The 55,184-nt window shown below is 66.4% G+C and carries 57 protein-coding genes and 2 pseudogenes (1 of these 59 running past the window's edge); 21 read left to right on the top strand and 38 right to left on the bottom strand.

Annotation, left to right across the window (positions count from 1 at the left end):
* Positions 1–109 carry the start of a PilZ domain-containing protein gene (locus MFF58_RS22155; protein WP_238291139.1) on the bottom strand. It extends 464 nt beyond the left edge of the window, so only the first 109 of its 573 coding nucleotides appear in the window; it begins with the start codon at positions 107–109; the stop codon falls past the left edge of the window.
* A 402-nt stretch (positions 110–511) separates the two neighbouring features.
* On the opposite strand from MFF58_RS22155, the gene MFF58_RS22150 reads away from it, so the two are divergent.
* Both MFF58_RS22150 and MFF58_RS22145 read left to right on the top strand, forming a co-directional pair.
* Positions 512–913: a tyrosine-type recombinase/integrase gene (locus tag MFF58_RS22150; protein WP_308445470.1), complete on the top strand. Its 402-nt coding sequence runs from the start codon at positions 512–514 to the stop codon at positions 911–913.
* A 111-nt stretch (positions 914–1,024) separates the two neighbouring features.
* Positions 1,025–2,794 carry a pilus assembly protein TadG-related protein gene (locus MFF58_RS22145; RefSeq protein ID WP_238291138.1) on the top strand — a complete coding sequence of 590 codons (1,770 nt, stop codon included), beginning with the start codon at positions 1,025–1,027 and terminating at the stop codon, positions 2,792–2,794.
* A 1,117-nt stretch (positions 2,795–3,911) separates the two neighbouring features.
* Here the strand turns inward: MFF58_RS22145 and MFF58_RS22140 are convergent.
* Both MFF58_RS22140 and MFF58_RS22135 read right to left on the bottom strand, forming a co-directional pair.
* A complete protein-coding gene (locus tag MFF58_RS22140; RefSeq protein WP_238291136.1) occupies positions 3,912–4,214 on the bottom strand; it encodes a hypothetical protein in 303 nt (100 codons plus the stop codon).
* 150 nt (positions 4,215–4,364) lie between these two features.
* Positions 4,365–6,752, bottom strand: a complete 2,388-nt coding sequence (locus MFF58_RS22135; RefSeq protein WP_238291135.1) for an EAL domain-containing protein — start codon at positions 6,750–6,752, stop codon at positions 4,365–4,367.
* Positions 6,753–7,391: 639 nt separating this feature from the next.
* Between MFF58_RS22135 and MFF58_RS22130 the strand changes: the two genes are divergently transcribed.
* The 3 genes from MFF58_RS22130 (at position 7,392) to MFF58_RS32330 (ending at position 9,101) form a co-directional block, all read left to right on the top strand.
* A complete protein-coding gene (locus MFF58_RS22130; RefSeq protein WP_238291134.1) occupies positions 7,392–7,952 on the top strand; it encodes a histidine phosphatase family protein in 561 nt (186 codons plus the stop codon).
* 224 nt (positions 7,953–8,176) lie between these two features.
* Positions 8,177–8,989 (top strand): hypothetical protein, encoded by an 813-nt coding sequence (locus tag MFF58_RS22125; protein ID WP_238291133.1) that lies wholly within the window; start codon positions 8,177–8,179, stop codon positions 8,987–8,989.
* Complete coding sequence (locus MFF58_RS32330) at positions 8,925–9,101, top strand: hypothetical protein (protein WP_283206458.1); 177 nt, start codon at positions 8,925–8,927, stop codon at positions 9,099–9,101. The genes MFF58_RS22125 and MFF58_RS32330 overlap by 65 nt, the downstream gene beginning before the upstream one ends.
* Positions 9,102–9,128: 27 nt before the next feature.
* Here the strand turns inward: MFF58_RS32330 and MFF58_RS22120 are convergent.
* Positions 9,129–9,560 (bottom strand): annotated as a pseudogene (locus MFF58_RS22120) (IS5 family transposase); the annotation flags it as partial.
* 79 nt (positions 9,561–9,639) lie between these two features.
* Between MFF58_RS22120 and MFF58_RS22115 the strand changes: the two are divergent.
* Positions 9,640–10,668 (top strand): IS110 family RNA-guided transposase, encoded by a 1,029-nt coding sequence (locus MFF58_RS22115; RefSeq protein ID WP_238291132.1) that lies wholly within the window; start codon positions 9,640–9,642, stop codon positions 10,666–10,668.
* Positions 10,669–10,920: 252 nt separating this feature from the next.
* Here MFF58_RS22115 and MFF58_RS22110 read toward each other — a convergent pair.
* Together MFF58_RS22110 and MFF58_RS22105 are read right to left on the bottom strand one after the other, a co-directional pair.
* Positions 10,921–11,242: pseudogene (locus MFF58_RS22110) on the bottom strand (IS5 family transposase); the annotation flags it as partial.
* Positions 11,243–11,756: 514 nt separating this feature from the next.
* Positions 11,757–11,942 (bottom strand): hypothetical protein, encoded by a 186-nt coding sequence (locus tag MFF58_RS22105; protein WP_238291131.1) that lies wholly within the window; start codon positions 11,940–11,942, stop codon positions 11,757–11,759.
* 690 nt (positions 11,943–12,632) lie between these two features.
* On the opposite strand from MFF58_RS22105, the gene MFF58_RS22100 reads away from it, so the two are divergent.
* Positions 12,633–13,481: a hypothetical protein gene (locus MFF58_RS22100; protein ID WP_238291130.1), complete on the top strand. Its 849-nt coding sequence runs from the start codon at positions 12,633–12,635 to the stop codon at positions 13,479–13,481.
* Positions 13,481–15,946, top strand: coding sequence for a tetratricopeptide repeat protein (locus MFF58_RS22095; protein ID WP_238291129.1), 2,466 nt, complete (start codon positions 13,481–13,483; stop codon positions 15,944–15,946). The genes MFF58_RS22100 and MFF58_RS22095 overlap by 1 nt, the downstream gene beginning before the upstream one ends.
* Before the next feature lie 645 nt (positions 15,947–16,591).
* On the opposite strand, the gene MFF58_RS22090 is transcribed toward MFF58_RS22095, so the two are convergent.
* The 5 genes from MFF58_RS22090 to MFF58_RS22070 all read right to left on the bottom strand — a co-directional run bounded on the left by MFF58_RS22090 (position 16,592) and on the right by MFF58_RS22070 (position 21,668).
* Positions 16,592–17,821: an AAA family ATPase gene (locus MFF58_RS22090; RefSeq protein ID WP_238291127.1), complete on the bottom strand. Its 1,230-nt coding sequence runs from the start codon at positions 17,819–17,821 to the stop codon at positions 16,592–16,594.
* Positions 17,821–18,756: a DUF7146 domain-containing protein gene (locus MFF58_RS22085; RefSeq protein WP_238291126.1), complete on the bottom strand. Its 936-nt coding sequence runs from the start codon at positions 18,754–18,756 to the stop codon at positions 17,821–17,823. The genes MFF58_RS22090 and MFF58_RS22085 overlap by 1 nt, the downstream gene beginning before the upstream one ends.
* 843 nt (positions 18,757–19,599) lie before the next feature.
* Positions 19,600–19,827, bottom strand: a complete 228-nt coding sequence (locus MFF58_RS22080) for a helix-turn-helix domain-containing protein (RefSeq protein ID WP_238291125.1) — start codon at positions 19,825–19,827, stop codon at positions 19,600–19,602.
* A gap of 132 nt (positions 19,828–19,959) precedes the next feature.
* Positions 19,960–20,496, bottom strand: a complete 537-nt coding sequence (locus tag MFF58_RS22075) for a hypothetical protein (RefSeq protein WP_238291124.1) — start codon at positions 20,494–20,496, stop codon at positions 19,960–19,962.
* Positions 20,493–21,668 carry a tyrosine-type recombinase/integrase gene (locus MFF58_RS22070; RefSeq protein WP_238291145.1) on the bottom strand — a complete coding sequence of 392 codons (1,176 nt, stop codon included), beginning with the start codon at positions 21,666–21,668 and terminating at the stop codon, positions 20,493–20,495. Before MFF58_RS22070 ends, MFF58_RS22075 begins: the two co-directional genes overlap by 4 nt.
* Positions 21,669–22,178: 510 nt before the next feature.
* Between MFF58_RS22070 and MFF58_RS22065 the strand changes: the two genes are divergently transcribed.
* Positions 22,179–22,631, top strand: a complete 453-nt coding sequence (locus MFF58_RS22065; RefSeq protein WP_238291123.1) for a carboxymuconolactone decarboxylase family protein — start codon at positions 22,179–22,181, stop codon at positions 22,629–22,631.
* Positions 22,632–22,841: 210 nt separating this feature from the next.
* On the top strand, positions 22,842–23,234 hold the full coding sequence (locus MFF58_RS22060; protein ID WP_238291122.1) for a hypothetical protein: 393 nt from the start codon (positions 22,842–22,844) through the stop codon (positions 23,232–23,234).
* Positions 23,235–23,269: 35 nt separating this feature from the next.
* On the opposite strand, the gene MFF58_RS22055 is transcribed toward MFF58_RS22060, so the two are convergent.
* From MFF58_RS22055 to MFF58_RS22045, 3 genes are all read right to left on the bottom strand, one after another.
* Positions 23,270–23,434 carry a hypothetical protein gene (locus tag MFF58_RS22055; protein WP_238291121.1) on the bottom strand — a complete coding sequence of 55 codons (165 nt, stop codon included), beginning with the start codon at positions 23,432–23,434 and terminating at the stop codon, positions 23,270–23,272.
* Positions 23,435–23,486: 52 nt separating this feature from the next.
* A complete protein-coding gene (locus MFF58_RS22050) occupies positions 23,487–24,197 on the bottom strand; it encodes a hypothetical protein (RefSeq protein ID WP_238291120.1) in 711 nt (236 codons plus the stop codon).
* A 109-nt stretch (positions 24,198–24,306) separates the two neighbouring features.
* Positions 24,307–24,765: a hypothetical protein gene (locus tag MFF58_RS22045; RefSeq protein ID WP_238291119.1), complete on the bottom strand. Its 459-nt coding sequence runs from the start codon at positions 24,763–24,765 to the stop codon at positions 24,307–24,309.
* Positions 24,766–25,039: 274 nt separating this feature from the next.
* Here MFF58_RS22045 and MFF58_RS22040 point away from each other — a divergent pair, with 274 nt between their 5' ends.
* From MFF58_RS22040 to MFF58_RS22025, 4 genes are all read left to right on the top strand, one after another.
* Entirely contained in the window at positions 25,040–25,324 is a 285-nt protein-coding gene (locus MFF58_RS22040; protein ID WP_238291118.1) for a hypothetical protein, read from the top strand.
* A 1,117-nt stretch (positions 25,325–26,441) separates the two neighbouring features.
* Positions 26,442–26,825 (top strand): phospholipase A2 family protein, encoded by a 384-nt coding sequence (locus tag MFF58_RS22035; RefSeq protein WP_238291117.1) that lies wholly within the window; start codon positions 26,442–26,444, stop codon positions 26,823–26,825.
* A 292-nt stretch (positions 26,826–27,117) separates the two neighbouring features.
* Positions 27,118–27,531, top strand: coding sequence for a cupin domain-containing protein (locus MFF58_RS22030; RefSeq protein ID WP_238291116.1), 414 nt, complete (start codon positions 27,118–27,120; stop codon positions 27,529–27,531).
* A 363-nt stretch (positions 27,532–27,894) separates the two neighbouring features.
* The gene (locus tag MFF58_RS22025) at positions 27,895–28,377 is read left to right on the top strand and encodes a hypothetical protein (RefSeq protein WP_238291115.1); all 483 of its coding nucleotides are present in this window, start codon (positions 27,895–27,897) and stop codon (positions 28,375–28,377) included.
* Between the two features lie 209 nt (positions 28,378–28,586).
* Here the strand turns inward: MFF58_RS22025 and MFF58_RS22020 are convergent, their stop codons facing one another.
* On the bottom strand, positions 28,587–28,862 hold the full coding sequence (locus MFF58_RS22020) for a GNAT family N-acetyltransferase (RefSeq protein ID WP_238291114.1): 276 nt from the start codon (positions 28,860–28,862) through the stop codon (positions 28,587–28,589).
* 438 nt (positions 28,863–29,300) lie between these two features.
* Entirely contained in the window at positions 29,301–29,486 is a 186-nt protein-coding gene (locus MFF58_RS22015; RefSeq protein ID WP_238291113.1) for a DUF5681 domain-containing protein, read from the bottom strand.
* A gap of 199 nt (positions 29,487–29,685) precedes the next feature.
* On the opposite strand from MFF58_RS22015, the gene MFF58_RS22010 reads away from it, so the two are divergent.
* The 4 genes from MFF58_RS22010 to MFF58_RS21995 all read left to right on the top strand — a co-directional run bounded on the left by MFF58_RS22010 (position 29,686) and on the right by MFF58_RS21995 (position 31,255).
* On the top strand, positions 29,686–29,889 hold the full coding sequence (locus MFF58_RS22010) for a hypothetical protein (protein ID WP_238291112.1): 204 nt from the start codon (positions 29,686–29,688) through the stop codon (positions 29,887–29,889).
* A 20-nt stretch (positions 29,890–29,909) separates the two neighbouring features.
* Positions 29,910–30,179 carry a hypothetical protein gene (locus MFF58_RS22005; RefSeq protein WP_238291110.1) on the top strand — a complete coding sequence of 90 codons (270 nt, stop codon included), beginning with the start codon at positions 29,910–29,912 and terminating at the stop codon, positions 30,177–30,179.
* 289 nt (positions 30,180–30,468) lie between these two features.
* Entirely contained in the window at positions 30,469–30,684 is a 216-nt protein-coding gene (locus tag MFF58_RS22000; protein ID WP_238291109.1) for a hypothetical protein, read from the top strand.
* A 430-nt stretch (positions 30,685–31,114) separates the two neighbouring features.
* The gene (locus MFF58_RS21995; protein ID WP_238291108.1) at positions 31,115–31,255 is read left to right on the top strand and encodes a hypothetical protein; all 141 of its coding nucleotides are present in this window, start codon (positions 31,115–31,117) and stop codon (positions 31,253–31,255) included.
* Between the two features lie 81 nt (positions 31,256–31,336).
* On the opposite strand, the gene MFF58_RS21990 is transcribed toward MFF58_RS21995, so the two are convergent.
* Both MFF58_RS21990 and MFF58_RS21985 read right to left on the bottom strand, forming a co-directional pair.
* Positions 31,337–31,780 carry a DMT family transporter gene (locus tag MFF58_RS21990; RefSeq protein ID WP_238291107.1) on the bottom strand — a complete coding sequence of 148 codons (444 nt, stop codon included), beginning with the start codon at positions 31,778–31,780 and terminating at the stop codon, positions 31,337–31,339.
* A gap of 82 nt (positions 31,781–31,862) precedes the next feature.
* Entirely contained in the window at positions 31,863–32,138 is a 276-nt protein-coding gene (locus MFF58_RS21985) for a hypothetical protein (RefSeq protein ID WP_238291105.1), read from the bottom strand.
* 243 nt (positions 32,139–32,381) lie between these two features.
* On the opposite strand from MFF58_RS21985, the gene MFF58_RS21980 reads away from it, so the two are divergent.
* Positions 32,382–32,606: a hypothetical protein gene (locus MFF58_RS21980; RefSeq protein ID WP_238291104.1), complete on the top strand. Its 225-nt coding sequence runs from the start codon at positions 32,382–32,384 to the stop codon at positions 32,604–32,606.
* 19 nt (positions 32,607–32,625) lie between these two features.
* Here the strand turns inward: MFF58_RS21980 and MFF58_RS21975 are convergent, their stop codons facing one another.
* Positions 32,626–32,829 carry a hypothetical protein gene (locus MFF58_RS21975; protein WP_238291103.1) on the bottom strand — a complete coding sequence of 68 codons (204 nt, stop codon included), beginning with the start codon at positions 32,827–32,829 and terminating at the stop codon, positions 32,626–32,628.
* Between the two features lie 743 nt (positions 32,830–33,572).
* On the bottom strand, positions 33,573–33,737 hold the full coding sequence (locus MFF58_RS21970) for a hypothetical protein (protein WP_238291102.1): 165 nt from the start codon (positions 33,735–33,737) through the stop codon (positions 33,573–33,575).
* 867 nt (positions 33,738–34,604) lie between these two features.
* Here MFF58_RS21970 and MFF58_RS21965 point away from each other — a divergent pair.
* Positions 34,605–36,053, top strand: coding sequence for a DUF1254 domain-containing protein (locus tag MFF58_RS21965; protein ID WP_238291101.1), 1,449 nt, complete (start codon positions 34,605–34,607; stop codon positions 36,051–36,053).
* Between the two features lie 402 nt (positions 36,054–36,455).
* Here the strand turns inward: MFF58_RS21965 and MFF58_RS21960 are convergent, their stop codons facing one another.
* From MFF58_RS21960 to MFF58_RS21920, 9 genes are all read right to left on the bottom strand, one after another.
* Positions 36,456–37,568, bottom strand: coding sequence for a YeiH family protein (locus tag MFF58_RS21960; protein ID WP_238291100.1), 1,113 nt, complete (start codon positions 37,566–37,568; stop codon positions 36,456–36,458).
* A gap of 28 nt (positions 37,569–37,596) precedes the next feature.
* A complete protein-coding gene (gene sorB, locus MFF58_RS21955; RefSeq protein ID WP_238291099.1) occupies positions 37,597–37,929 on the bottom strand; it encodes a SorB family sulfite dehydrogenase c-type cytochrome subunit in 333 nt (110 codons plus the stop codon).
* Positions 37,930–37,941: 12 nt separating this feature from the next.
* On the bottom strand, positions 37,942–39,147 hold the full coding sequence (sorA, locus tag MFF58_RS21950; RefSeq protein WP_238291098.1) for a SorA family sulfite dehydrogenase catalytic subunit: 1,206 nt from the start codon (positions 39,145–39,147) through the stop codon (positions 37,942–37,944).
* A 70-nt stretch (positions 39,148–39,217) separates the two neighbouring features.
* Positions 39,218–40,042: a GntR family transcriptional regulator gene (locus MFF58_RS21945; protein ID WP_238291097.1), complete on the bottom strand. Its 825-nt coding sequence runs from the start codon at positions 40,040–40,042 to the stop codon at positions 39,218–39,220.
* Between the two features lie 75 nt (positions 40,043–40,117).
* Positions 40,118–41,107 (bottom strand): Ldh family oxidoreductase, encoded by a 990-nt coding sequence (locus tag MFF58_RS21940; RefSeq protein ID WP_238291096.1) that lies wholly within the window; start codon positions 41,105–41,107, stop codon positions 40,118–40,120.
* Positions 41,108–41,111: 4 nt separating this feature from the next.
* Positions 41,112–42,053 carry an NAD(P)-dependent oxidoreductase gene (locus MFF58_RS21935; RefSeq protein WP_238291094.1) on the bottom strand — a complete coding sequence of 314 codons (942 nt, stop codon included), beginning with the start codon at positions 42,051–42,053 and terminating at the stop codon, positions 41,112–41,114.
* A 12-nt stretch (positions 42,054–42,065) separates the two neighbouring features.
* The gene (locus MFF58_RS21930; RefSeq protein WP_238291093.1) at positions 42,066–43,430 is read right to left on the bottom strand and encodes a cation:dicarboxylate symporter family transporter; all 1,365 of its coding nucleotides are present in this window, start codon (positions 43,428–43,430) and stop codon (positions 42,066–42,068) included.
* Between the two features lie 135 nt (positions 43,431–43,565).
* Positions 43,566–44,846 (bottom strand): UxaA family hydrolase, encoded by a 1,281-nt coding sequence (locus MFF58_RS21925; protein WP_279603399.1) that lies wholly within the window; start codon positions 44,844–44,846, stop codon positions 43,566–43,568.
* A gap of 7 nt (positions 44,847–44,853) precedes the next feature.
* On the bottom strand, positions 44,854–45,171 hold the full coding sequence (locus tag MFF58_RS21920) for a UxaA family hydrolase (RefSeq protein ID WP_238291092.1): 318 nt from the start codon (positions 45,169–45,171) through the stop codon (positions 44,854–44,856).
* Between the two features lie 400 nt (positions 45,172–45,571).
* On the opposite strand from MFF58_RS21920, the gene MFF58_RS21915 reads away from it, so the two are divergent.
* Positions 45,572–46,405 carry a sulfite exporter TauE/SafE family protein gene (locus MFF58_RS21915; RefSeq protein WP_238291091.1) on the top strand — a complete coding sequence of 278 codons (834 nt, stop codon included), beginning with the start codon at positions 45,572–45,574 and terminating at the stop codon, positions 46,403–46,405.
* A gap of 18 nt (positions 46,406–46,423) precedes the next feature.
* Here MFF58_RS21915 and MFF58_RS21910 read toward each other — a convergent pair whose 3' ends face one another.
* From MFF58_RS21910 to MFF58_RS21870, 9 genes are read right to left on the bottom strand one after another with little or no spacing between them, the layout of a single operon-like run.
* Positions 46,424–47,428 (bottom strand): ABC transporter substrate-binding protein, encoded by a 1,005-nt coding sequence (locus tag MFF58_RS21910; protein ID WP_238291090.1) that lies wholly within the window; start codon positions 47,426–47,428, stop codon positions 46,424–46,426.
* A 23-nt stretch (positions 47,429–47,451) separates the two neighbouring features.
* Positions 47,452–49,092: a thiamine pyrophosphate-binding protein gene (locus MFF58_RS21905; protein ID WP_238291089.1), complete on the bottom strand. Its 1,641-nt coding sequence runs from the start codon at positions 49,090–49,092 to the stop codon at positions 47,452–47,454.
* A 13-nt stretch (positions 49,093–49,105) separates the two neighbouring features.
* Entirely contained in the window at positions 49,106–50,830 is a 1,725-nt protein-coding gene (locus MFF58_RS21900) for an L-aspartate oxidase (protein ID WP_238291088.1), read from the bottom strand.
* Complete coding sequence (locus tag MFF58_RS21895; protein WP_238291087.1) at positions 50,827–51,438, bottom strand: fumarate hydratase C-terminal domain-containing protein; 612 nt, start codon at positions 51,436–51,438, stop codon at positions 50,827–50,829. Before MFF58_RS21895 ends, MFF58_RS21900 begins: the two co-directional genes overlap by 4 nt.
* A gap of 10 nt (positions 51,439–51,448) precedes the next feature.
* Complete coding sequence (locus MFF58_RS21890) at positions 51,449–52,321, bottom strand: fumarate hydratase (protein WP_238291086.1); 873 nt, start codon at positions 52,319–52,321, stop codon at positions 51,449–51,451.
* 28 nt (positions 52,322–52,349) lie between these two features.
* Complete coding sequence (locus tag MFF58_RS21885) at positions 52,350–52,703, bottom strand: succinate dehydrogenase, cytochrome b556 subunit (RefSeq protein ID WP_238291085.1); 354 nt, start codon at positions 52,701–52,703, stop codon at positions 52,350–52,352.
* Between the two features lie 20 nt (positions 52,704–52,723).
* Positions 52,724–53,053, bottom strand: coding sequence for a succinate dehydrogenase (locus MFF58_RS21880; protein WP_238291084.1), 330 nt, complete (start codon positions 53,051–53,053; stop codon positions 52,724–52,726).
* Complete coding sequence (locus MFF58_RS21875) at positions 53,050–53,802, bottom strand: succinate dehydrogenase/fumarate reductase iron-sulfur subunit (RefSeq protein ID WP_238291083.1); 753 nt, start codon at positions 53,800–53,802, stop codon at positions 53,050–53,052. The genes MFF58_RS21880 and MFF58_RS21875 overlap by 4 nt, the downstream gene beginning before the upstream one ends.
* The gene (locus tag MFF58_RS21870) at positions 53,799–54,821 is read right to left on the bottom strand and encodes an ABC transporter substrate-binding protein (RefSeq protein ID WP_238291082.1); all 1,023 of its coding nucleotides are present in this window, start codon (positions 54,819–54,821) and stop codon (positions 53,799–53,801) included. Before MFF58_RS21870 ends, MFF58_RS21875 begins: the two co-directional genes overlap by 4 nt.
* Positions 54,822–55,184 lie beyond the last annotated feature (363 nt).

Below are 55,184 nucleotides of genomic sequence, written 5' to 3'. Positions count from 1 at the left end.
CGTCAGTCGACATATCCACGGTCACGGCGTGGAACTCGGTCCCGTCACGACGCAGGCACAAGGCGGGAAGAACGACAGGGTACTGCGAGGCTGCTTGTCGCTGAGTCATGGTCGCGCTCGTTGCCTGCCCGGATTATGAGCTACCAAAGTTAACGGTCACGTCATGACAGGCATCGGGCACGACCAGCTATCGTGAAGTGATTTTGTAAATCTGAGAAAGCATAGTCCATCGCTTAGACGGTCTTGCTACAATTCTCTCGCCGCAAAAATACGTCGAGGCGAAGGTTGCCGATACCGAAGTGGGGCAAGAGCTGCTCTTATGCCTGCCCGTGGTTCGCGCCCTCGCGAAGGTGGGACAATATATGCGCGCGACGGATGGCGGGCCAACTGTAGGTGCCGAGGATCGTCACGCGTCGCCGGGGTGTTCCGCCGGTCCGAACTTGTCGCCCTTGATGTCAAGGACCTGCGCTAGGATCCGGAAGGCCTGTGCGTCATGGTCCGTCGGTCGTAGGTGGATAAAGACGGCAGGGGGTTCGAGAACGCGATCCCGCACGGTCGGTTCATCCGGCCGGTCGCGCTGGTGCGGGAATGGCTCGATGCCGCCGGTATCACGAGAGGGCCAGTATTCCGGCTGGTGTCACGACCGGGGAACGTCCGGCAGGGCGAGAGCGTGCGGCTCACGACAAAAGCCGAGGCCGACATCATCAAGCGGTACTGCGCAGCCGCGGGGCTCGACGCCTCGACGTTCGGGGCGCAGTCGCTGCGGGCCGGCTACATCACCAAGGCGGCCGAGCGTGGCGCTGATCTCGCGCGGATCATGGACCAGTCGGGCCACCGGGATCCGCGGACGGCGGTCGGGTACATCCGCAGGGCGAACGCCTTCGAAGGGCACAGCGGAAGTGGGTTTCTCTAATACGCGCTCGTGGCCGAATAGCCATGTTTCTTACCCGTTATTAAGACCAACTTAATTGATCTGCAGGTGAGCTGTTCGGGCTAGAGCTCATGCCCAACACACCGCGAAACAATGAACGCCACGGACGGAGAGAGGGTTTGGGCTGAAGAGCGTCAGTCAAAAGCGCTTGTGAAACGCTTCACATGCGAACGCGGCGGCAACGTCGCGATCCTGTTCGCCTTCCTCAGCGTGCCGATGCTCATGTTCGGCGGCGCGGCGATCGATTACGGCTTCGCGACGCGGCTTGAAACCAAGCTGCAGGCGGCGACCGATGCCACCGCGCTGCTCCTATGTCAGACGCCGCTCACCACAACGACGGCGGCTCTCAACACGATGGCACAAACGGCGATGACGGGCGCCATGGGCTCGGCTAACCTCGTGGTGGATCCCTTGGTGATCACCAGCAACCCACGCCAGATCACGCTGACCGCCCACAAGCTGTCGACGACCTTCTTCGACAAGTTCACCGGCACCAGCCGCATCAATCCCGGCGCGAAGTCGGAATGCGCGACGCCGCTGCCGAAGACCTTCGAGATCGCGCTCGTGCTCGACAACACCGGGTCGATGGCCGAGTCGAGCGGTACCCAGTCGAAGCTGCAGGCGGTTCAGGCCGCGGCGACGAACTTCGTCAACTACGTCTACACCAGCGCCGCCTTCTCCAGCGCGACCCGCATCTCGATCGTCCCCTTCGCGGGCGCCGTGGCGGTGAACCCCACGATCTACCGCTACGCCACTTGGATCGATCAGAACGCGCAGTCCGCCTATCACTGGACGAACGTGATTGACCCGAGCGGATCCGGTTTCTCAAACAGGTTCGGCATCTTCGACAGCCTCAAAGCTGTCAACACGAACTGGGGATGGGCGGGCTGCCTGGAGACGTTGCCCTACCCCCTCGATGTACGGGACGGTGCACCTACCAGCGGAAACCTAGACTCGTACTACGTGCCTCTCCTCGCCCCCGACGAGCCGGGCGATGGCAGCACGAGCTACTTCGATTTTTCTGACCCCAACGGCAGCACGTACCGCAGCTACAACAGCTACATCGATGACGACGACGGCACCAAAAACGGCAAGTGCGGAACTAAAAACTCTGCCACCTCGTACCTGCCGCTGGAAGCTCAAGCCTGCAAGTACATCAGCCCGCTCAATGCCAAATCGGGCACTGCACTTGGGATCCCGAACGGCCCGAACTTCGGCTGCACGACGCAGCCGCTCATGACGCTGACGAACGACACCGCAGCCCTCAAGAACCTGATCAGTAAGATGGCTGCCTCAGGTTCGACCAACATCCACGAGGGCTTCATGTGGGGTTGGCGCACACTGTCACCGCTCAGTGTATTTACAAGCAGTCCCACAACCGGCAGCCCGCCTGCAGCCTATGCCACGATATCCGGCAGTTCTAATACCACCACTATCAACAAGATCCTCATTCTCATGACAGATGGGTACAACAGCTGGACGGCAAACCCGGGCTCGCCTAATGGCTCGCTGTATCTTGCCCCCGGATATTTCAAGAACGCTAATCCTGCGAACACGAAGACAATGAATTCTAACACTCGGTTTCCGCCCGCGAACCAGAACATCTCGAACAGCACAAGCGCCCGCAATGGCCTGGACGCGTTGACTGCAGAGGCGTGCAAGAACGCGAAAGCGGTCAACATCTCGGTGTATACAATCGCGTTTAGCGTACCGGCCGATCCGATCGACGCGGCGGGTCAGGCCCTCTTGAAGAACTGTGCAACGTCGGCGGATCAGTACTTCTTAGCCAATACATCAGATGATCTGATCGCGGCCTTCAAAAAAATCCAGGCGAGCATCGGGGCTTTACGACTGACACAATAGCTAGCTTAGCTTCTGCCGAAGCTCTGATGTTCCAAAAACTGGGCAATACGCATGAGTCCTCGGCGTCCCTCGGCACACGATCTTTGATCTCCGGATCTGTGGCGACAAGCAGCACGCACAGAACCGGTCAGATGCACCTGATCCAACAAGTGATGCCCTGGAGGCAGCGAGGTTGATGCCGTTCCTGGAGCGTCGATGGCGCGCCGTCGCGCCCAGGCGGCTGGTGATTGACCTTGATGCAAGCCGTGACTGAAGCGGGCGCACTTGCAGGAGCGTCCCCGGTGGCCGCGCGGGCGGACCTGCAGTCGGCTCACGGGTAGCGTTTCCAGTGAGGGCATCCACGCCCGCTGTCCAAAGGATTGAGGGACCACCAGGCTGCGGGCGTGGAGGTCGACCACCGTCGACGGATGCATACTATTGCATTCAATCGGTAGGTTCGATCACGACTTTGGCATCCACGCCCGCCCGCTCGGCCTTTCGGCAAAGGGGGTCGCGTAGCGAGCGTGGAGGTCGAGAGGAGATCCGACGCGGTGAACGATGCAAGATGAATGCATCCACGCCCGCCCTCGTCGCTGAGGGGCGAACGGTGGGCCTGAGGGCTTGAGACATGCCCCGCCGCCCTCATGAGGATCAGGGTCTGTTTCCCTGCGAGGCTGAGGTAGCGCGCCGCCTCAGCTAAGAGCCGTCCGCCTGGAAGGCGAAGGCTGTCATCTTGGAGCGGGATGGCCTGCCGAAGGTCGATCCTCTCTTCGGAGGGCGGTTTTGGCCCGGCGTCGTCGCCTACCTCAACCGCCGCTACTGTCTCTCCCGTGTCGATGCATCCGCCCTCGAAGGACAGGAGAACCTCGATGGCCTCGGATCTTAACGCGCCTGGACTCAAGACGAGGCTGAACCGAGACGGCAGCCGGCGCCTCTACTGGTGCGCGCGCCGACCTGGTGAAGGCCGGCTACCGGCCCGAGACGGTTCGGCTGGCGCCGGGGAGGAGGATCGCGAGGACCGTCACTGGCACCGGCATGATGTCCCGCCACCAGGCGAGCGCCGCCACGATGGTCGCGAGCACGCCGAGCATGACCGGCAGGAAGGCGGATCAGAGGCGGTCGAGGCTGCTGCTGTCGATCACGGCCGGGTCGTTCCGGAGAGGGTTGAGGGAAGCCGGAAGCCCGGCGGGCAGGCTCCGAGAGGGCCGGCGGCGAGGACGAGGAGGGCGCCGGCCCGGCGCAGGTCGGCGGCGGTGCCGCGCCCGGCGGCTTCGAGTACCGCGACGTGCCCACCGGACGAGAGCCACAGGATGGGCGCCCCGGAGGCGTTGACGGCTTTGGGGACCGGGGCGTCTGGGAAGAGGGTCACAACGGCGACCGGCTCGCCGGGTCGGGGTGCCAGGGCGAGGGCCACCGGGGCGAGGCCGCAGCCAAGGACCAAGGCGCCAGTCAGAGCGGCGGCAGGGAGTGACGGCAGTGTACGTGGTGGAATTGGTGTCCTCCGCTCCCTCATGCCCGCCTTCCGCCCAATCCGAGTCCGACATTCAGCCTTTTAGGTCACCGGGTTGATGACAGCCTCTCGCCGAGGCGCTCAGGCGCGTTTTCGGTCGTCGGCGGTGAACGGTATCGTTCCGTGCGTGTACTGGGTGAACTGCCCAATCGGCGAGGGCCGACCCATAAGGTAGCCCTGTGCCTCGTGGCACTGCTCGGCGATGAGGAAGCCGAGCTCAGCGTCCGTTTCAACGCCCTCGGCAAGGACCGGCAGCCCAAGCCCGCGCCCGAGGCCGAGCACCGAGCGTACGATGGCCGCCGTCTGCTCGTTGCTGTCGACCGAGCGCACGAACGAACCATCGATCTTGATCTTGTCGAACGGAAACGAGCGCAGGTTCGACAGGGACGAGTAGCCGGTGCCGAAGTCGTCCATGGCAATGCGCAGGCCGAGCGCCTTCAACTGCCGCAGCGTCAGGAGCGCTCGACTTGGATCGCTGATCAGCGCCGTCTCGGTCACCTCGACCTCCAGCCGGTGCGGCGCAAGCCCGGTCTTGAGCAGCACCTCGTGCACGAGGCCGACGAAGTGTGAACTGTGGATCTGCACCGCCGAGACGTTGACCGCGATGGACAGGGGCTGGGGCCAGCTCGCCGCCTCGCGGCACGCCTCGCGCAGCACCCACTCGCCGATCTGCAGGATGGCGTCGCTCTCCTCGGCGATGGGGATGAACAGAGCGGGCGATACGTAGCCGCGCTCCGGATGCTTCCAGCGCAAGAGCGCCTCAAAGCCGATGACCGCGCCGCTGCCGACTTCCGTCTGTGGCTGGTAGACGAGCTGCATCTCGCCGCGGGCCACGGCGTGGCGAAGGTCGTGTTCCAGCAGGCGGCGCTCGCGCACTTCGACGCCCATCTTGGCCTCGAAGAAGCGGTAGGTGCCGCGTCCCTCCGACTTGGCGCGGTAGAGCGCAGTGTCGGCGTAGTTCAGGAGCGCCGCCCGCTCGTCAGCATCGTCGGGAAAGAGTGCGATGCCGATGCTGGTCGCGATCTGCGGTCCGCCGGCATCGCCCTTGCCGGAGCGCAGCGCCTCCAGGATGCGCTCGGCGAGGCGTCCGGCGGCGGAGGCGTGCTCGCACGGCATGAGCACCGCGAACTCGTCGCCACCGAGCCGGGCCATCATCTGGGTGTCGTCGAGCTCGGTCGAGACGATGCGGGCGACGCTCTCTAGCATGGTGTCACCGGCGGCGTGGCCGAACAGGTCGTTGACCTCCTTGAAGCGGTCGAGGTCGAGGCACAGCACCGCGAGCTTGCGGCCGCCGCCCTGTGCCGCCCGCATCTCCTGGTCGAGGCGCTTGCCGAAACTGGCGCGGTTGGCGAGCCCGGTGAGGGCGTCGTGGTGGGCGAGGAACTGGATCTGGCTCTCGGCCTGGCGCCGTGCCCGAAGGTCACGCACGGCGACGGCGTAGTGCGGCCGGCCAGCATGGTCGACGGGCTGCATGATGACCTCGACCGGCACGAGCGTGCCGTCGGCCTGGCGGAGCTCGGCCTCGACCGGGCGCTCGGGCTGGCTGGCCAGCGCCAGCCGGGCCGCTTCGCCCGGCAGGTACGCCGACAGGGCTGTTCCCGCGAGGGTGTCCTGCGGCAAGCCGACAAGCTTGGCGAAGCTCTTGTTGGCGCTGACGACCGTGTCACCGGTGCAGACGACGAGACCTTCGACGGCGGCGTTGGCGAGGCTGTGCAGGCGGTCGGCCTCCAGCTTGGAATATCGGCGGTCCCGAACGTCGAGCGCGAGGGCGGCCCCGGCGAGGAGCAGGATGGCGAAGCTGGCGAGCGCCACGGCGACGGCGAGCCAGGCGTTCGGGACCGCGGCCTCTGAGACGGCGAGCGTCGGATCGGGCGTGACCGTGACGGCGCTCATGGCGGTGAAGTGGTGGCTGCAGATGGCGAGCAGCAGCAGGAGCGCGGCGGGCAACTGGCGGATCACGCTACGGGCATTGACCTGCGCGGCCAGCGCGGCGCCGCCCAGAACGCTGCCGAGGGCGAGCGAGACGGCGACGGTCGCCGGGTCCCACGCCTTGTGGCCGGCCACGTCGTAGGCGGCCATGCCGGTGTAGTGCATCGCCGCGATGCCGAACCCGAGGATGGCTCCGCCAGCCCAGGCCGCGGCCCGCCCGCCGACGAGGACGGCGAGGGACAAACCGGAGCCGACCAAGGCAACGGCGATGGCGAGGGACAGGCCGGTGAGCGCGACGTCGTACCCGCTGGGCACGCCGGGCGCGAAGGCGAGCATGGCGATGAAGTGTGTGGCCCAGATGCCGGAGCCGCCGGCGATGGCCGCCACGGTGAGCCAGCCTGCACGGGCCCATCCGCCAGCCCGGCGCGCGTGGCTGACGAGGCAGACCGTCGTCAGGGCCGAGAGGGCGCAGATGCCGGCCGCTAGCGCGACGAGGCGGAAGTCATGCGCCTCGACGAGGCAACCGACGACGGTGAGCATGGAAGGCAGCCCTAGCTGTTCGTTCCCTCACGATGCGGTTTAATGTTGTATACGGGTTTAATGGCGGGCAACTAAGTTGCGGATCCACAATCTCGCCTGCGAGAACGTCAACGGGCTGGCGTCATGCTGACGAACGTCCCAACCCGGCATAGTGCGCCATACGTCCGCTTGCTCACGATCCGAGCCTAGAAGCGGACGGGCCGCTTTCGGCCAGGAAGTGCCAAAGTTAGCAAATCGGTATGCCTGGAAGCAGACCCTCCAGCATTCGGTAATGGTTGGCGAACGGAACTTGGCTCGACGCCCGGAAGCGGACCTTCAGCTCCACGCGGCTCCAGCCGCCCATCGACCTTCATCCGAGGGGCTATTCAGCCGGAGTCGGTCCCCACTTCGCATCTGGGTAGGTGAGCCCATAGAAGGCTGTAGAATACGCCAATACGATCGCGTCGAACACCGCAGCGACGCCCAGGACAAGGACGAAGCCTCCGTGGTCGTAAAGAAGGACGATCATCGGAACAACGAAGCCACTTACCGTAAACCCGCTTCGCCAGCCACCTCAAACGTCGTCGACCGGCCAAGCAAGCATTAAATTAGAACCGGGCCATCTAACGGGGGAAGGCCAACCTAGAAGAGCTTTGCTCGATGCACGCACCTTTCATCTTCGCCCTCGCTCTGGTTCTCTCCGTTATCCCTGCATCTGCCACCGAGGCAGTTTGGGCGGCAGCACGGGCTGGCGGGACGGTAATGTTGCTGCGGCACGCTAACGCTCCAGGCTTCGGCGATCCGGCGGGCTTCCGGCTCGGCTTCTGCGAGACGCAGCGCAATCTCGGCGAGGCAGGCCGCGCACAGGCCGCTGCGCTCGGCATACGCTTGAGGCGTGAGCTCGTCGTCGTGAACGCGGTTCGGTCCAGCCGCTGGTGCCGCGCGCGCGACACCGCCGTTCTGGCGTTCCCCGACGTCACGGTCGAGGCCGATCCGGCTCTCGACAGCTTCTTTGCCGATCGCAATAACGAGTCATACCAGAGCGCAGCCCTACGCGACCGCATTCGTGGTTGGTTGGGCCGACCGGGTACCCTCGTGCTCGTGACACATCAGGTGAACATCACCGCGCTCACCGGGATCGTCCCGGCAGAGGGCGAGATCGCCGTCCTTCGACCGAATGCAGGCTCTGGATTTGATGTGGTAGGGCGCCTCAGACCCTAGGCGGGAGAAGGGATCCCCAGCCCGATCAATACCTATTTGAGTGTGCCGCCGAAAGCTCCGAAGTGGACATAACAACGACCAGGGTCGCGGGTCTGGATCGCGCCTCTGCAGGCCTTCGAGGTCAGACGGGATAAATTTGATCTGGCCTTGAATTACCTTATAAAATAATCTCATGAATTGTCAGAAGTATTTGTGATACCGATTTTTTAGGGTGCGATCTGGTCATGGCCGACGTTGATGCCTACCCGGAAGAACCTAAGCAGGCGCGCTCAGCAGAAGAGCTTGGCCGGATGCTTGAGGCGAACGAACGCCGAAAGGCACGCCGCGCGCCGGTTATGGTTTCGCTGCAGCGGACACGCGACGGCAGCCTCAGCCTCGATAGCCCGCACGACGACCCCCAGGGGTGGCAGGTCCGCCTGGGGGACGCTTTCGGCACGCGCTCTGACACCTTCGCCGTCGGCCAGCTGAACCACCTGCTCGGCATGGTTCGGCCAGACGAACAAGCTCCGGAGATCGAGGCGAACACGATGCTCGCCGCGGTCGAGGCAGTGCGACCCGAGAACGAGCTCGAAGGCATGCTCGCCGTGCAGATGGCCGCGACGCACCGGCTCGCGATGGAATGCCTGCAGCGCTCAGCAGTAGCCACAACGCCGGAGCAGATGACGGCGAACGGCAACCTCGCGAGCAAGCTACTGCGCACCTACACGGCACAAATTGAGGCCCTGGCGAAGGTGAGGCGCGGCGGAGCGCAGAAGGTTACTGTGAAGCACGTCCACGTGCATGAAGGTGGTCAAGCGATCGTCGGCAATGTCGATGCAAACAGCAGGGTGACATCCGATACCAGGGAGGGGGGTAGGAGCGATAATGGACCACAACCCCATGCACCTAGAGACGAGCGAACCATTGCTCCTGCGAAGTGCCAACCGCTGCGGAGTTCGAACGCGGAACGGGAAGCCGTGCCGGTCGCCGGCCGTGAAGGGGAAGGAGCGATGCCGGATGCACGGAGGCGCGACCGGAAGCGGAGCCCCAAGCGGTAGCCGGAACGGCAACTATCGCCACGGACAGCGGACGAAAGCTGCCAAGGCGATCCGGCATGAATGCCAGGAGGTGGTTTCGGTGTCGCTTGAGCTGCTGGCGCGTCTTTCGTGATGGTGGAATTCTAGGGTTTGGACTCGATCAGCACCAGAAGGCGATGACGGCGGCCAGAGCGAGGGCCGAGGCGTAGTTGCGGGCAAGTTTGTCGTAGCGGGTGGCGATACGTCGGAAGTCCTTCAGGCGGTTGAAGGTCGCCTCGATCCGCCAGCGCTCCCGATAGCGGCTCTTGTCGTGGCGGATCTTCCGCTTGCGGCCGCGCTTGCCTGGGATGGCCGGCGTGATGCCGCTTTTGCGGAGGTCAGCGCGCAGCCAGTCGGCGTCGTAGCCCTTGTCGGCGGCCAGACGCTGGATCCGGCCCGGCGCTTCGGCCAGCACCGCAGGCGCGGTGGTCACATCGCTGGCGTTGCCGGGCGTCAGCAGGAGGACGCCGGGGCGGCCGAGCACATCGGTGAGCGCGTGGATCTTGGTGGTCTGGCCACCCCGCGACGGGCCGATGGCCTGCGCTGTCGCCCCCCTTTATGGATGGCCCGCCCCTCACCGGGCTGCACTGCTAGGCTTGCAGCGAGGCCGAGATGAGGGATGGAGCGGAACGATGACGATCGCGGTGCTGGGCATCGATCTGGGCAAGAACAGCTGCAGCCTTGTCGGGCTGGATGCGAGCGGGCGGGTCGTGCTGCGCCGCCGGATGCGGCGCGAGACCGTGATCGCCTTCGGCGCGAAGCTGCCGGGGTGCGTCGTCGCCATGGAAGCGTGCTGCGGTGCGCACCACATGGGCCGCGCCCTCGTGGAGCAGGGACACACAGTCCGACTGATGTCGCCGGAATACGTGCGCCCGTACGTCAAGGCACAGAAGAACGACGACCGTGACGCCGAAGCCATCGCCGAGGCGGCCACCCGCCCGACAATGCGGTTCGTGGCGCTCAAGTCCGAGGCGCAACTCGACGTGCAGACCCTGCACCGGGTCCGCGACCAACTCGTGGGCGAGCGCACGGCGCTGATGAACCAAGTCCGCGCCATCCTTCTGGAGCGCGGCCATGTCGTCGCACAAGGGCGGGCCAAGCTGGCCGCCTGTCTGACCGCGTTACTCGACACGAAGGCGGGCTCCTCGCTTACACCGCGCATGCGCACTCTCGTGGCAGAGGTGCACGAGCGCTGGCAGGGCCTCGACCGGCGCATCGCCGCGCTGGATGCCGAGTTCGCCGAGCAGGCGCGCACGGACGAGAACGCGCGTCGGCTGACCACCATCCCGGGCATCGGCGCGCTCAATGCGACCGCGCTGGTTGCAGCCATCGGCGACGTGGCGACTTTCGCCCGAGGGCGCGACCTGGCAGCCTGGCTCGGCCTCGTGCCGCGACAGGTCACGACGGGCGGGAAGCCAAGGCTTTTGGGCATCACCAAGCGCGGCAGCAAGTACCTGCGCAAGACGCTCATCCAGGGCGCTCGGGCCGCGATGCCGACGCTCCGGCAGAGTGATACGCGGCTCGGGCAGTGGCTACGCGGGCTGCTGGCGCGGGCCCATGCCAACACGGCGGTGGTGGCCTTGGCAGCCAAGATGGCGCGCATCGTCTGGGCGCTGCTGCGCCACGGGCGCGTCTACGAGGCGACGGCCGTGGCCGCCTGATCCGAGTTTGGCTGGCGCGGCGCGCGCCGGCCTTCCGATGTCTGCGAGCGGTGAGAGGAAGATGGCCTGACAGTCGATCGGTGTTCTGGAAGCCTCTGGCGTAAAATGGCGCTCGACGCCGACCCCTTTATGAGGCCCAGGACGCGCGGATCTCCATCTTGGCCAAGGGCTCGCCCGAAGGCCGGATACGTTTATGCAGACTGCTCAGACCAGCGGATCCAGTGCCACTTGCGGACGGGGCGGGCCATACGTTTCCGCCGTGAGCCGAGCGGTGGGCGCGGACGTAGCTGCTGTCGAGGGCGGCTGCGTCGCCCGCCCATCCGGCCTTGGCGAGAGCGGCGAGTATGGCTTTCCAGAAGCCGCGCCGCGACCAGCGGTTGAAGCGGTTGTAGACCGTGGTCCGCGGGCCGTAGGCGGCCGGGCAATCGCGCCAGCGGCAGCCCGATGTCAGCACGTGCAGGATGCCAGAGATGATCTGCCGGTCGTCCTTGCGCTCGGGTCCGGGCTGGTTCTTGGGCATGAACGGTCCGATCACCGCCCATTGCTCATCCGAGAGCCAGAAAAGGTCCGCCATCACCACCTCCAAGCCGCAAAACGGCCGCCTGGAATCACAAAACGACAGACTCTGCAACAGCTTGGTTCGGTTCACACCCTAGTCCGCCAATCCCGCAGCATCGCCTGAATATTGTACAGCTTGATTAGGCGTCTTTAAGCTAATGCGATGTATGGCGGCTTTCGGCGACGAGCGACGCTTGTCGCACCCTTGTCATAAGGAACGCGCTCGCAACCTAATCAGCGCTCTTGATGGCCCCCTCCGACGGGAACAGATGGCCGTAGACGTTGAGCGTCGTCGTGACCGAGGCGTGCCCATTCACGCTTGTAGACACTCGCCACAGTCGGCCTCTGATGCTTTGAAATGTTGGATGAGGATTCAGCGATGGCAGCAATGCACGTTGTCCAGCGAGAAGGCGAGGATGGGGTGGGTGCGCATTAGATGCACCGCCGCGCACTTCCTGACCCCAAAGAATTCGAGACCGCCTCAGCGCCGTAGAGGAGATCCCCGGGCGGTCCCGCGTGCCTGTCGCGCCTCATGGCTTCTCTCCGCAAGCGGAGTCGGCGGGCGGCTCAAGGTCCGCGTCGGGGCACAAGGCGTCGAGGATCGCGATACCGCGCTTGGTACGGCCTGTGATCAGCTGGCACAGGGCGCGCAGCAACTCGAGATCCGCCGCGAGGCGGCCCGCCATCGCAAAGGGCATCAGGTTGTGGATTGTCATATCGGTCCTCTGGGATCGGACCGGCCTTTTGGAGGGCCGGGGTCCGCTGCGTTTCTGAGGCGCGTTGGACCTATTCAGCCAGCAGGCTTGCACCGGGAGCTCAGAAACACGCCCAGAGAACGTGCCCGGCCGCCTTCCCCGAAGGGTGTTGTATAGCGGTCGGACTCCCCGCAAAATGAACCGATCGCGCACACCGGAAGGTGAGCACGTCAATTACCGGGCTTCTCACCGGCAATGTGATGGGCTTCCGCTCTGGGTTGAACCGCCAGCCTCTGGCAGGGCTCGGTTCGCGTGTTTCTGAAGCACCGTAGATCAATATGAACACAGGCCTTGCGCCCGGCAAGGCGGGGGGGTTTTTGCGCTCCGATCACGGGCGCACGACCAAAACAATAGCTGCGCCGCTGGGTTGGCGTTCGCTGAACAGCGATGCTCTCTGCGCAACACCGTTTGCGGCCATCTATGAAATTGAACATCTTGCTGCCGGAACTGTGCGGCAAACTGCCTGATTCGCCTCGCAAAGGCTCGCTTGCATCTATCCCATCGGGAATGGGCTGATTGGCTGTTCATATGGCTCCGGAAGCGACACAGCGAGGTCAAGTTCACCACGCAGATGCCGAGCCACCTTGTGACCGGGAACAACCTCAGCTTAAACCCCTGAACGCTCAAGGTAGGTTCGGCGGAGCAGGGTCAGTGGCGCAGAACTGCGGGAACTGTGGGGCAGAGGTGCCACTAAGCGGAACTGCGTGCCAAGTATGCCAGGAACCGGTCGGCTTCCCAAATGTACGGACGGCAAATCTGACCGAGGAAAAAGAAGCGCTCGCGCGTCGTGCAACGACAGCCAGAGACTCTGCTGCCGTTCGGCAGACAATCGCAGAATTACAAGATTTTGAGACGAGGGTAGCACAATCTAAAGCGGTGATGAACCGCTCACTCGGCGCGTTGAGTAGTTGGATCAATGGCGACAGTCCGTTATTCCAGTCGTTTCATAAGCAAGTCAAACTACTTGGCCGCATTCCAGACACATCTCACTGGGACCAGCAGCGAGCCTCAGCTGAGAGTACGATTAATCCCTTTAGTTATGAGGAAATAAATTTTTCTGCTCTGACAATAGATGACAATGGAATGGAACACTATGGCCCTTATAGTGTAGTTTTACGCGAGCCAACAATCGAGAACCGCGCGTCTGTTTTCGAGGAAAATCCATTTATCTTTAACATGCGCCATAATGTTGTTTCCGGCACAAAGCCCCCGTTGGGTTACCGAGCGACATGGGATCAAAGACAGACCCTGGCGGTTGCCAAGCTTCATTCGGAAATAAATCAGGGTATGGCTGATAAACAGTTCGCGGCCGTGCTAATGAAGCAGGCCGCGTCAGGTGCGGATAACGATTTCATTGAAGTTCATATTTATGGCCCAATTCATCGTAAGTGCATAGAAAAAGTCTCCGGACCGGATCCAAAGCCGCGTGTGGAGAGAAGTATCTGGCGCCAGGCGGCCAAGGCCCTTCGCAAAGATGGTGCTGTTGTGGAGGAGAAATAGTGAAAGCTCTCCTTTCAGGTGAAGCGGCAAAGATAGTAGTGCTTGGTAAAGCTAATACGCTTTGCGAAGCCAATCTCGATGTCGTACGCACGATCGACAAATCTGAGATCCATCTGCACTTTCAGGGTTGTTCCGATCTCGACACCGTAGAAGTACGTTCTTTAGAGGTCGCGCGACAGATTGTACAAGACGCCTGGGCATGCGACCGCGCTTTACGACTATTTTTGTTTCTTGTCGCTGCCGATGGGGACGCTGACGATCTAATCGAGTATGCTGAATGCGCCGAAGAACTGTTCGAGCTGGAATGCGTAAAAGATTTTGTTACCAATAGGTTGATGTCAAAAGAGCTTGGGACGACTGTGCAAACGGACGCTGTAATGTCAGCGACAGAGGCGACGCCGATCACTCGCGCCATCTTTGAAGATATTATTGCTATTCAGGATCACGCTGCGAAAGTAAGCGCCGCTTATGAGAGGGTTCATCCTGCGGCATTTGGAGGAGAGCGGGAAAAGGAAATTTGCAAAAACCGCCTTATAGGCGACGGCACTTTTAAAAAATTTACCTTGGCCCTTTCACAAAATGCGGACCTCAACTTTCTGCGCTTGCAAGTTGTTAGTCAACATAGAGGCTTCGCTGAACCGATAAAGCAATGGACGTCGATGCTGCGGCCTGGTCTAGAACGGACCAGAACACCCAAAATTGTTAATTCAATCGACGCCGCTTATGATGATGAGCGCTATTCGGCACGCAATGCGTCGTCGCGGCAATCAGATAGCGGCCAGTCTATTCTCGAAGAAGTGAGACTGAAGCAGGCCGCCATTATTAGCGAATTAAAGATAGGAAATCTTGCTAAGGCACGCGAATTGACTAACTCGCTGATCGTTGAGCAGCAAACCTCGTCCAAGGCTGAACATATCGCTAAAACGCTTGACGTCTTGTCGCGAGAAGCGAAGGAACTGGGTGCAACCGAGGCACAACTCGATTGGGCGGAGCGTGCCTATAGAGCAAACCCGCGCGATCCCTTGACATCGGGTCAACTCGCAGATGCATTGATCTGCGCTGGTAAGATTTCCGAAGCGGAGGGAGCGCTCAAGTTGACGGAAGAGGCGGGCAACGGAGCCTTCGCCAGCAATATGCGCGCTCGGATTCTCAGAATTTCTGGACAATTCGAAGATGCGCGACGCAAATATCTCGATACAGCTACAGATTGGCCAACTATACCCGATGTTTGGCGCTCTTATGTTGGCGCAGCAGAGTGTCTTCGTGATCTCAATCGTACTGAAGAAGCTCGCCGCGAGTACGAGGCATTAGCCGCTCGGTGGGCAACTAATCCGATAATTAGGTCGGGGCTCGCATCAACTTTGGTCGATGCAGGAGATATGCAACTGGCGATCAAATTTTATGGGATGGCGATAAAGAATAAAGGCGGCATTATTCCCAAAAGTGGGCAAGCTAACGCATACAAGTTGGCTGGCCGCTACAAGGATGCCATCCGATTATATGATGAATGCGCACTTGAGGCGCCAAACAACGAAGCGGTCTTCTGCGGAAGAGCCGAAGTCTTTCGAGCGATGGGAGACCTTGATGGAGCTCTATCAGCTTTCGAATTAGCGATTGAGCGGGCTCCATTTAGCACCGTAGCAATTATCGGAAAGGCTGAAGTCCTCGAAGATCTAAAACGTTACTCCGAGGCTGCGGAAGTATTCAGATTTGGAGCTGCCAGTTTTCCTCATGAACCGATATTTGGGATCGGTCAGGCACGTATGCTGAGAAAGACTCGACCTGCCTCTGAGGCGTTAGAGGCTTTTGACATCCTACAACGCAAATTCCCTGAGAACCGTTGGGTTGCCTTCAATCGAGCGGACATCCTTCGACGCACTGGGAATTTGGAGGCGTCTCTTTTTGCGCTCGATACGCTGCTTGATAAATGGCCAACATATGGCCCCGCTATAAACGCGCGCATTTCGGTGCTGATTGAACTTAGTCGGTTCGCCGAAGCAAAACGCGGCCTAAATGACTCTCCGCCGAGAACCGCCTTCGATTGGGGCCAAGTCGTACTGAAAGCCATGGTCATAAGGGCGGAGAGTTCATTGACTGCTGCAGTCAAGGCCCTTCAGCAGGCGTCTGAACGAGTACCTTTCGCCAAAGAGAGGCGACTTATCCGAGCTGCGCTCGCGAGCTTTAATCTTGAACTCGGCCGGTATCAGGAAGCCAAAGGCAGCTTAGACGAGGGGCCTGATCCGATTAACAATGTAATCGCATTACATGTTTATGCGGCCAACTCCGCACGGCGGAAGGCGAAGAACATTTATGATCGAATAATCGAGAAAAATTTTGAGCAAAACTATGTCGATCTGGCGCGAGAAATTGCTCGGCGTTTTTCGGTTATTGACCAACAGCCCAATTATACTCGTCAATGGATATCCTCTAGAGAGCAGATGCTCTTGATAGCGGAAGTAGCTTGAGATGGCATTGTAGGTGGCTGACTTATGATATGTGAAGACGCTCTGCGGCCGGAGCCACGGGGCGCAGAGCAGCCTTGCTCGACATGTTCTCCATCAAGCTTGCACGATCCCTGGGGGGCCGACCTGTTGCGAAGCTGTCGTGCAACTACCAGGAATTCGAATACGTCGCTCGACTGCCTTGGATGGCCCTGACAAGGAAGACACCGTCACTGTCGTCGGGTAGATCGGAGAATGGACTTATTGGTCCTGGACCACTTCGTGGTCACAGGATGCCGGCAGTGTGCGGGCGATGCTCGTGTACCGTCCGATCATCAGCCACGTCGTAGGTGACGGTCCCGTTCGGGAGCACCTTCTCCCACTTGACCCGCGGCCAGGCTAGCAATTGCTCATGCTCGCAGTGCGAACACGCGGATCCCGACGCAGACGTACCGTCTGGTGCGCTTCGACGGCTTCGGCCTTTGCGGGCGTGTCGAGGACGGCAGTCCATTCGGCGGGCGTCTTCGGGCAGACCTGTCGAGAGAGCAGAGGCGCAGAGGTTCTATAGAACCCCTCTGCGCCCTCTGCGGCTCTGCGCGCTTCGTCAGCGGAGGGTGGCCAGGAGCAGAGAATTGAGACGTCTGCGCTGCTCTGCGCTGCTCTGCGCCCTCATCGACAGGCTCCATCGTTGAGCCAGTACCAATTGGGCGTGCTGCCGACGAACCCTCGGACTAACAGCAGCTTGGTGTCTGTGCTGAGCCGGGCCCGATTGTTCGCGGCGGTGGTGAGATCATCCCAATAACCCTTTAGCTCGAGGTACTTCTTCAGGCTCTCACGTCGCAACGCCCGGACCTCAATCGGCACGTTGGGATCGCCCCGGACGGTCTCACCCATTTCGTCGATCGCGTGTTGAAGCACCTTCAACAAGAGGCGCGCTCGATCGGGGAGCGGTCTGCCTCTGCGTTTCACTGTGGCAGGGTCTGATTTGCTAGGCGGCGTGATGATCTCGGCCACAGCAGAGCGCACTTCCTGAACCTCTGCGCCTCCCTTTCGAAGCACCACCGGGAGGAGCCGGAATTGCCAGCTCGTGCCGGCCTCTGCGTCTTTCATGTGTTGGATGGTGGCGGTGCTCGATACTTCGCCTTTCTCGACGCTCCACATGACGTCGACCGCCCCGTCCAGGGCGTTTGATCCACGCGCGCCCCTCGTCACATCCTTGCCGGCATGGTGAACGCCGAGGACGATGCAGTCGAGCGCGACCCCGATCCGTTCGCAGTTGTCGACAAAAGCAGTGATGTCCTTCGCGACGTTCTCGTCCGCGCCCTTCATGCTGCGGGCGAGGGTATCGATGGCGACCGCCCGGACCGGTGGGTTACCGATGCTGTTGAGGTAGGCCCGTAGGCTGTTCACCAGCACCACATCATCACCGCAGGCATGACCAAGGTCCGGCGCAACTGGAACCATCAGGAACGGCACCCGCCGCCCCTCGACGGCGTAGTGGCGACGCATAGCGATCAGCCTGCGCTTGAACCCTTCGACGCCTTCACCGGTCACATAAATGACAGCACCCTGCATCACCTCGCGTCCGGCCCATGTTCGGCCCATCGCAACATGGAACATGGCATCAGCCAGGAGGAAGGACTTCAGGCTCTTGGGCGGCCCGTATACGATGCCGAAGCCGGACGCCGGCAGCAAGCCCTCGATCAGCCAAGTCGGTTCGTCACCGATCTCCAAATCGTCGACATGCAGGATCGGAAAGGACGGCCGCTGGCGCGCCTGTTCGCCGTTTTCGTCGGCCAACGGCGGGAACCGCTCCTCGTCAACCAAATCCCGCTTGTCACGCCGGAACGGATGAACGGTCGCCACGCTCTCTGGATCGATCGGAATGCGGCCGTCCATCAGCCTCTTACCTCCCTGATCGCGTCATTCAGGTCCGAACCGTAGCGTGGGCGGCAGACCCGCAGCTCGCGTCCGGCCTCATCCCAGCGGGCCCCCACCCGCTCCACCGCTGCGGCGCTGGCGTCGCCGGTCTCCGCGCAGATCGTGAGGCACTCAATGCCGCTCAGCACCGGGAAAGCTGCGATCCCGCCGACGCTCCCCATCGCCCACATCGGGGCGAACCCGATCGCCATGCCGGCCAGCGCGCTTTCGATGCCCTCGGCGATGTGCAGGCCGGCGGCGACCTCGAAGTCGTGGGTCAGTTTGATCGCGGTGTTCTTCGCCCGACCGAGCATCTTCCGGCCGACTTTCGCGGCCGTGGCCGGATCGAGGCAAGTCCGATGAAGCCCGACCACTTCGTTGGTGTGGATGTCCCGCAGGGCGCAGAGCATCATGGGCGCGCGGCTCCCTTCCCAAGGGCCCGCCGGGTGAAACCGAACCGCATGGCCACATACGTCACGCGGCAGATCGAGGCGACGGTGCTCCTCGAGGTACCGTGTCACCAGGGTACCGCGTGGGTCAGGCTCAGCCTCCTGCCAGATATGGTCGGCGCGCTCGGTCTTGATCCGGTCCTCTGCCTTCTGGGCAAGACCGAGTTTCTCCCGGGCTCGGTCCCGACGAGCAACTTCCTGCGGGTCGATGCGCCCGATCCCGTGCCAACCGCCACCACCCGGCTCCCAAAGAGGGAGGCCGCATCGCGCGTCCACGTAATCGCGAACCCTCAGTGGGTCATCCTTCGGGGACAGACAGGCGATCCGGTAGCCATTCCGGGCCGTCGGATCGGTGAAGAGACGACCTGAGGCGTCTCTGCGGCCGTGACCTTCCGGAGCAAAGCTGACCCCGCCTGAAACGATCTTGCCGCACAGGGCACTGGCGAATTGCTTGAGGGTCAGCATGTCCGACCCTCGATCTTAGAAGTCAGGCTCGGCTGCTGGACCGGACCGGTAAGAACCGCGTAGGTCGGCACGATGCGGCGGCGGTCGAGCGGGGCAAGCCGGTTCAAAGCCGCCAGAGCACCAGGAACAGCGGCTTCGTCAGCCTCTGTCGCCCGAAGCAGAGCGACCAGCTCGGCACCGCGCGGGCCGCAAGAGAGATGCGCAATCGCCGTCAGACAACGCAGCCGGGCAATACGCTCGCCGGGATGCAGATTGGCGGCCCAAAGGCCGTACTGGGGTCCGACGGGGATCATCGCGCACCCCCGCCGGTGTCCTTCAGAGCGCGGAGCCGCACGTTGAAGGCATGCTCAGTGAGCTGGACCAAACTCTCTGTGTCCGCCGAGCGCGGAATTTGCCACTCGACCATGACGGACCTGATCATGCTGTCGATCTCACTGCAGGTTGTAAGCCGAGCGAGTTCAAGGGCATCCGGCGGTGCGTCAGGGTACGCGGCGACGTCAGCCGCGAAGACTTCTGCAACAGAGCTGCCGAGCTCAGCGGTGCTCTGACGAAGCACGGCAACGATCTGACTGCGAGGGATGTCGACGCCGGCGTCGCTCAATATTGCCTTGAAAATTCGGCCGTATGGGATGCTCCTCATCGCGCCGCCCCCCGTATATTCTTGTCGGGGAAGGTCAGCTCGGCTACGACGCCGGCCATCGCGGGCGTCAACCCGAAACGGGCCGCGAGATGATCTTGCCGAAGCGCTTGGGCTGCCGTATGTCTCTTTATGTCGACCCGGCAGAAGACATTTTGAGAGACCCGCCGCAGCCCACGCTGTGCGCGGGTTTTCTTTTTCATGGCTCAGGCAGCCTCCGCCTCAAGGGAGTTGAGGAAGCTGCGAAGACTGTCCGCCGGGATCAGGGTCTTACTGCCGATCTTGATGGATCGGAGCTTCTTCTGCTGCAGCAAGATGTAGATGGTCGAGCGGCTGAGGCCAGTGCTGAAGCAGGCCTCGGGGACCGTGAAGCAAAGCTTCTCCGTTGACGCACGCAGGTCTCCCTGCGACGCCTGAACCTTGTGAAAGTTCATAGCTGCTGTCCTTATGTGCCCACCGGTTCTTCGGCGGACTGCGACTTAGGAGTGGCCCCTCTCTGTTGCCGTGTCGAACTTAACTTCCGCGTTTCTTGAAGCGTGTCGGACAGCTTTGAAGAAATGTCCGGATTATGTTTCCGGCATCTCGTCGATCCACCGGCCGATCGTCTTCGTGGACACTCCTGTCTTGCGACCGCTCCGGATGAGGTCAGCATTCAGGGCGTCGCGGATCGACTCTGCGGTCTTCCAGGGATGCCGCTTCGCTTCGGCTGCATCTGGCAGATGCCTCAGTAGCAATGCTTGCCGATCACCTCGCCACTTCTCCACCTTGGGCGCGCGGGAAGCTCGCGCGATTTTCGCCTGCTTTTTCAGGACGAGCTTGCGTGCCGTCATAATTCGGTAGGCTAATGAGCTGATCCCCATGCTGGCGTTGATCAATCCGATTGCCGCATTCCGGATCTCAACGACTTCTGTTGAAGCCTCTTTATCTAGCGCATCGGTAGTTTTTACGAGCTTATTGTAGTAGTCTAAAAGTTCGTAATTTGCAGATCTAAGCGCGTGTCTCTCAATTGCTGTTGTTCCCTCAAAAGCAATAGCTTCACAAGAGTGCGCGATTAGATCTTCCACCGTTTCTCGAAGCTTTACCCGGCGATCACTGTCGCTCACGACCTTTCTCCTGTGGCCCCAACGACGAAATTCGCCCAAGCGTTCATCAACTCGCGCCGCTTCTGAAAGAGATCACCGCGCCGGTAGGCGGCCTCGACCCGGTTCTCGATGATGTGGGCGAGCGCCATCTCCACCATCTCGTTCGGAAAATGCGTCGTCTCGGCAGCCCAATCGCGGAATGTTGACCGGAAACCGTGAACGGTCAGATCCGGCCGCCCCATCCGCTTCAGCAGCTCTAGCATCGCCATGTTGGACAGGTGCCTCCCGCGCTTGTTGCCAGGGAAGACGTACCTGTCTCCGAGCACTTTGAGGCCCTCGAGGATTTCTACAACCCGATCGCAGAGCGGCACCCGGTGCTCGCGCCCGCCTTTCATGCGTGCGGGCGGCACAGTCCAAATCCGCTCGACGAGATCGAGTTCATCCCAGTTAGCTCCGATTACCTCGCCCGTGCGTGCAGCCGTGAGGATCGTGAACTCCAACACCAGAGGCGAGGTGCCACCTTGCCGGCGCAACTCGCAAACAAATTTGCTGATCTCCACAAAGGGGAGGGCGGCATGGTGCTCGACGCGCTGAACCTTCGACCGCTTCGGCAGGAGGTTCTGCAGGTGGCCACGCCAACGGGCGGGGTTCTCACCCTGCCGGTAGCCACGGGTAGCGGCCCAATCCAGAACCGACTCGATGCGCCCGCGCACGCGCGTCGCCGTCTCGGTCTTCTCGCCCCAGATCGGCTCGATTACCCGCATCACCAAACCGGTATCGACCGCCTGGACGGGGAGGGTGCCGAACACGGGCGAGGCGTAGGTGGCGAGGGTGTTGCGCCACTGGTCAGCGTGCTTCGCGTTGCGCCAGCCCTTCCTGTGCGCCTCGATGTAGGCCTCGGCGCAGGCGTCGAAGGTGATGGTGTTGGCTGCGTCGAGCCGCGCGGCGGCGCGAGCTTTCTCCCGGGCCTCTATCGGGTCGATCCCGTCGAGGCAGAGCTTCCGGCACTCGGTGGCCTTGTCACGCGCCTCGGCCAGCATCAGGGTATGCAGGGATCCGAGGCCCATCGAACGAGCGCGGCCGTTCAGCATAAACCGGAAGATCCACGAGCGGGCCTCGGCGTTTGTGACCTGAAGGTAGAGGCCCCCACCATCAGCGTAGAGGCCCGGCTCCCGGGTTCGAGAAACCTTCAATGCGCTGAGCTGCCCAGGTCCTCGTCTCAACGGGATACCTACAGTGCTACCTACAAATAGAAGCCGGATTGTAGCGTGTCTATGCGTGTACAGAAAGACAGATAAGGGGAGGTCGGTCCGGGAAAAACAATGGGTTACCGACACGCGGAGACACCGGCGGACGGCTCTTAGAGAGACGCTCCCTCCGCCAACTCAACTGGCTAAATTGCTGTGTTGGTTGAAGCGTCTAGGCCCATCGGTGTCGGCGCCCCAACATCGGCCCCAGCGCTGTCGCCGGATCGCCGCGAACTCCTGTGAACGGTGGCAAGATGCGGCCGCTTTGAGCCGGCCTGCGTCGTGTGTGCCCTTGGGGATCGCCTTCACCCCGCTCACGGCAACATCTCCACCGCGATGACCGGGACCTGACGTTCACCCCCGAGACCGGCGGCGGGGCCGGGATCTGGTTCCTGGATCGGAAGGAGTAGATAACCTCAGACTGCCCTGCAGCAGGGCTTCTGAGAGGCTCTCGCGATGAACCAACGCCTCGACTACAACAGCTTCGCGCCCGATGGGATGAAGGCGTTGGGCGGTGTGCATGCTTATGTCGGTCGATGTGGGTTGCCGAAGGAACTGATCGATCTCGTCTATCTGCGGGTCTCGCAGATCAACGGCTGCGCCTACTGCATCGACATGCACGCGCGCGACATCCTTACGGCGGGATTGGCCACCGAGAAGCTGGTTCTCGTCCCGGTCTGGCGAGAGGCGGGCATGTTGTTCAATCCGCAGGAGCGCGCCGCGCTGGGCTGGGCCGAGTCGGTGACGCGCGTCTCGGAGACCGGCGTGCCGGACTCAGCCTTCGCGGCGGTGTCGCGCGTGTTCAACGGAAAGGAACTCGCTGATCTGACCATCGCGATCGGCCTCATGAACGCCTACAACCGCATGGCGATCAGCTTCCGAGCCATGCCAGCAGCGGGACACGATTAAACGGTGACCTTGTGCGCCGTCCCGGCCCGGAACAGCCGTCCTCGAAGTCAGCACAGAGGCCGCCAACCGCCCGCCGTACTCCTGTCTCCGAGCCGCGGTGCGTATCGGCTCGGCTCACCGCGGGTGAGATCGGACGCTCCCCCGCCCGTGAGCAGATCGGGTAAGGGCGAACGAACCGCTCGTTAAGGCTGTGGCTCTACCGCGGCGGGCATGTCATCCAGCCTCGCACCCGCCGAACTCTCGCCCGCCGTCGCCTCCTGGCGCGATCAGATCGAGCGCCTGTCCGAACACGCCTCGCCGTGCCGGTATCTGGCGCCGGCGAAGTGGGCCGCGATCCGCTCCAACGCCATGGCCTTCTGCGACCAGCACGGCGCAGAGGCCCACCGGCTCGGCTGGACGGCGCCGCAGCTCTTCGGCGTGCATGCGGACCACGGCACCCTGCGGGTCGATTATTGCGGGGCCCTGATGGTTGGCGGCACCCCGGCGCGTAGCGTCGAGGCGCACCGCATATTGTTCGAGCAGACGGCGGCCTACCGCGACCGGCAGGGGCAGGTCTGGGGCGTGCCGGTCTGGGAGTTCGCTCGGAAGGCTGCCAGCCGATGAGGCGCTGAGTTCAGGCCAGGTTCGGCGGCAAGGGCTCACGGGCCGGCTTCACGGTGCTGGCGCGCCCCCCTCGCGACCTTCTCGACGATCTGCCGCGGGGTCGCTTCGTCGAAGCCCACTCCACGTGCGAACCCGTCCAGGCGCCGTGTCATGTCCGGGATCGCGTCGCGCCGGAGCGCGGCGTCCGGCGCGACGCTCATGCCTCGATGCGAAGCGGAAGGCGGCGGCCTTACCGGTCCCTCGCGGCATCGTTCAGCGGGGGCTGACACAGGCCGATGACGGTCGGAAACCGGTCTTGGCGACCCCACGATCATCAGCGCACAGCATGTCGGGGCGCTCAGGCGGGAGCGGCACAGGACGTCGCTCGTCACCGAAGCGGGCCTCCTCCCGTTCTGAGCCGCCGAGCCCCAGACCTGCCACTCTTACCCGATGGGCAGTCTGCTGGGCCCGTGCCGCGAGCAGGGCATGCCTTCTTTGGGCTTGAAGGAGCGCCAAGCGCCTCTGATGCCGGATCAGGCGCAGGCGTGCATACCGTGCGTACCGCCGCGCCTTGGCCGTCAAGCGCACGTGGGTTGAGCTGGACCGCACCACACGCGTGCGCGCCCCTTCATATTCTCGCAAGGCTGCGCTCTGAACCGAAGCCGGCCGCGCGGCGTGCTTGGAGGCCGTTGTCGCAGGAGGGGGCGGCGCTGCAGCGGCCTCGCGTTGCGCCCGCACATACGACGGCGTGGCGTTAGCAATCTCCAGCGGTGGGGGAGGCGCACCACACCCGGCGCAGATCGAAGCGGAAAGGCGCTTCCAGCTCTTCTCGTCGCGATCCAGGATGTTCTTCAGGCGCGCCTCGTAGGGCGTCACTTGGGTCTCCGCCTGCTGTCCACCTTGCGTTGCGGTCAGAGAGGCAGCTTGAGCGGCGTCTGCCATGATCAGGCTGGCCGCCATGATCGTGCGCACGAGAACGCGCATGAATGCCCCCATCAAAACCATGCGGCCTTGGACCAGGCCGCTCGGTTCTTACGGCGAGCCTCGCGATACCGTTCCCATCATCGTGGCGGGTTGGTCCCCGAGATGACGTTCAGGACGAGGAGCGCGTTGCCAAGCTGAACTGGATCGGCTCCTGCCTGCGCCTGTATCGTGGCCGCGCGTGAACGCGTCGTGGCGTATAGGCCCGTTCGCCTATGAGGCGCCGCCTGATGAGGATGTCCGGACGCGCCACCCTGCGGATCTGCGAGAGACCATCCGGGCGGTCGACAGGTCGAGCGTGGCCCAGGTCCGGCACGATCGCTGTGGAGAGGCTCTCCTCCCGGACCGGCAGATCGCTGGCCGACACGGGGGCTTCACGCGGCAGGTCGGCCCACCGTCGTGGCGGTGAGGCTTCCAGTTCGAAGTCTGCGCTCGTCGCGCCTTCGGACGTGCTCACCTCCCACTTGTGGGAGGAGGCGGGCGCATGGTTCGGCAACAGGGCGGTGTAGACACCGACCCAGAGCGCCACACCGGCGAGGACTGAACCCGCGAGAGCCACATGGTAGGTCATCGCGGCAGGAACGGCTAACGCGCTACTCCGTTCCTGCCATATCGGACGTAGCCTCGAAGGTCAGCGTAAACTGGGCAGCTGGAAGGCGTGTCGCCATTGCCGCGTGGCGGCCGCACGCCACAGATCGCTTCGCGCGCGCATCCCGTCGCGCTGCGTTTGATCGCCTCGTGAAGTTGATCCGTCCGGCGGATGACAGCACTCGGTTCGTGTGCCGGTGTTGCAGGCAGCGTGTCATGATCCTCGCCGAACACCTGGACACAAAGGGCCCTATGAAATGAATGACACGCCGGATCTCGATCGTGCCGCCCGCACCATTGCCGAGAACGTCTACGTGGCGTTCTGCCGGCAGGCGACGATGCCGGCTCACCCGCTTGAGGAACAGACGATCCTGACGCGGCTCGTCGAGGCGATCCGTCCGCAGATCGGCAGCGGCTCTCCGGGAGCGATTGTCGAGGCAGCCAACGGCGCCCTGTCGGCCTGGGAGCAGCGGGAGCCAGAGGTTCGGGGTCCTCGCGTGATCGCAGTCAATCAGATCGACGGCGCGGTGACCCTAGGGTAGCCATTCGCTGCCCCACACGGGAAGCCTCGAAGGCGAAGCGCTCTTAGATGCTGGACGAGGGCCTTGCTTCGGGCGGCTGAAGTGAGCCGAAACTGTGGCAACCAGATCACGCCGCCCGTGAGTTAACGTTCTGCTAACCTATGAATGTGGCGTGCCGCCTGGCCTGCAGGATCCTACAGTCTCGCTCGATCGGGGCTGCCTGCAATGCCCATCTCCATCTACGATCGCCTGCACGCCTACATCGTAGTCGCCTTGATGATAGGCGGCGGCGCGATGATGGGAGCGGCGTGGATGTGGGACGCGCTATGACCGCCCGACTTCAGTCGATAGTTTGGTTCTTCGGCCAAAAGAGCCGGGACCACGCCGAGTTCAACGGGCATCACCGCGCGTGACATTCGCTTGAGACAAACGACCTTGAACCGCACTGACTACGTCTGCTCGCCATGGGCCGTGATCGCCTAGGCTCAGCCCTTTGATGGCCGGTCGGCATTAATGGAGTTCAGAGCGCCGCGGCTTCGATCCCGGATCAAGCTGCGCGACTATCAACGCACCGACCCGCCGCGCGGCTTCCGAAGTACGGAACATGGGCTCTGACCGATCGGCCGCAAGCCAGGTATCCGAAGAGTAGATCGCCCACGACCACGGCTTTGAGCCCCGTCCACAAAGCTCGGCCTCCACGCGCCAGCACGATTGGCAGTGTGGGCCGAGATAAGTGCTGTGACGGCCAGCGCGCCGCGTATCCAGCAGCGTTACGCTATCAGAGCCCTTGCATTGGAAATAGAACATGCGGTCCTCCTGCCGAAATAAGGCGGGAGCACACGTCTCTCTCAGCCACCGATGCCCGAGGGTCACGATCAGTGATGTGTCAATCTATCAGAGAGCACGAGGGTTAGCGAGCGCCGATCCCGGATCCGCCCACGCCATCCGCCGTCCATCGTTCTGCACCCCGTCGCGGAAGAGTTCGCCAGCACCATGGCGCCAGCCGCGTGGATGGAGCGTCTTCTGAATAGGGGTCGTGCTTCAGAGCACATCGCGGAATGACGCACGGTGATCAACCATATCGCGCACCGTCATCGCCGATGAGACTCTGCGGAGTCGGTGCTGGAGGGTCTCCACCATGTCGCCTCGCACCGCTATCGGCCTCGCCGCTCCGCTCCTCCTCGTCACCGCCTGGGCTGCCCCGTCGTTGGCACAGCCCGCCGCCAATGGCGGGCCAACGCTTCTCATCCACGGCAACTACTGTGGCCCGGGCAACAACGCACCGCTGCCACCGATTGACGCTCTCGACGCGGCCTGTGCCCGCCACGATGCCTGCACGCCGGATGTCGGCCTGCCCTCGAAGGCTTGTAATCTTCGGCTCGAACGGGAGGCTGCCGCGGTCGCGCGGGATCCGCGCCAGCCGGACGATGTTCGCTCCCTGGCCGGCTTCGTCGCCTCCTTCGCCGCGTCCAACGCGTCGCGTGCCGCTCCGTCGATGATGCCGGCGAGGTACGGTCCCTAAGAGGGGGGGCTCAGCCCCCCCGCCGGCCGAAGCCATCGTCCGACCCCGGCTGCGACACCCGGTCGTGGAAGAGATTGCCGGGAACCGAGGCCGCGACCCGCGCGGCCCAACAATTGAGTATCTGCCCCACGTCGCAATCACGATGACAGTCTCTAGCTCATGCCGATTGTCCTGGATTGCGATCACGTGCATCCATATACACGGCACTTCGATTGGTTAAAGCACACGCTCCGACCACGAATGACGCGTCCAGGCTTCGAATTTCAAGGACGCGCGCGAGAGGAGGACATGCATGTTGAGCAGGCGGATGTTTACCGGCTGCGCGGTCTGCGCAGCAATCGGCTTGGCAGCGGATGACGCGTCGGCACAAGCGCCGAGCGGCATAAAGCGGGCGATTACTTCTCGGGTCGATGGTCCCGTGGAGGGCTACGAGACCCTTCAGGTCGTGGTCGATCTGGAACCGAATTTTGTCCTTGATTGGCACACGCATCCCGGCACCGAGGCAGGCTACACGGTCGGAGGCGTCGGCGAGCTGCGCGTCAAGGGCAAGGAAGCGCAGATGCTCAAGCCCGGCGCATCCTGGGTAACCGCAGCCGAAACGCCGCACATGCTGCAGAATGGATCCGAGGCGACCAAGCTGTTCGTCACGTTCACGGTGCAGAAGGGGAAACCTCTGTCGTCACCGGCCCCGGCCCCAACCGAGTAGGCGTGCGCCGATCAAGCCGCCGCATATCAGGCTGGCTCCGCCGGAGCCGTCGGGCGCCCTCGGCTCGGCCCCACAGCCTTGAACCGGTCGCCAGAAACCGAGGGCCATTCCCCCTTGGCCCTCTGCCGCCCAAGGCAATGGGCGATGTTGCACAGGAGCTGCCGATGAGGAGTCGACATCTAGTATTCCCGTCAAGATAGATAAAATTTCTATTTGACGACCTCAATCATCGGCCTAGGATGCACTCCAATTACTGCGGCGCGCCGAATCGCCCTGCCGGCCCGGTGCGTGGCCGTGGACCGCATCAATCGAAGGTCCTGCGTCCGTTGCGTTTGCGTCCAATCTCGGACTTGGAGTGCGCAAATGTTACAGAGCCCCGTTCTCCATCGCCGCGCGGACGGATCCGTCCACTACACCCACTGCCATGGCGAATACGACGCGACCCTCGACGCCCGGGCCCGCGTCCGCATTGAGGAGCCCGCGCGACGCCGGCTCGGGCGGGTGCGTCTGTTCGTGCTCTCCTTTGGCATCGCCACCGCGGCGTTCTGGGGCGTGATGCTCCTCTCCCCACCCCTGACGCAGGCCCACAACACGCCGGCGCGCCTCGCTCCGTGCCTTACGGCGGCGGCCGAGGTCGCTCCCTGGTTCGAGCGCGAGATCCAGCGCCGGGCCAGCCTCGGCAACGCGACGTTCGAGCGTGGAGGCTTCAAGGTGATGCTGCTCGACTACCGGTCCGCCCAGGGCCAATGCGCGGCCGGTCGCGTTAAGGCCGCGGTGCAGAGTTACCGCCAGTTGGCGGAACGAGTGGCCGGCCTGTACGAGCGGATCGAGCCGGACGAGCGTTGAGGCGCCTGCGGGCGGGCCGAGGAACGTCTCGCCCTCGTTCCTGAAGACCTTACGGCCCGTGGAGTCTTGCTCCGCCTTCCGCATCCGCGCCGTACCGCTTCGCGACGTCGAGCGCGATCTGCCGCGGCCATCCTCCGCCCTCGGCTCAGCACCACGTCCTTGAAGAGGTTGCCGGAAGCGGCTGGCGCGGAGGGCAGCCTGGCAACGCCTCACGCGAGAAGATCGTGATGCGCGCTGTGCCTGCGCAACCAAGCCCTGGCGTAGCCGCACAGAGGCACGATCCGGTCTCCTCCTGATCGGGCGCGCACCATCACGCCTTCCATGAGCCGGTCGGCAGCCCCGGTGCCGCGCAGGACGGGCGGTGCGTAGACGTAGGTGACGACGAGTTTGCCGGGTTCGCGTCGGTAGCTCGCAAAGGCGATCTTACCGTCGACCTCCAGTTCGAACCGGCTCTGGTCGGGATTGTCGCGCACCGCATCCGTCATTCTCGTCCTCACGCTTCCGTGCCGAACCGGGCTACCCGCGCCTCGGCGGTCAGTTCCACGCCGATGAGGCACAGCGCGCCCATGCTCACGGTGGCCTTGCCCTGCGCCACCCAGCGTTGCCAGTTCACCAGGCCCCCGGTAGCCCGCAGATCGCCGGCTGCGTCGTCGATCGGATGATCCGCGGAGGGCGGTCGGAGCACTGGTCCGGCGGGCCGCCTCGATGCGGGCGAGGCGTTCGGCCAGATCCGCCAACTTGATCGCGTTCCCGTGGGCGTCGACCAGCTTGGACAGCGCGCCGGCTTCGGACGGGGTGATCTCACCGGCAGCCACGCCCTGCATCAGGGCATGGGTCGCGCGTGTCAGATCTGCCGGCCTGTCGATCGGCGGCAGGACAAGGGTGAGGGGCCGATCTCGGCGGACGGGCAGCAGCCGGTCCAGTCAAAGCCGCAGCGCCGGGCCGTCTCCGTCCAACGCCAATTCGTTTGCCTCGCGGAACAGGGCTTCCGCCTTGCCCTCGAAATTGGCCTCAAGGGCGAGTGTCGGGCGGTTGCGGCTGCCCTTGGGACGACCGGCGGTGTTGCCGCTGCGGCCAGGCTCGAACTGAGTTTCGTCCTCCGGTGTCACGGGCACCCCGGTAGGGCGGCCTGCAAACGGCAGGTCAAGGATCGGTTGGATGCATAGCACTAGCTATAATGTTCCACGAGTGGCCTTGTGACGGCTCGACGGGCCTTCGCATGTGCCCTGACGGCATCCGACCGGACCTGAGCCGACACGGGCCGCGTTGGCATGAGGAGCGCGAACTGGGCGCCTGAAGGGGCACAACATGGCCGATAAACCCACCAACACGCAGGCGCAGCGGATGCCCCAGGGCAAGCCGCCCAGCGAGGGCTTGGCTAATACTCCGCGGGACACAGCGACCGGCGCGATCAAGCCGCAGGACGGCCCGATGGAGCGGGCCGGCACCGAGAAGGAGGAGGCTGCCCGGGGTGGGACGAGCCTCGGGGCAGAGCGCGACAGATCAAAGTGAAAGCCGGATGGTTCCGCACGATGCCTTGGGATCTCCTCGAACCCAAATCGGTGCGAGGCTTCAGGAAGACCGGCGATATCGTCCCCCGAACACGCGGCTGGCAGGCGGCCATAGCGGCGGCAGGGATGGCGGAGTCTCCATTCCTACGAGTCCGCGGCGAGATCGAACTCGGCAATACAAACGAGCAGCCTCGCCTCGGTCTTTCGAAGCCACAAGGTGACGATCCCCACGTCCTGAACTTGGACGTGGAAGTCGTCATCGAGGGGGCGAGCGCACCAGCGATGCGCTGATCGGTCGTCGAGTTCGAACATCCGGTACCGGAAGCGCCGCCCGCTGGCGTTCGCCTACTCTGGATGGGCGTGGAGGTCGCTTTCCTAACGGTGACTAGCGGGTCGAGGGCTCCACGCGCGAGTGTCCGGCGCCGGCCGTCGACACGTCGTTGTCCGACCGGCGGGTGGTCGCTCGCGGAACCGATCAGCCGCTCGCGTGTCTACAGAGTACCCCAAGCGTAGACTCACCTATGCCCGCCCGGCCTAGCGCCGCGGCGGGTTTTCGTCATTTTTGTTCAGAGAGCTCGATTTGATCCGTTTTGCAGTTTCCTATGCCATGGGCACAGATGAGATCACCACAAATCATGAGACCACCAGAGCAGCCATGGAGGAGGCGCGGGAGTTTATCCGCAAAGGCTACCATGATGTTTCGCTGACCGATCTTGGGACGGGGATGCGCAGCAGCGCTGGAGACATCAAGAAGAGCCTTGACCGTGTCGATGAATTCTACCGCGACAGCTGGTAGGGTCAGGCCTCAGAACTCCGGTGCAGGCTTCGTGTCTGCATCGCCCGCATCCAGCGCCCTCGTCCGCGACGGGGCGCAGAACCCAGAGCGCCAAGTGGCTCAGGTGGTGTAGCGGTCCAGCGGCCCGATCTGTCAGCGCGGCAGGCCTCCCTGTCTTCGATGCGCCGGTAGATCGCTGTTGCGCCTCTCCTTTCTATCGCGGGGGCGCACAACCTTCCGCCCGCCCGGCTCGCCGTGGCGGGTTTTCTTTGTGCGCGAGCGTGTTGAGCATCGCGGTAGCATCGGTTCCCGCTTCCTCACGGTGGCGCGTGCCGTGAGCAGGCACGAGAGCAGATGTGACGCCGAGCACATCGGATGTGTTGGCAGGAAATTATTGATCTTCGTGCCGCGAACTCAATCACGGCACTGAAGGGTCGCCGCCATGGGCAGGATGAGCCGCCTCACCGAGATCGCCACCCTGGTGGTCGGCGCAACGGCGATCGGCGCCGCCGGTCAGCTTCTCCTGATGCCTGAGTTCTACACGTGGGAGAACGAGTTCGTCGCGGCGTTCCTACACGGGCTCCCGCGGTGAGCCAGGTTCAGAGCGCCGAACACACCCGACGTTCGATGAAGCGCCAGGCGACGACGGCCGCGGCCTCAAGGGCGGTCGCGCTCAGAACGCCGCGACAAACACGACGCCGATGATCATCAGCACACCGCCGAAGATCCGCCAGAGAGTGGCTGGGTGTGCCTCGAAGCCCACCCAGCCATAGTGATCCAGAAGGATCGAGGTGACGACTCCTGCGGTCACAAGCAGCCCGAGGAAGGCGCCCGCTCCGACTTGGCGCGCGATCAGCACCTGCGTGATGACGACGCCGCCGCCAAGGACACCGCCCAGCCAAGCCCACCAGGGCACTTGAGCCGCCTCTGACATCGACGGCCACGCCAAGCGCCTCGTCGCCAGCCCCGCGATGAGGACCGTCAGGCCGGCGCCGATCCCGACGACGAGGCCAGCGGTAAGCGGCTGAGACAAGCCTCTCGCCAGAGTACTGTTTTGGCCGGGCTGGATCGCATTGGCGATGCCGGCGAGGAGGACGACGCCGTAGAGGTACCACATGGTGGAGATCCGTTCCGTGAGATCTCGCTAGGTAGGGCGGTCGACGCCTCATCCACGAGGCGGGAGGGCGATCGGTGCGGGCCTAGCTTTCCAGCGGCAGGGCCAGAAGAAGCGCGGATTTGACCGCGGCTCGCCGGCTTCCGCCCTTGGCGGTCGGTTCCGTGAGGATCGCCGTAGCGTGCCGGTCTGCCTTGACCGCCGCCGTGAGGTCGACGGTCAAGCCGGACGCCAGGGCGAACGGCCCGATCTTCGGGTTGGCGAGGAAGGCCTCGATCGCGGCATCAAGGTCGGCACGGGTGAAGGCTTTGGCCTGGAGCAGGTCGCCAACACTCACAGGACCGGTTTGCGATTTGGCCACGGCGATCTGTCCATGCCGTTGGTGGAGCTACGTCCAACCCCTCATGACCGCACCGTGTTCAGCGCCTTTTCTACGAAGCGGAGGAAGGCTTCCAAACAGCCCGATGATGAAGCGCTCCGGTTGTCACCGCTGGCTGGCGTCGGCCTCGAACCCGCGAAGTGGCGTCGGGTTTAGTCTTAGCGTGACATGTACACAGCCGCAGTGGCTCAAATATCCAGAAGCCAAGCGGCGAGGAGAACGCCCATGGCTAGCAAACTTGAACGGGTCGAGTTCGCTCAAGCGGCCCTCGATGCCTACATCCATGCTGAGGGGGCCGCCCGGCGCTGGATCGGTGGGGTGCCAGCCTGTGATGTCGTGGATCTCATCACAGACCTCCTGCTGCTCGCAAAGACCAGAGGGCACGATCCCTGTTCAGTGCTCGCGAGGGCCAAGAGACACCTGGAGGCCGAGGCCTCGGAGCGTTGCTAGAGCACCGAAGGAGCATCACTCATCTCAGGTAACCCGTCGCCGTCAGGTGCGCGGTGAGAACTGCGCGGATCGCATCGGGACGCGAAGGCTTCGGATCAGGCTGGTCGGCAATCCAAGCGTCTAGCGCGTCCGACAAGGCCGACGGCAAGTCGTGCCCAGACGCGATCGCTTCGGACATCGCCTCTCCGAGAACCTTGGCGATGCTCGCAGCGATCTTGTCCATCAGGATCGCCGCGCCTTCAGGGCTTCCTCGACGAGGCGGCGGATCCTTTCAGGGTCGGGCGGGGCATCAAGCGACAATCCCGGCTCCGCCGTAAGGTGCACGGCAAGCGTGGTCGTGCAGACGCCCCCCGGTGGGCGACCGCGTCTTTTTTCGTCCGCCAAAACTGGTACCGGCATGATTCAGGCATTCACGAAAGGCGGACTGGGAGGAAAGGCTGGAGCGTCCGGCCGTCCCTGATCACAGACTGACAGGCTATCCCAGTCATGGCTATCCAGCACAATCCCTACACCGCCCCTCGGCGGCGGTGAACGCCCCTGCGCCGCCACACGGCGTCATTCCAGCCCAGAACCAAATTCTGGGGGTCCGTCACCCAGGTCAGCCGCGCGAGGCCGGCGGCTGACCTGGGCCTCACGCCGTTCATGCGGCGCAGATCACCCGCGGCATCCGCATTCTGTCGCGCAGCGAAGTCGAGGATCTGGTTGGCAGCCTGGTCGGGCCTCCCCGACGCCAGGGTTGGCGATACCGACCGCGCCGTCGAGAACGAGCAGGGCGGCACATCCGGGACGCGCGATCCATCCCGAGCGCCACCAGAGGCCGCCTGAGGCGTGGACGGGCAAATGCGGACTGGTTTCGCCTATCCGCAACGGCTGCGTTTCGCGCTCCGCGGAGCCGGGGAGGCCCTACACGACACCGTGTCGCTTCCGGACAACGAAACCTGGTTCCGCTTTGCCGCGCGCACGTCGTCAGTCCAGGGCGGCCATCAACGTAGGTTCGCCGCCCTGATCTAACTGATAGGACATGGCGATGTTTGTCCCATGGCTGATAAGTTGGGCCTGACCGAGCAGCATCAGGAGAGCGAACGCGCCCCAGAGCGCAACGAATTTGATTGGGGGACCGTCGTTGACCATTGTCGTCGCTCCTCTGTGGCGCGCGAGGAAAAGGTACTCCCGGAAGCGTAGCCGAACGTCCCCCATACGGGGTACAAGCACTATCGGCCCCAGTCTTGTCGGCTGGTATACTGAATGTCTCAGAGCGAAAGCTTGGTAATAAATGAGATAATCAAGTTTTCGTGAGACGGGCGCGCGGGCTTGCGAATCCTTCGCAAACGCGGCCGCACAGCCGGTGCGGGGCGAAGCGGCGCCTCCGTGACGCAGCGGAGGCGTTCGACCGGCGAGGCCGAACCATCCGCGAGGGTCAAGAACGAGACCGGCGAGCGGTACGTGCCGGTGCATCCGACACGATGGCGGCCCCCCTCGGCCGCCGTCACCGCATCGATCCTGCCCCCTGCCGCCTCCGCCTGCTTTCGCTGGTGTGCGATTGTTTGGACCGCGGTCGGGACCGGGGCTCAGAGTGCAGTCTGCAGGGGGGATGCGCGGCCGTTGCGTTGGCGTCCGCGTGACCGCATGTCCGAAAGCCGGAGGAAACTCTATCGGCCCCCCCCTGCGCTGACCTTTCACGGTGTCCGGAGCATGCTCCAACGGCCGAGCCGGAACATGCGCCAGCCGCATGATCGTTCCAGCGGGATGAAGTCCGTTCGCCAGGGCGTTTCCGACGCCCAGCCGAAACTGCGCGGCCGAACCGAAACGCGTCGCGATCCGTCGAGCCGGTGTCCCGTTCGATCAAGCGGACCCGCTCGGCGTCGGTATGCTGCCCAGCGCCGCGGACCGGCCGAGTTCCCGACATCGGCCCGTGGTCGCGCCGACGGCGGGCGAAGTCGGCCGGGCAGCCGGGCGCTGCATGCAGCCTGCCTGAGCGGGCGCGTTCGGGAGGCGGTCATGGATGTCACCAGACGGATCTTCGCTACCGGCGCCGCCACGATCCCGCTTCTCGGCTCGGGCCTGCCGCTCGCTCGCGCGCAGAGCACGGCTCAGGACGCGCCGCTCATCGGCAAGAACGGCGTGGCCGATCCGCTGGAACACGCGATCGACGCCTACATCTACGGCTACCCGCTCGTCACCATGGAGATGACCCGGCGCGTCCTCACCAACGTGGCCGCCCCCGAAGGCAAGGGTGCCCCGATGGGCCAGTTCGCCAACATGCGAGAGTACCCGGACGCGAAGTTCCGGGCCGTCACCGCTCCGAACGCGGACACGCTCTACTCCAGCGCCTTCGTCGATGTCGGCCGGGAGCCCCACATCCTCACCGTTCCGGACGAGGACGGGCGCTACTACCTCATGCCCATGCTCAGCGCCTGGACGAACGTCTTCGCGGTGCCGGGCAAGCGCACGACAGGGACAGGGCCGCAGACCTACTTCATCGCCGGACCCGGCTGGAGCGGCAGCGTGCCCTCCGGTGCCAAGCTGATCCAGGCCCCGACCAACCTGATCTGGATCCTCGGCCGAACCTACTGCACGGGCACGCCCGGGGATTACGGGGCCGTCCACGCCCTGCAGGACCAGTACCGGCTCATCCCGGCGAGCGCGGCCGGCAAGCCGTACACGCCACCCGCAGGCCGGATCGATCCGAGCATCGATACCAAGACGGCGGTGCGCGAGCAGGTCAACCGCATGGACGCGACGACCTACTTCAACCTCGTCGCCGCCTTGATGAAGGACAATCCGCCAGCGCTCGCGGACGGGGTTCCGGTTGCCAAGATGGCCTCGCTCGGGATCGTGCCCGGTCAACCCTTCGATCCGGCACGCCAGCCGCCCCCCATTCGGGAGGCCCTCGAGCGGGCGCCGAAGGAGGCCATTCCCCGCATCATGGGACACCTGAAAGCCACAGGCCAGCATGTGAACGGCTGGACCTTCACGACCGACGGCGGCGACTACGGCAAGGATTACCTGCAGCGCGCGCTCGTGACCGCGGTGGGCCTCGGCTGCAACCTGCCGCAGGACGCGGTCTATCCCTTGACCACGACCGATGGTGCCGGCCGGCGGCTGAACGGCGCCTCCAAGTACGTGATGCGCTTCCCGGACGGCGAACTGCCACCGGTTCACGGATTCTGGTCGCTGACGATGTACGATGCGGACTACTTCTTCGTCGAGAATCCGATCAACCGCTATTCGGTGAGCCCGCGCGACAGCCTCAAGGCCAACCCGGACGGCTCGGTCGATCTTCACATCCAGAACGAGAGCCCTGGTGCGCAGCTGGAGTCGAACTGGCTGCCGGCGCCGAAAGGACCGTTCATCCTGATGTTGCGCACCTACTGGCCGAAGGACGCTCTGCTCGACGGATCCTGGGCCCCACCGCCGGTCACACGCAGCGCGAGCGCAACGCTCTGAGCCGCCGGGCTGCAACCGTCCGGGTCAGCCGGCAGGTCTCGGTTCCTCGCTGCAAACGCTCCCGGCTCGGGCGCGGATTTCGGCGGCGTGCCCAGAGCGGCGACCGCCAGCCCTGCGGCCGTGCCGTCGAAACGGTTCCGCGTGTCGACCACGCGATGCAACCGGTTGCACGAGGGTCGAGCTGACGTCGCGCGTGAGACGGATCGATCGGCGGTCTGATCCGTCCCTCGATAAGACTCGGAGGACGACACGCGGTCATCCCGCTTCGCGCCGATCACCGACACGCAACCCGAGCCGCCCCCGGAAAGCCGGTCCCGGACTCCCGCGGCACGACCCCGAAACCAGCCCTTGCCTCCCCGACGAGGACGAAGGACCGAGCGGCATTCGGCGCAGGGCCGGCGCTCAGCCGAGTGCCAGTGCGCGGATGAGCAGGATGGCGATGGCGAGGAGCACGAGGAGCGAGGCGGTGACGGCCATCGTCACCCGACCGCCGACCTGCGCCAGCACGCGCACATCCACCCCGAGGCCCAGCGCCGCCATCGACACGATCGTCAGGAAGCCGGCCAGCCGGGAGATCGGCGCGATCCCGGCATCCGGGATCAGCCCGAGCGAGCGCAGGGTGGCCAGGGCCAGGAAGCCGAGGATGAACCAAGGCACCAGCTTGAAGAAGCCGGGCCGGGCCGGAGCGATCCCCGGCGCAGCCCTGGTGGTCGCGCCCGCCGCCGGCAGGCGCGGGGCGAGGAGCGAGAGGGCCAGCACCACCGGCCCAAGCATCAGCACCCGCACCAGCTTGACCAGCGTGCCCACCTGCGTGGCCAGCGGGCCCACCGGCACGGTGGCGGCCAGCACCTGCGGAACCGCGTAGACGGTCAGCCCCGCCAGAACGCCGTACTGGTGCTCGCTGAAGCCGAGAAGCGGCACGAACAGCGGCAGGCCCAGCACCATCAGCACGCCCAGCACCGCCGTGAAGGCGATGGCGGCCGCCACGTCCCGGCTGTCCGCGCCGATCACCGGGGCGACGGCGGCGATCGCCGAGTTGCCGCAGATCGCATTGCCGCAGGCGATCAGCAGCGCCATGCGCACTGGCAGCCCGAGGCTGCGGCAGAGCGCGCAGCTCGCCAGGATGGTGAGCGCCACCGCCCCGACGATGCCGGCCAGCAGCGCCGGACCCGAGGCGACGATCGCCCCGAGGCTCACCGCGGCACCCAGCAGGGTGACGGCCACCTCCAGCACCTGCTTGGCCGAGAAGGCGATCCCGGCCTTGAAGCGCGCGCCCGGCACCCAGACGGTGCGCAGGGCGGCGCCGAGCAGGATCGCCAGCACCAGGGCTTCCACGTAGGGATGGCCGGTCAGATGCTCCTCGCCGGCCTGCAGACCCTGCGAGACCCCGGTGATGGCCAGGCACACGAGCAGGCCCGGCAGCAGCGAGCTGGCCGTCCCGATCCAGCCGGAGGCGCGCGCCCGCCCCGAAGGCGCGGGCGGGCACGGGGCCGTCTCGGCGGTTCTGGCGATCATCGCGCGGCCTCCCGTCCGGTGCCGGCGCTCAGTAGGTCGCGCCAAGATAGGCGGCGATCGCCTTGGCCTGCTCCTCCGCGATCGGCGCGCGGTAGACCTTGATCATCTTGGTCACCTCCGCGTCCCAGAAGGCCTGCCCTTTCTTCGGCGGCTGCATGGCGATGTAGTCGGCCGAGTGGCAGGTCATGCAGGCCTCCTGCGCCGCCTGGAAGCCGGCCGCGTGGGCGGCATCCGGTGCCGGCCGGAACTGCGCCGTCGGCTCCGGCAGCGCGTAGGTGTCCGGCGCGGCATGCGCCACCGTCGTGGAGAGTGCGGCGGCGAGGGCGAGCGACGCCGCGAGGGGCAGGGGAATGCTGGACATGCCGATCCTCCTCTAGGCCGCCTGCACGTGGGTCGTCTCGACCACGTTGCGCATGTAGCCGGCCGGGTTCCAGCGCGGCGCCATCGGCTGTGTGCCGCCGTCGTTGCCGGTGGCCCGGACGCGAAGCGCGTGGCCGCCGGGCGTCAGGTCGGCTTCCGCGGTCCAGGTGCGGAAGGCGTAGGGTCCGAGATCCTGACCGAGACGAGCGGGGCTCCAGGTCCGGCCATCGTCGGCCGAGACCTCCACCGACCGGATGCCCGATCCGCCGTCGAAGGCGATGCCGCGCAGAGGCACGCGGCCGGCCTTCACCTGGGCGCCGTCGGCGAGGTTCGTGAGGAACGAGCGGACGTTGAAGCGGGCGATCGGCACGGTCTTGTCGGGCGCCTTGCCGGGCTCGGTGCAGGCGCAAGCGTTGTCGGGGATGCGGTAGGCCGTCTTCATCCAGAAGCCCTCGAACGGCTTGTCGAGGACGGTGATGCTGTTGAGGTGCTTCACCCAGTAGGTGCCGTAGTAGCCCGGCACGACGAGGCGCAGCGGGAAGCCGTTGAGCCAGGGCAGGTCCTGCCCGTTCATGGCCCAGGCCAGCATCACCGCGCCGTCGCGGGCGTGATCGAGGGTGAGCGCCTTGGCGAAGTCGGGCGTCTCCGGCAGGACCGGCCCGTCGAGGCCCTCGAAGGCGACCTGGACGGCGCCGGCCGTCACGCCGGCCTTGTCGAGCACAGCCTTGAGCGGCACGCCGGTGAAGCGGGCGCAGCCCATGGCGCCGTTGGCGAGCTGGCCGCCGGCGACGCGGGGCTCGAAGAAGCCGCGGGAATTGCCCGAGCACTGGTTGACCGCGACGATCTCGGATCCCGGCATCGCCTTGAGCTCGGCCAGCGAGAGCTGGAGCGGGCGCTCGACGTGACCCTGCACCGCCACGCGAAAGGCCTGCGGATCGATCTCGGTCGGGATGTCGGCGAGGTGGTAGCGGACGAAGAAGGCGTCGTTGGGCGTGATCGCGCCCTCGTCGAAGACGGAGAACGGCGTCTCCAGCTGCGGTGGGCGCGCGGTCAACTGCAGCAGCGGCCGCTTGCCCGGATAGGCCACGAGCGGACGCTCGCCGTTGCCGAAGGGAAGCGTGGCGGTGCCCGCCGCCCTGGCGCGCGGCACGCCCCCGAGGGCGGCGAGCGCGCCGAGCGCCGTCATCCGCACGAAATCTCGTTTTCCGCGGTCGATCATCGCGCCCCCGTCCTGGTTCTCGCAGAGGATGTCGGTTCAGGCGCGGCGCCCGCGCCCAGGCGGCTCCCGGTCAGCGCAGGACCGAGAGGTAGTGGATGTCCTGCGTCAGGCAGGTCGAGAGGCGCCACTCGACCGGCCGCTCCTCGAGATCGATGGCGACGCGGTCGATCTCGAGGGCAGGGGTCCCGGCCGGCACCTGGAGCAGCTCCGCCTCGTGGGGCCCGAGCGCCACGGCCTTCAGGCGCTCCTGGGCGGTGGCGATCGTGATGCCGTAGCGGGTGGCGTAGAGGCTGTAGAGGGTGTTCGGCAGCTCGATCTGGGCGATGCCCGGGAACAGGCCGGCGGGCACGCTGATCGTCTCGACCACGCAGAGCTTCGCGTCGACGGCGCGCACGCGCTCGATCCGGACCACCCGGGCCGACCGCACGAGGTCGAGGCGCCCGCGCTCGTCGGCGCTGGCGGCCGCCTCCGCGATCCCCGTGACCCGGCTCGTGGGCATGCCGGTGCCGTCGCCGTCCGGCCGCAGCTTCAGGAAGCGGAAGACGCTCTGCTTGTCGTCGTGATCGGCCACGAAGGTCCCGCGGCCCTGGCGGCGCACCAGCAGGCTGTCGGCGGTGAGCGCGTCGAGGGCCTTGCGCACCGTCCCCTGGCTGACGCCCAGCTCGACGGCGAGCTGCCCCTCGCTCGGCAGGATCTGGCCGGGCTGCCAGACCGCGTCGGCGAGGCGCTTCAGCAGCGTGTCGTAGACCTGCCGGTAGAGCGGGCGGAAGCCGACCGTGCGGGCGCCTCCCGAACCTGCGCGCCCCGAACCTGCCTGCCCTTCGCCTGACCGTTCCATCGCGTGACGACGCAGAGCCCCATCCGTGGGTAGAGCGTCGAAGGTTGTGTCCAGCACCTCTCCCTCCTCTGGCTTACGTGGCTCTGCCGATGGGAGCAATCACAGGTTTTTCCTCCGCACAGGCGATCCGCGTCACAGCGCCCGGATCTCGGCGACGAGGGCTTCGGCGACGTCGAGGCCCGCCTCGGCGGCCCGGCGACGGAGTGCGAGCCGGCGGCTGCCCGGGAGCCGGGCGCCGTCCTGCCTCTCGATCGCGTCCGCCAGCGCCGCGAAGCGCTCCGGCGCGTCCGGGCTGAGCGCCGCCGCGTCGAGGACGAGGATCAGCTGCCCGGTGCCCGGCGGGTCGCCCGCGGCGTCGAGGAACGAGGAGGCCTCGCCGGCAAAGCGCGCGCCGACGAGGCCGGCGGCAAGCAGCTCCACCATCAGGGCGAGCGCCGTGCCCTTGGCGTCGCCCAGCGGCACCATGGTGCCGTCGAGGGCCGCCTTGGCGTCGGTCGTCGGGCGCCCCTCGGCGTCGAGAGCCCAGCCCTCGGGGATCGGTTCGCCGCGCTTGGCCGCCCCGACGATGTTGGCGCGGGCCACCTTCGACAGGGCGAGGTCGACGACGATCGGCGCGCGGCCCGGCAGCGGGCAGGCGAAGGCCAGCGGGTTGGTGCCGAACACCGCTTGGCGCCCGCCCCAGGGCGCCATCGCGGCGGGCGTGTTGGCGAAGAGCAGGGCGACGCAGCCCTGCTCGGCCAGGACCTCCACCGGGCGTCCGGCCGCGCCGCAATGGTGCGAGCGGCGGATGCCGGCCGCCGCCACGCCCTGTTGGCGGGCGAGGTCCGGCAGCGCCTCCAGGGCGAGGTCGATGGCGGGGTAGGCGAAACCGTGGGCGGCGTCGACCGCGAGCAGGCCCGGGCGCGGGCGCTCCGCCCGCGGGACCGCGTCGCCCACGACCTTGCCGGCACGCACCTGCGCCGCGTAGGGCGCGACCCGCGACAGGCCGTGGCCCTTCAGGCCATCCGCCTCGGCGCCGACCAGGGCGCGGGCGACGCTCCGCGCCGCGGCCTCGGCCGTGCCGCAGCGGACGAGGGCCTCCGCGGCCAGGGCCTCGGCCTCCGACAATGTGAGGTTCGGCATCGGCTCAGCGCTCCGTGAGGTGGCGACGCACCGCCGCCGCAGTGACGGCGGAGACGCGCACGTTCGATTCCTGCGTCACCCCGGCGATGTGCGGGGTCAGGATCAGGTTCGGCACGTCCGCGAAGACGGCGCCGGCCGACGCGTCAAGGGGCTCCCGGTCGAACACGTCCAGCGCCGCGCCGCCGAGATGGCCGGCGCGCAGGGATTCGGCCACGGCGGCCTCGTCCACCACGCCGCCCCGGGCCGCATTGATCAGGATCGCGCCCTTGGGCATCCGGGCCAGCGCCGCCGCGTCGATCAGGCCGCGCGTCCGATCGGTGAGGGGCACGTGCAGCGAGAGCACGTCGCTCTGGGCGATCAGAGCTTCGAGCGCCTGCCGCTGCACGGGACCGGTGGCCGGGTTCCAGGCCGGATCGCCCTCGGCGACGAAGGGGTCGTGGGCGGCGACCGCCATGCCGAGGGCCGCAGCCCTCTGGGCGGTCTCGCGGGCGATGGCGCCGAAGCCCACCAGGCCGAGGCGTTTGCCGGAGATCTCGCGGCCCATCAGGGCGTTGCGCGGCCACGTGCCGGCCGCGACGCGGGCCGTCGCCCCGTAGGCGCCGCGCAGGAGCAGCATCGCGGTGGCGAGCACGTACTCGGCGACCGCGACGTCGTTGGCGCCCGTCGCCGGATAGACCGCGATGCCCCGGTCCCGGCAGGCCGCCCCGTCGATGTTGTCGAGGCCGACGCCGAGGCGGCCCACCACCTTGAGGTCGCGGGCGGCGGCGAGCAGGGCGCCGCGCACCTGCGTCCGGTTGCGCACGATCAGGGCGTCGGCCTCCGCAACCGCGGCGGCGAGATCGTTGGGCCGGTCGACGAGGCCGGGATCGTACACCACGTCGAAGCCGGCGAGCTCGGCCGCGATCGCCGCCTCGTCCATGAACTCGCTGATGATGACCTTGGGCATGGAGGGTCCTTCTCAGGTCGCCGGCACGGCAGCGGGGAGGGGGCGGCGGAAGGCGGCCGCCGGCTCGCGGGCGGGGATCGCATCCGCCACCGCGTCCTCGTCGTCGAGGAGGTCGAAGTCCGGGGTGATGCGGCCGTCGAGCACCGCGCGGGCATGGGCGAGGTCGATCTTGCCCTCCCAGCGGGCGATCACGAGGGTCGCCACCATGTTGCCGATCGCGTTGGTCACGCAGCGCAGCTCGTTCAGGATGCGGTCTACCCCGATGATCAGGGCGATGCCCGCCACCGGCAGGAGCTGCGAGGCCTGGAGCGTCGCGGCGAGCACGAACAGGATGGCACCCGCCACGCCCGCGACGCCCTTCGAGGTCACCAGCGCGATGGCCAGGATGCCGAGTTCCTGCTCCCAGGTCAGCGGGATGTTGAGGGCCTGGGCGATGAAGCCGATCGCCATGGTCAGGTAGATGCAGGAGCCGTCCATGTTGAAGGACAGGCCGGCCGGCATCACGAGGCCGGTGACGCTCTTGTCGACGCCGAGCCCGTTGAGCTTGGCCATGATCCGCGGCAGCACCGATTCCGTGCTCGTGGTGCCGAGCAGGATGAACAGCTCCTCGCGGCTGTAGCGGAACAGCTTCCACAGGCTCAGGCCGACGTAGAACCGCATCACGCCGCCGAGGAAGACCGCGATGAACACGATGAAGGTCAGGTAGAGCGAGACGATCAGCATCCCGTACTGGGCGAGGATGCCGAGCCCGAACTTGCCGATGGTGAAGGCCATCGCGCCGAAGGCGCCGATCGGCGCGAAGTGCATGATCAGCCCGACGACCTTCATCAGCACGTCGCCGAAGGCGTGGACCACCTTGAGCGGGAACTCGCCGCGCCGGCCCAGCATCGCGAGCCCCATGCCGACGAGCACCGAGAAGAACATCACCTGGATCAGGTCGCCCTTGGCGAAGGCGTCGACCGCGCTGTGCGGGATGATGTTGGCGACGATCTCCATCGGCGACTGCGCGTGGGCCTTTCCGGCGATGCCGGCGACCAGCTTGGCGTCAAGGCTGTCGACCGTGGCGTTCACGCCGTCGCCCGGCCGCAGCAGGTTCACGAACAGGAGGCCGGCCCCGAGCGCCACCGTCGTGGCGGCCTCGAAGTACAGGATGGTCTTCAGGCCCATCCGGCCGACGCTCTTCATGTCGCCGACATGCGCGATGCCGACGACGACCGTGCAGAAGATGACGGGGGCGACGATCATCTTGATCAGGTTGATGAACATGTCGCCGAGGATCTTGCAGCCCACGGCGAAATCGGGAGCCACCACCCCGACCGCGATGCCCAGCGCGATGCCGAGCAGGACCTGGCCGTAGATCGACCGAAGCAGCCTCATGCGTTCCTCCACAGTGACAGGACGGAGGCCGCCGCGGTTCCGCCCGCGGTCGTGCGCTCCCTCGTGGTCCGACCCCGTGGCGTCGGGGCTGCGCCCGCGGACCGGTTCGCGGTCCGCGGGCGCGGGACTGGCGCGTCAGGCGCTGCGGTAGAGCTTCGTCATCACGAATTCCCGGTGGCCGAGGGACTCGGCCGCCGTGAGCCGGCCGTTGGCGGTGCGCACCACCATGTCGATCAGCGCGTCGCCGGCCTGCGGGATCGTCATCTCGCGGCTGAGCACGCCCGACACGTCCACGTCGATATGCTCACCCATGGTCCGCACGGTCCGGGGATTGCCGGTGATCTTGATCACGGGGACGATCGGATTGCCGATCACGTTGCCCTGGCCGGTCGGGAAGGTGTGGACCACGTAACCCGCCGCCGCCATCAGGGTGACGCACTCGGCGGCCGCCGAGGACGTGTCCATGAAGTAGAGGCCGGGCCCCTTGGCGGGGGCTTCCGCGGGCTGCAGGGCGTCGATGAACCGGCACTCGTGGCCGATCTTCTCGAGGTTGCCGAGCGCTTTCTCCTCGATCGTGGTGAGGCCGCCCGCGATGTTGCCCTTGGTCGGCTGCGAGTCCGAGAGATCGTCGGTCTTGTGGGCCTCGATGACGTCGTCCTGATAGGCCTTCCACATCGTGTACCACTTGTCGGCGATGTCCGGGCTGATCGCCCGCTCGCGGCAGAGGTGCTCGGCGCCGGTGATCTCCGACGTCTCACCGAACACCCCGTAGATCCCGTGCGGGATCAGCTTGTCGTACATGTTGCCGACGGTGGGGCAGGAGGCGAGGCCGGTGGTGGTGTCGGACTCGCCGCACTTGGTCGAGACCCAGAGGTCGGCGATCGGGCATTCCTCGCGCTGGAGCTCGGTGGCCCACTGCACGAAGCGCTTGGCCTGGTAGCTCGCCTTGGCGACGATGGCGATGTCGCCGTGGCCCTCGATCCCGAAGCCGACGACCGGCTTGCCGGTCTTGGCGATGCCCTCGACCACGCGGTTGGTCCACTGGTCCTCGATGCCGATCACCACGACGGCGGCGACGTTCGGGTTCGAGCCGATGCCGATGAGGGTGCGGAAGTGGAGGTCCAGATCCTCGCCGAACTGCAACCGGCCGTAGGCGTGGGGCAGCGCCATCGTGCCCTTTATGGTGTTGGCGACGGCCTCGCAGGCGGCATTGGAGAGATCGTCCAGCGGCAGGAGCACGACGTGGTTGCGCACACCGACCCGGCCGTTCTCCCGGCGCCAGCCCATGAAGGTGGCGGACGTGTAGTTCTCCGAGGCGCGCTTGGTCGCGAGCGCCGGGGTGGCGAATTGATCGGGCGCACCGCCGACGAAGGGGGTGGCGATCTCGTGTTCGAGCTGAGCGGCTTCCTTGGACATCGTCACCTCACCAGCGCTTCGTCTTGACGTTGTGGACATGGACGTGCTCGCCCTTGGCGACGTCCTTGATGACCTTGCCGATATCCTGGCCGTACTTGATGGCCGTGTCGCCGGCCTTCAGGTCGGTGAGCGCGACCTTGTGGCCGATCGGGATGTCGTGGCGGACGGCGACCTCGAAGGTGCTGTTGTTCTCGGTGACCACCCCGAAGGCGTCGGTGTTCGCGCTCAGGCCCTCGATCACCGCGACGGCGACGTTGTCGTGGGGGGAATGGGCGAGAAGATGCGGCTTGCGGTGCCCCTCGCCGGACGCGGCGTGGCTGCTCATGCGGTCCTCCTGATAGCTGTGTCGTCGGCTGCTCGGCGGCGACGTGTCTTATATAAGACTGCTTAAGCGACCGGCGTCAACGGCCGATTGAGCGGCGGGACCGATTTCGTTGGCCTCGGGTTCGAGGGGTTACCGCCTCCCGCTCAGCGCCCGTGGATCCACCCATCGGATCCGGCGCCTTGATCCGATCGATCGAGTCGGGCGCCCGGAGATGCCATGCGCGTCTCCACCCCCGCGGACGGGGAGGGCGCAGGATGGATCTGGACGGCCTTCCCCTCGAACGGCCGAGGCACTCGGCCAGCTTGGCTCCGGGCACTCCGTGAAGAAGGAGCTCATCGCCGGCGGCCCGATCTCCCGCCTTGCTCCGCGTGACAAGTCTTATATAAGATACATTCAGAATGTGTCCTGCTTCCGGCGGGCCGCCGACCGGGAGGACGAGGATGGCAAGCGAGCCTGCGCGGGGTATTGGCCGGGCTGGGCATCCGCGGTGAACGAGACGCTCCTCCTCATCCTCTGCGTCGGCTGCGCCGGACTGATTTCGGGCCTCACAGGCTTCGCCTTCGCGCTGATCGCCTCCGGTACGCTGCTGTCGATCCGCACGCCCGTCGAGGCGACCGCCCTGGTGCTGGTCTGCAGCATCCTCTCGCAGGTGATCTCGATCCTGCGGCTGCGGACTTGGCCGCCGCGGAACACCGCCTTCGCGATGATCCTGCCAGGCCTGATCGGGGCGCCGATCGGCATCCACCTGCTGCACGATCTCGACCCGCGCCACATCAAGGTCGCGATCGGCGCCTTCCTGGTCCTCTACAGCGGCGGCATCGCGCTGCTGCGCGCCGACTACCGGGTGGGCTTCGGCAATTCTTGGAGCGACGGGGCGATCGGCTTCCTCGGCGGCGTGCTGGGCGGCATCGCGGGCTTGTCCGGCGCCCTGCCGACGGCCTGGAGCCTCGTGCGCGGCTGGGAGCCCCGCACTCAGCGGGCTGTGTACCAATCCTTCACCCTGGTGATGCAGGTCTGGGCTTTCTCGATCCTCGTCTACCTCGACCCGATCCCCCCCGAACTCGTCGGCGACCTGGCGCTGGCGCTGCCGGTGGTGCTGGTGAGCGTGCTCGCCGGGCTCTCGCTGTTCGCCCGGATCGACCAGCGGCGCTTCCGCACCCTCGTCCTGGCCCTGCTCGCGGCGATCGGGCTGACCACCACCGCGCTGGCGCTGCCCGGCCTGCTGCAGGGTTGAGGCGGCCGCCGGGGCGGCTCAGCTCCCGGCCTTGCCGTGAACGCCCGCGAAGAACAGGTCCTTCCAGCTATCCGGGCGGCGGCGGATGGTGCCGGTGCGGGCCATGAAGTCCGCGACCTTGCCGATGGCCCGGGGCGTCGCCGTGAAGGAGACCTGCGGGTCGTTCAGGATCTCGGTGACGAGGCCGACATCGCTCCCGTCGCGGGCGAGGCGCACGTAGGCGCGGGCCGCCTCCGCCTTGTCGGCCACGATCCCCGCGAGGGCCTCGTCGAGGGCGGCGCCGAACGCCTCGAAGACGCGGGGACTGGCCGCCGCGAAGGCCGCGGAGGCCCAGACCACGTTGAAGGTCGAAGGCTCGCCCAGCACGTCGAAGCTGTTCAGCACCGTGCGGATGCCGGGCCGGCGCAGTTCCAGCTCCTGGATCGGCGCGGCGGTGAAATGCGCCGTCACCTCGCTGCCCCCGAGGAGCGCCGCCATCCCGTCGGGATGCGAGAGGGTGACGGTGAGCCGGTCGAGGTCGTTGCGGCGGCCCGCGCCGAGTTCCTTCTCGGCGGCCATCTGCAGGAACATCGCCTGGACCGAGACCTTCACGGCGGGGAGCGCGATCTTGTCCCGGTCGGTGAAGTCCGCGAGCGTGCGCACCTTCGGGTTGCTGGTGTTCATCAGCAGCGGCATGCTGTTCATCGCCGCCACGCCCTTCACCGCCATGGCGGTGCCCTCGGTCTTCGACCAGAGCAGCACGAGGGGCGGCACGCCGCCGGCCGCGAACTGGATCTGCCCGGAGAGCAGGGCGTCGTTCATCGCCGCGCCGCCCGCTAGGGTGAGGTACCGGGCCTGCAGCCCCGCCACGCCGCGGGCGGCCGCGGCCTTCTGGAGCAGGCCCTGCTCCTCCATCAGCATCAGCGGCAGGTGGCCGAGGCTCGGCTGGCGGGCGATGGCCACCGCACCGGCCTCCTCGGCCCGCCCCGGGACCGGGCTCGCCAGGAGCGCCGCGGCCCCCGCCAGAACGTCGCGTCTGCGCATGATCCCCCTCCTCAGCGGTGTTCCTAGCCGGGGCGGCGGATCGCCGGTGCCGCCACGCTCTCGATCATCACGTTGATGCAGGCGGGCAGGCCGCTGGCCTGGGCCGCCTCCAGGGCCGCCGGGAGGGCGGCGGCCTCGGTGACCAGCGTGCCGAAGCCGCCGAGGGCCTGGACCACCGCGTCGTAGCGGGTCGGGAGCAGGTCGCAGTGGCGCGTCCGCTGGGGGCCGTAGCTGCGCAGCTGGATCTGGTGCTCGGCGTTCCAGCGCGCGTCGTTGCCCACCACCGCGATGAACGGGACGCCGTAGCGCACGGCCGTGTCGAACTCGGCCATGTGGAAGCCGAAGGTGCCGTCGCCCAGCACCGCGATCACGGGGGCGCCGGGGCGCTCCAGCGCGGCGGCGATCGCGAAGGGGATCGATGCACCGATCGTCCCCGAGACGCCGTTGATCAGCCGGCGCCCGGCGCGGACCAGGGCCTGCGGCCACTGGCCGATCTCGCCGCCGTCGCAGATCAGCGTGCCGTCCGGATGGCGTTCCAGGAAGGCGTCGACCGCGCGACACAACTCCACCGGGTGCAGGCGCTGCCCCGTCCCGCGCAGATCCGCCCAGCCGGGCGGGCGGTAGGCGAGGGCAGCCCGCGCCTCCCGGTGCCAGGCGTCCCGGTTCGAAGCGTCCCGGTGGGGGAGGGCGGTCGCGCGCGCGGTCAGCGCCGCCAGAACCGGGCGCGGATCGGCGAGGCCCGCGACGGCGAGGCGGTCCGCCGGAGCGCGGGCGAGGAGCGCCGGATCGGGATCGACGATGACGAAGCGGCAATTGGGGGCGAGGGCGGGTGCCGCACCGAAGCGCAGGGTGAAGTCGAGCGGCTTGCCGAGCAGGACGAGGAGGTCGGCCCGCGCCAGGACCTCGGCGAAGGCGCCGAGCGCCGGATCGTTGATCCCGCGGGGGCTCTCCATGCCGACGACCGGCACGCCCAGGGTCTCGTCCAGCGCCGCCATGGCGGCCCGGCCGGAGGCGTCGCACAGGGCCGGGCCGCAGGCGACGAGGGGCCGTTCCGCCCCGGCGAGGGCGGCGAGCAGGTCGGCCACGAGATCGGGCGCCGGCTCGGCGGCCCGGATGGCGGCCGCGGCCCGCTCCGGGATCCGCACGGAGGCGGCGGGGACGGCCTTGTCCAGCAGGTCGACCGGCAGGCTGAGATGGACCGGGCCGGGCCGCCCCTCCCGGGCGATCCGGAAGGCCCGGGCGAGGTCCGGGCCGAGGGAAGCGACCGAGCCGGCGGTCCAGGCGGCCTTGGTCATCGGCCGGGCGATGTCGGCCTGGGCCAGTTCCTGGAAGGCGCCGCGCCCGAGTTCGGACAGGCCCGCATGGCCGGAGAGCAGCAGCACGGGCGAGTCCGCGGCCACTGCCGTGGTGAGCGCCGCCGCGCCGTTGGTGTGGCCCTGACCGCCCGTGACCAGCGCGACTCCGACCTCGCCGGTCAGCCGGCCCCAGGCATCGGCCATGTGGACGCAGGCCGCCTCCTGGCGGGTGTGGACGAGGGTGATCCCGGTCTCCAGCAGGGCGTCGAAGACCGGCATGATGTGATTGCCCGACAGGGTGAAGATCCGGGTGACGCCGAGCGCCTCCAGGGTCCGGGCCACGATGTCGGCGCCGCGCAGGGTCTGCATGGCTCAAATCCCCTCAGGCGGCCGCGTCGAGGAGGGAGCCCCCCGGCCGCACATGGGTGAAGTGCACCGGCTCCATCGCGAGGTCGAGGGCCCCGCCGCGCTGGCGCACCACGGTGTAGTGCGAGGTCGCGAGATCCGAGGCCTCCGGGAAATCCTCGCGGAAATGCGCGCCGCGGCTGTCGGTGCGGGCGAGCGCCGCCCGGGCGACCGCCTGCGAGACCAGCACGAGGTTCTCGAGGTTCAGCCGGTCCATCCAGGTCAGCGCGTAGCGGCGGTCGCCGTCCGGCGCGCCGGCCCGGGCGACCGCGTCGGAGAGCCCGTCGAGGGTGGCGAGCGCCCGGGTGAGGCCGGTCGCGTCCCGCAGGATCCCGACATCGGCCCACATGGTCTCGTAGAGCGCCTCGCGGATCTCCGGCAGCGACCCCGCGGGCCGGCCGAGCGACCCGTAGGCCCGGGCGAGGCCCGCCTCGATGGCGGCGGGATCCGGCTCGGCGAGGGCGCCCTCGCGCGTCACGGCCCGGGCCATGGACTGGCCGGCCAAGCCCCCGAACACCGTGGAATTCGCCACGCCGTTGCCGCCGAGCCGGTTCGCCCCGTGGACGCCGCCGGTATCCTCGCCGGCCGCGTAGAGGCGCGGCAGCGCGGTGGTGCAGTCGACCGCGAACTGGAGGCCGCCCATCATGTAATGGGCCGTGGGGATGACCTCGACGAGGCCGCCCGCGAGGTCGAAGCCGCAATCGGCGCAGCGCTCGACCATGCCCTTGAACCGGCGGCGCACGTCCTCGGGGCCGAGATGGCTCATCTGGATGTGGACGCCCCCGCTCGGGGTGCCGAACCCCTCGCGCAGCCGCCGCATGATCGAGCGGCTGACCACGTCCCGGGTCGCGCGCTCGGCCCGCGGGTCGTACGCCTCCATGAAGCGCTGGCCGGTGGAATCGAGGAGCCAGCCCCCCGCCCCGCGCAGGCCCTCCTCCAGCACCGTCCCGGTCATGCGGGTGCCGGCGCCCGCGAGCAGGCCGGTCGGGTGGAACTGCACCATCTCCATGTCGCGCAGCGGGAGCCCCGCGCGCAAAGCCATGGCGAGCCCGTCGCAGGACTTGTCGCCGGACGGCGTGTGGTACTTGTACATGGTCGGCCCGCCGCCGGTGGCGAGCAGCACGGCCTTGGCCCGCACCAGCTTCGGCTCCCCGGTGCGCATGTCGAGCATCAGCACGCCCGCCAGCCCCGACCCGTCCCGGGCCGGGATCAGCTCCAGGGCGCGGTGATCCTCCAGCCGGTGCACGTCCCGGCGCCAGACCTGCTCGGACAGGCGGTTGATGATCTCGATGCCGGTGAGGTCGCCCTTGTGCACCGTCCGGTCGAAGGTCTGGCCGGCAAAGGCCTTCTGGTGGACGCTGCCGTCCGGGTTGCGGTCGAAGAAGCAGCCGAGCTCGGTCTCCAGCTCCCGGATCCGCACCTGCGCCTCGGTGACGAGCGTCCAGGCGAGCGCTTGGTCGTTCAGCCACTTGCCGCCCTCGATCGTGTCCATGAAGTGCCGCTCGACTGAGTCGCCCGGCGCCAGCGCGACGTTGTAGCCGCCCTGGACCATGCGGGTGCAGCCGCACTTGCCGAGCAGCCCCTTCACCGCGACGGTGACGTCGAGGTCGGGGGCGACCTTCTTGGCGTGAAGCGCCGCGAACAGCCCGGCCCCGCCGGAACCGAGGATCAGGATGTCGGTCTCGACCTGTTCGGGACTCATCGGGCCTCCTCCAGGGAGGCCAGCACCGCGTCGCGCCGGGCGGCCACGTCGCGCTGGACGTCGGCGAAGAGCGAGCCGCCGTGCGAATCCATGCCGACCAGCAGCGGCCCGAAATCGCGGATCGCGAACTGCCACAGGCTCTCGGGGTGGAGGTCGTCGAGATCGACATCCACGATGGTCTCGATCCAGGTGGTCTCCAGCGCCGCCGCGCCGCCGACGATCGCCAGGTAGGCGCCGCCGCGCCGCGCGAAGGCGTCGAGGGTCGCCGGTCCCATGCCACCCTTGCCGACGATGAGGCGCACGCCCTCCCGCTCCATCAGGGCGTCGGTGAAGCGCTCCATGCGCATCGACGTGGTGGTACCGATGCAGAACGGCGCGTAGCCGACCGGCGCCTCGTTCGAGACCGGGACGCGGTGGACGTTCGGCGCGGTGTGGATCACCGCGTGGCCGTTCAGGTCGAGCCGGGTGCGGCGATCCCGGTCGAACATGTGGATCAGGGTCGCGTCGCGGATGCCGAACAGCCAGCGGCGGAGGGTGACGGTGTCGCCGATCCGGAGCGCCCGGATCTCGGGCTCAGTGGCCGGCATGTCGAGGACGTGGTGGGCCACGGTCTGCTCCTCAATCGAACGCGATGCCGCCGGGCGTGAACGTCGCGCGGGCGCGGCGGGCCGAGTGGCACTGGATGTTCACGGCGACCGGGTTCTGGGTGATGTGGGTCGCGGCGAGTTCGACGTGGACGGCGAAGCTCGTGGACCGGCCGCCGAGCCCCTGCGGGCCGATGCCGAGCTCGTTCACCGCCCGCGACAGCTCGGCCTCGATCCGGGCGCCCTCGGGATCGGAGCAGACCGAGCGCAGCGGCCGGGTCGCCGCCACCTTGGCCAGATGCATGCACAGGTCCGAGGTGCCCCCGAGCCCGACGCCCACGATGGTCGGCGGGCAGACCCGGCCGCCCAGCTCGATCACCCGGTCGATGACGAAGCGCTTGGCCGCGCCGATCCCGTCCGAGGGCAGCAGCATCTGCAGGAACGAGCCGTTCTCCGAGCCTGAGCCCTTCGGGATCATCTCCACCGCCACGGTCTCGGGCCGGTCGTCGAAGTCGACGTGGATGATCGGCACGCGGATGCCGCAGGAGGTCTGCTCGTTCTTGCGGGTGATCGGGTGGACCACCGAGGAGCGTAAGGAAAACTCCTTCGTGGCCCGTTCGCAGCCGCGCCGGATCGCGGCCTTCAGGGCGGCGCCGTCGACGCGCACGTCGGCGCCGATCACGACGTTGTAGATCGGGATGCCGGTATCCTGGCAGAGGATGTTCTTCGTGCGCTCCGCGACCGCGACGTTCTCCACCATCGTGTCGAGGATGGCCCGGCCCGTGGCGCTGGTCTCGGTGCGCTGCAGGTCGGCGAAGCCCGCCTTGATGTCGGGCGGCAGGATCTTCAGGGCGCGGACGTAGAGGTCGCGGCAGACCTCCTCGAATTCGCGGATGTCGAGATCCATGGCGGGTCTCCGGGGCGACGGGCGGGGCTCACGCCCCGCTGAGGAGGAACAGGAGGCCGACCGCGAAGGCGGTCGCGAGGCAGCCGGAGACGACCAGGGCGGTGCGCTCGCGGTAGCGCAGCCACTCGATGGCGAGCACCCGCAGGCCCAGCGCCATGTGGACGGCGAGGGCACAGACGAGACCCCATTCGGCGGTGCGGACGAAGCCGTTCTGGGTGAGGCCGAGGAAGCTCTCGAGTCGGTCGGCGCCCTGGAGCGCGGTGCCGAGCGCGATGAAGTGCATCGGGAGGAACAGCGCCAGGGCGAGCCCCGAGAGGCGATGGATCAGGGCGGCGGCGAAACCGGGCCGGCGCAGGGACGCGCGAATCAGGCCGGCCCGCATGGGAGGCGTCGTGGAAGCCCTCATGCCCAGTACACCGCCAGCGCCGCCCGCAGGCCCAGCCCGGCGAGCAGGGCCGAGAAGGCGATCATGCTGAGGTCGAGGGAGCGGCCGCGCCAGCCGGTCCACTCGCGCAGGATGCTGCGCAGGCCGATCGGGGCGTGGATCGCGGCGGCCAGCACGAAGACCGCGTAGAACGCGAGGAAGGCGAGGTTGCCGTGCGTCCGGCCCAGGATCTCCCCGGCCGTAAGCCCGCCACGCACCGCGTACAGGATCGTGCCGAGATGGACTGCGACCGTGACCGCGAGGATCGCGGCCGTGCCGCGCTGGGCGAGGTACAGGAGCGGGCTCATCCGCGCCTCCAGAACCGGCGCAGCGCCGCCTTGCCGGTCTCGCGCTTCAGGCCGGCGATCGAGAAGGTCGGGCTCAGGCCCTTCGGGCAATGCTCGGTGCAGCTCATGTGGCTGTGGCAGGAATGGCAGCCGGCATCGCCCGCCACCGCGGCGAGCCGCCCGTCGCGATCCTGGTCGCGCACGTCGTTGACCAGCGTCCAGGCCCGGTTGAGGGCCGCGGGCCCGAGATAGTCGGGATTCCAGGTGACGACATCGCAGGCGGCGTAGCAGACGCCGCAATTGATGCACTCGATGCCGGCATCGACCTCCTGGCGGGCGGGCGAGTCCGGCTCGACGGTCGCGAAGTCGTCGGGCGGGTTCTCGCCCGGCTCGAAATACCCGTGGGCGCGGCGCCACTTCTCGAAGAAGGGCTCCATGTCGACCGCGAGATCCTTGACCACCGGCAGGTTGCGCAGGGGCTCCAGGCTCAGCATCCCGTCCGGCGCCACCGCGGCGACCCGGGTGCGGCAGGTCCAGCGCGGACGCCCGTTCACCGTCATGCCGCAGGAGCCGCACATGCCGACCCGGCAGGCGAAGCGGTAGGCGAGCGTCGGGTCCTGATCGCGCTGGATCTCGGTGACGACATCGAGCACCGTTTGATTGGCCCGGCGCGGCACCACGTATTCCGCGACCGCATCGCCCCGCCGGACGCGTACCCGCAGCGCCTCGGTCACGCCCTGTCCGACGGCGTGATCGACGGGGACCGTCACCGCGTGGCCTCCTTGGGGGCATCGCCCGCCGCCGGCGCGGGGAAGAACAGCTCGGCGTCGCTGGAGGCCGTGGCGGAGACCAGTCCGGCGCGGTTCATGTAGGCGAGATAATCCGTCATGCGCTCGGGCTTGGTGGTCCAGGCGTTCTGCGGTGCGCGGATGAGGGCTTCCGCCTCCTCCGGCGAGATCTTCGCGCCTTCCGCCTTGATCCAGAGGGTCGCGGCCTTCGCCGGATCGTCCCGGATCAGCTTCAGGCTGTCTTCGAGCGCCGCCAGGAAGGATGCGGTGACCTTGGGATTGGCCGTGACGAAGCGGCTGGAGGCCCAGACGAGGTTGAAGGTGTGGGGACCGCCCATGACGTCGTAGCTGTCGAGCACCTTGTGCGCCCGCGGGTCCTTCAGCTCCATCTCCTGAAACGGAGGAGAGCCGAAATGCGCCGTGATCTCCGAGTGGCCGCCCATCAGGGCGGTCTGCGCGTCGGGATGTCCCATCGAGACGGTGAGCGGATCGAGCTTGGCCTGCTGGCCGGGCCCGAAGGCCTTCTCGGCGGCCATCTGCAGGGTGATCGCCTGGATCGAGGTCTTGGCGGTCGGCAGCGCGATCTTGTCCTGAGGGCCGAAATCCTTGATCGACTTGACCGCAGGATTGGTGGTCACCAGCCAGAGCGGCATCGCGTTCAGCGCCGCCACACCCTTGACCTTGATGTTGCCCTGTGTCCGGCCCCAGATCGTCAGGAACGGGCCGACGCCGCCGGAGGCGAAATCGAGGTTGCCGGAGAGCAGGGCCTCGTTCATCCCCGAGCCGCCGGTGAAGCGCAGCCACTCGGCCTTCAGGTCGAGGCCGCGCCGCTTGGCCTGCTGTTCCAGCAGGCCCTCCTCCTCCATCACGGTCAGCGGCAGATAGGAGATCCCGAACTGCTTCGCGAGCCGAACGGTCGAGACCTCGGCGCGGGCGGCGCTGAGCGCCACGCACATGGCCGCGACCGTCCCGACGAGCCGGATGATGCCCCGTGCCGCCATGGCGTTCCTCACCGGTTCTTGCGCCGATCTTGTCTCTCGCGAGTCCGTCGGCGTCGAGTCGAGGATACGCGCCGGGGGAGGCGTGTCAACACTCATGTGTCATATACATGACCTGGCGCGCGTCTCGAGGGCGAGCGGCGTCCGGCGCGCCTGATCGTTTCCGGATGCGGAGTGAGCGACGGCGCGCATCGGGACGGCTCGATGCGCCTGCCGCCGGGTCGGCGCGCGGAGCGCGAAGCTGGCGTCGGAAGACCGGCCCCGGACGTGGGGCGGTTCAGGCCTGCATGCCCCAGCGCTGGAGGGTGCGGCGCTCGATGGTCTGGAAGATCAGGTTCTCGACCACGAGGCCGATCAGGATGACGG

Source organism: Methylobacterium longum (assembly GCF_022179385.1).
GTDB classification, from domain to species: Bacteria; Pseudomonadota; Alphaproteobacteria; order Rhizobiales; family Beijerinckiaceae; genus Methylobacterium; species Methylobacterium longum.
The sequence above is the reverse complement of the archived record's forward strand: the minus strand, read 5'-3'. Positions and strand labels throughout refer to the sequence as shown.

What these genes read in the sequence shown, in the direction of transcription:
- MFF58_RS22145 (WP_238291138.1), top strand. Translation starts at nt 1,025, where the DNA reads ATGAACGCCACGGACGGAGAGAGGGTTTGGGCTGAAGAGCGTCAGTCA.
- MFF58_RS22135 (WP_238291135.1), bottom strand. Translation starts at nt 6,752, where the DNA reads ATGCTCACCGTCGTCGGTTGCCTCGTCGAGGCGCATGACTTCCGCCTC.
- MFF58_RS22130 (WP_238291134.1), top strand. Translation starts at nt 7,392, where the DNA reads ATGCACGCACCTTTCATCTTCGCCCTCGCTCTGGTTCTCTCCGTTATC.
- MFF58_RS22125 (WP_238291133.1), top strand. Translation starts at nt 8,177, where the DNA reads ATGGCCGACGTTGATGCCTACCCGGAAGAACCTAAGCAGGCGCGCTCA.
- MFF58_RS22115 (WP_238291132.1), top strand. Translation starts at nt 9,640, where the DNA reads ATGACGATCGCGGTGCTGGGCATCGATCTGGGCAAGAACAGCTGCAGC.
- MFF58_RS22105 (WP_238291131.1), bottom strand. Translation starts at nt 11,942, where the DNA reads ATGACAATCCACAACCTGATGCCCTTTGCGATGGCGGGCCGCCTCGCG.
- MFF58_RS22090 (WP_238291127.1), bottom strand. Translation starts at nt 17,821, where the DNA reads ATGGACGGCCGCATTCCGATCGATCCAGAGAGCGTGGCGACCGTTCAT.
- MFF58_RS22085 (WP_238291126.1), bottom strand. Translation starts at nt 18,756, where the DNA reads ATGCTGACCCTCAAGCAATTCGCCAGTGCCCTGTGCGGCAAGATCGTT.
- MFF58_RS22080 (WP_238291125.1), bottom strand. Translation starts at nt 19,827, where the DNA reads ATGAACTTTCACAAGGTTCAGGCGTCGCAGGGAGACCTGCGTGCGTCA.
- MFF58_RS22065 (WP_238291123.1), top strand. Translation starts at nt 22,179, where the DNA reads ATGAACCAACGCCTCGACTACAACAGCTTCGCGCCCGATGGGATGAAG.
- MFF58_RS22060 (WP_238291122.1), top strand. Translation starts at nt 22,842, where the DNA reads ATGTCATCCAGCCTCGCACCCGCCGAACTCTCGCCCGCCGTCGCCTCC.
- MFF58_RS22055 (WP_238291121.1), bottom strand. Translation starts at nt 23,434, where the DNA reads ATGAGCGTCGCGCCGGACGCCGCGCTCCGGCGCGACGCGATCCCGGAC.
- MFF58_RS22050 (WP_238291120.1), bottom strand. Translation starts at nt 24,197, where the DNA reads ATGCGCGTTCTCGTGCGCACGATCATGGCGGCCAGCCTGATCATGGCA.
- MFF58_RS22045 (WP_238291119.1), bottom strand. Translation starts at nt 24,765, where the DNA reads ATGACCTACCATGTGGCTCTCGCGGGTTCAGTCCTCGCCGGTGTGGCG.
- MFF58_RS22040 (WP_238291118.1), top strand. Translation starts at nt 25,040, where the DNA reads ATGAATGACACGCCGGATCTCGATCGTGCCGCCCGCACCATTGCCGAG.
- MFF58_RS22035 (WP_238291117.1), top strand. Translation starts at nt 26,442, where the DNA reads ATGTCGCCTCGCACCGCTATCGGCCTCGCCGCTCCGCTCCTCCTCGTC.
- MFF58_RS22030 (WP_238291116.1), top strand. Translation starts at nt 27,118, where the DNA reads ATGTTGAGCAGGCGGATGTTTACCGGCTGCGCGGTCTGCGCAGCAATC.
- MFF58_RS22025 (WP_238291115.1), top strand. Translation starts at nt 27,895, where the DNA reads ATGTTACAGAGCCCCGTTCTCCATCGCCGCGCGGACGGATCCGTCCAC.
- MFF58_RS22020 (WP_238291114.1), bottom strand. Translation starts at nt 28,862, where the DNA reads ATGACGGATGCGGTGCGCGACAATCCCGACCAGAGCCGGTTCGAACTG.
- MFF58_RS22010 (WP_238291112.1), top strand. Translation starts at nt 29,686, where the DNA reads ATGGCCGATAAACCCACCAACACGCAGGCGCAGCGGATGCCCCAGGGC.
- MFF58_RS22005 (WP_238291110.1), top strand. Translation starts at nt 29,910, where the DNA reads ATGCCTTGGGATCTCCTCGAACCCAAATCGGTGCGAGGCTTCAGGAAG.
- MFF58_RS21995 (WP_238291108.1), top strand. Translation starts at nt 31,115, where the DNA reads ATGAGCCGCCTCACCGAGATCGCCACCCTGGTGGTCGGCGCAACGGCG.
- MFF58_RS21990 (WP_238291107.1), bottom strand. Translation starts at nt 31,780, where the DNA reads ATGTGGTACCTCTACGGCGTCGTCCTCCTCGCCGGCATCGCCAATGCG.
- MFF58_RS21980 (WP_238291104.1), top strand. Translation starts at nt 32,382, where the DNA reads ATGGCTAGCAAACTTGAACGGGTCGAGTTCGCTCAAGCGGCCCTCGAT.
- MFF58_RS21975 (WP_238291103.1), bottom strand. Translation starts at nt 32,829, where the DNA reads ATGGACAAGATCGCTGCGAGCATCGCCAAGGTTCTCGGAGAGGCGATG.
- MFF58_RS21970 (WP_238291102.1), bottom strand. Translation starts at nt 33,737, where the DNA reads ATGGTCAACGACGGTCCCCCAATCAAATTCGTTGCGCTCTGGGGCGCG.
- MFF58_RS21965 (WP_238291101.1), top strand. Translation starts at nt 34,605, where the DNA reads ATGGATGTCACCAGACGGATCTTCGCTACCGGCGCCGCCACGATCCCG.
- MFF58_RS21960 (WP_238291100.1), bottom strand. Translation starts at nt 37,568, where the DNA reads ATGATCGCCAGAACCGCCGAGACGGCCCCGTGCCCGCCCGCGCCTTCG.
- sorB (WP_238291099.1), bottom strand. Translation starts at nt 37,929, where the DNA reads ATGTCCAGCATTCCCCTGCCCCTCGCGGCGTCGCTCGCCCTCGCCGCC.
- sorA (WP_238291098.1), bottom strand. Translation starts at nt 39,147, where the DNA reads ATGATCGACCGCGGAAAACGAGATTTCGTGCGGATGACGGCGCTCGGC.
- MFF58_RS21940 (WP_238291096.1), bottom strand. Translation starts at nt 41,107, where the DNA reads ATGCCGAACCTCACATTGTCGGAGGCCGAGGCCCTGGCCGCGGAGGCC.
- MFF58_RS21935 (WP_238291094.1), bottom strand. Translation starts at nt 42,053, where the DNA reads ATGCCCAAGGTCATCATCAGCGAGTTCATGGACGAGGCGGCGATCGCG.
- MFF58_RS21930 (WP_238291093.1), bottom strand. Translation starts at nt 43,430, where the DNA reads ATGAGGCTGCTTCGGTCGATCTACGGCCAGGTCCTGCTCGGCATCGCG.
- MFF58_RS21925 (WP_279603399.1), bottom strand. Translation starts at nt 44,846, where the DNA reads ATGTCCAAGGAAGCCGCTCAGCTCGAACACGAGATCGCCACCCCCTTC.
- MFF58_RS21920 (WP_238291092.1), bottom strand. Translation starts at nt 45,171, where the DNA reads ATGAGCAGCCACGCCGCGTCCGGCGAGGGGCACCGCAAGCCGCATCTT.
- MFF58_RS21910 (WP_238291090.1), bottom strand. Translation starts at nt 47,428, where the DNA reads ATGCGCAGACGCGACGTTCTGGCGGGGGCCGCGGCGCTCCTGGCGAGC.
- MFF58_RS21905 (WP_238291089.1), bottom strand. Translation starts at nt 49,092, where the DNA reads ATGCAGACCCTGCGCGGCGCCGACATCGTGGCCCGGACCCTGGAGGCG.
- MFF58_RS21900 (WP_238291088.1), bottom strand. Translation starts at nt 50,830, where the DNA reads ATGAGTCCCGAACAGGTCGAGACCGACATCCTGATCCTCGGTTCCGGC.
- MFF58_RS21890 (WP_238291086.1), bottom strand. Translation starts at nt 52,321, where the DNA reads ATGGATCTCGACATCCGCGAATTCGAGGAGGTCTGCCGCGACCTCTAC.
- MFF58_RS21885 (WP_238291085.1), bottom strand. Translation starts at nt 52,703, where the DNA reads ATGCGGGCCGGCCTGATTCGCGCGTCCCTGCGCCGGCCCGGTTTCGCC.
- MFF58_RS21880 (WP_238291084.1), bottom strand. Translation starts at nt 53,053, where the DNA reads ATGAGCCCGCTCCTGTACCTCGCCCAGCGCGGCACGGCCGCGATCCTC.
- MFF58_RS21870 (WP_238291082.1), bottom strand. Translation starts at nt 54,821, where the DNA reads ATGGCGGCACGGGGCATCATCCGGCTCGTCGGGACGGTCGCGGCCATG.